Annotated in this window: 55 protein-coding genes and 1 pseudogene (1 of these 56 running past the window's edge); 35 read left to right on the top strand and 21 right to left on the bottom strand. The window is 37.4% G+C overall.

What is annotated here, in order from left to right:
- Window positions 1-394: the end of an aspartate aminotransferase family protein gene (locus FJR04_RS14560; RefSeq protein ID WP_174763844.1), read on the top strand. The gene continues 845 nt to the left of window position 1, outside the view; the window shows 394 of its 1239 coding nt (coding positions 846-1239); its start codon lies off the left edge, out of view; it ends in the stop codon at window positions 392-394.
- Window positions 395-600: 206 nt separating this feature from the next.
- Here FJR04_RS14560 and FJR04_RS14555 read toward each other — a convergent pair whose 3' ends face one another.
- From FJR04_RS14555 to FJR04_RS14540, 4 genes are all read right to left on the bottom strand, one after another.
- Complete coding sequence (locus FJR04_RS14555; protein ID WP_168495948.1) at window positions 601-1179, bottom strand: hypothetical protein; 579 nt, start codon at window positions 1177-1179, stop codon at window positions 601-603.
- Between the two features lie 219 nt (window positions 1180-1398).
- On the bottom strand, window positions 1399-2280 hold the full coding sequence (locus FJR04_RS14550) for a 4-hydroxybenzoate solanesyltransferase (RefSeq protein WP_168495946.1): 882 nt from the start codon (window positions 2278-2280) through the stop codon (window positions 1399-1401).
- A 223-nt stretch (window positions 2281-2503) separates the two neighbouring features.
- Window positions 2504-3607: an aromatic ring-hydroxylating dioxygenase subunit alpha gene (locus FJR04_RS14545; protein WP_168495944.1), complete on the bottom strand. Its 1104-nt coding sequence runs from the start codon at window positions 3605-3607 to the stop codon at window positions 2504-2506.
- Between the two features lie 222 nt (window positions 3608-3829).
- Window positions 3830-6091 carry a heavy metal translocating P-type ATPase gene (locus FJR04_RS14540; RefSeq protein WP_168495942.1) on the bottom strand — a complete coding sequence of 754 codons (2262 nt, stop codon included), beginning with the start codon at window positions 6089-6091 and terminating at the stop codon, window positions 3830-3832.
- Between the two features lie 149 nt (window positions 6092-6240).
- Between FJR04_RS14540 and FJR04_RS14535 the strand changes: the two genes are divergently transcribed.
- The gene (locus tag FJR04_RS14535) at window positions 6241-7161 is read left to right on the top strand and encodes a histone deacetylase (protein WP_168495940.1); all 921 of its coding nucleotides are present in this window, start codon (window positions 6241-6243) and stop codon (window positions 7159-7161) included.
- A 22-nt stretch (window positions 7162-7183) separates the two neighbouring features.
- Here the strand turns inward: FJR04_RS14535 and FJR04_RS14530 are convergent, their stop codons facing one another.
- Window positions 7184-7723, bottom strand: a complete 540-nt coding sequence (locus tag FJR04_RS14530) for a GNAT family N-acetyltransferase (RefSeq protein ID WP_168495938.1) — start codon at window positions 7721-7723, stop codon at window positions 7184-7186.
- Between the two features lie 270 nt (window positions 7724-7993).
- On the opposite strand from FJR04_RS14530, the gene FJR04_RS14525 reads away from it, so the two are divergent.
- The 3 genes from FJR04_RS14525 to FJR04_RS14515 all read left to right on the top strand — a co-directional run bounded on the left by FJR04_RS14525 (window position 7994) and on the right by FJR04_RS14515 (window position 10376).
- The gene (locus FJR04_RS14525; protein ID WP_168495936.1) at window positions 7994-8131 is read left to right on the top strand and encodes a hypothetical protein; all 138 of its coding nucleotides are present in this window, start codon (window positions 7994-7996) and stop codon (window positions 8129-8131) included.
- Between the two features lie 287 nt (window positions 8132-8418).
- Window positions 8419-9774: a UDP-N-acetylmuramoyl-tripeptide--D-alanyl-D-alanine ligase gene (gene murF / locus FJR04_RS14520; protein ID WP_168495934.1), complete on the top strand. Its 1356-nt coding sequence runs from the start codon at window positions 8419-8421 to the stop codon at window positions 9772-9774.
- Window positions 9775-10142: 368 nt separating this feature from the next.
- Window positions 10143-10376, top strand: coding sequence for a hypothetical protein (locus tag FJR04_RS14515; protein ID WP_168495932.1), 234 nt, complete (start codon window positions 10143-10145; stop codon window positions 10374-10376).
- A 112-nt stretch (window positions 10377-10488) separates the two neighbouring features.
- Here FJR04_RS14515 and FJR04_RS14510 read toward each other — a convergent pair whose 3' ends face one another.
- Both FJR04_RS14510 and FJR04_RS14505 read right to left on the bottom strand, forming a co-directional pair.
- Window positions 10489-10818 (bottom strand): hypothetical protein, encoded by a 330-nt coding sequence (locus FJR04_RS14510; RefSeq protein WP_168495930.1) that lies wholly within the window; start codon window positions 10816-10818, stop codon window positions 10489-10491.
- Between the two features lie 219 nt (window positions 10819-11037).
- Complete coding sequence (locus FJR04_RS14505) at window positions 11038-11439, bottom strand: fasciclin domain-containing protein (protein ID WP_168495928.1); 402 nt, start codon at window positions 11437-11439, stop codon at window positions 11038-11040.
- Window positions 11440-11558: 119 nt separating this feature from the next.
- Here FJR04_RS14505 and FJR04_RS14500 point away from each other — a divergent pair, with 119 nt between their 5' ends.
- Window positions 11559-12497, top strand: coding sequence for a putative 2-dehydropantoate 2-reductase (locus tag FJR04_RS14500; protein WP_168495926.1), 939 nt, complete (start codon window positions 11559-11561; stop codon window positions 12495-12497).
- Between the two features lie 75 nt (window positions 12498-12572).
- On the opposite strand, the gene FJR04_RS14495 is transcribed toward FJR04_RS14500, so the two are convergent.
- Window positions 12573-13277, bottom strand: a complete 705-nt coding sequence (locus FJR04_RS14495) for an actin-binding WH2 domain-containing protein (protein ID WP_168495924.1) — start codon at window positions 13275-13277, stop codon at window positions 12573-12575.
- A 65-nt stretch (window positions 13278-13342) separates the two neighbouring features.
- Here FJR04_RS14495 and FJR04_RS26490 point away from each other — a divergent pair, with 65 nt between their 5' ends.
- A complete protein-coding gene (locus FJR04_RS26490) occupies window positions 13343-13465 on the top strand; it encodes a hypothetical protein (RefSeq protein ID WP_256366797.1) in 123 nt (40 codons plus the stop codon).
- 50 nt (window positions 13466-13515) lie between these two features.
- Here the strand turns inward: FJR04_RS26490 and FJR04_RS14485 are convergent, their stop codons facing one another.
- From FJR04_RS14485 to FJR04_RS14475, 3 genes are read right to left on the bottom strand one after another with little or no spacing between them, the layout of a single operon-like run.
- Entirely contained in the window at window positions 13516-14454 is a 939-nt protein-coding gene (locus FJR04_RS14485) for an SPFH domain-containing protein (RefSeq protein WP_168495922.1), read from the bottom strand.
- 46 nt (window positions 14455-14500) lie between these two features.
- Window positions 14501-15040 carry an NfeD family protein gene (locus FJR04_RS26655; RefSeq protein WP_371418119.1) on the bottom strand — a complete coding sequence of 180 codons (540 nt, stop codon included), beginning with the start codon at window positions 15038-15040 and terminating at the stop codon, window positions 14501-14503.
- Between the two features lie 31 nt (window positions 15041-15071).
- The gene (locus FJR04_RS14475) at window positions 15072-16613 is read right to left on the bottom strand and encodes an FAD-dependent oxidoreductase (RefSeq protein ID WP_168495920.1); all 1542 of its coding nucleotides are present in this window, start codon (window positions 16611-16613) and stop codon (window positions 15072-15074) included.
- Window positions 16614-16882: 269 nt separating this feature from the next.
- Between FJR04_RS14475 and FJR04_RS14470 the strand changes: the two genes are divergently transcribed.
- Window positions 16883-18250, top strand: coding sequence for a DNA cytosine methyltransferase (locus FJR04_RS14470; RefSeq protein WP_168495918.1), 1368 nt, complete (start codon window positions 16883-16885; stop codon window positions 18248-18250).
- A gap of 1 nt (window position 18251) precedes the next feature.
- On the opposite strand, the gene FJR04_RS14465 is transcribed toward FJR04_RS14470, so the two are convergent.
- Window positions 18252-19052, bottom strand: coding sequence for a TdeIII family type II restriction endonuclease (locus FJR04_RS14465; protein ID WP_168495916.1), 801 nt, complete (start codon window positions 19050-19052; stop codon window positions 18252-18254).
- Window positions 19053-19364: 312 nt separating this feature from the next.
- On the opposite strand from FJR04_RS14465, the gene FJR04_RS14460 reads away from it, so the two are divergent.
- The 14 genes from FJR04_RS14460 to arsS all read left to right on the top strand — a co-directional run bounded on the left by FJR04_RS14460 (window position 19365) and on the right by arsS (window position 33463).
- Window positions 19365-19559 (top strand): hypothetical protein, encoded by a 195-nt coding sequence (locus tag FJR04_RS14460; protein WP_168495914.1) that lies wholly within the window; start codon window positions 19365-19367, stop codon window positions 19557-19559.
- Window positions 19560-19861: 302 nt separating this feature from the next.
- Complete coding sequence (locus tag FJR04_RS14455) at window positions 19862-21721, top strand: NAD(P)H-quinone oxidoreductase subunit F (RefSeq protein WP_168495912.1); 1860 nt, start codon at window positions 19862-19864, stop codon at window positions 21719-21721.
- Between the two features lie 76 nt (window positions 21722-21797).
- On the top strand, window positions 21798-22493 hold the full coding sequence (locus FJR04_RS14450) for a carbonic anhydrase (RefSeq protein ID WP_168496042.1): 696 nt from the start codon (window positions 21798-21800) through the stop codon (window positions 22491-22493).
- Window positions 22494-22570: 77 nt separating this feature from the next.
- Window positions 22571-24073, top strand: coding sequence for an NADH-quinone oxidoreductase subunit M (locus tag FJR04_RS14445; RefSeq protein ID WP_168495910.1), 1503 nt, complete (start codon window positions 22571-22573; stop codon window positions 24071-24073).
- A 22-nt stretch (window positions 24074-24095) separates the two neighbouring features.
- Entirely contained in the window at window positions 24096-25418 is a 1323-nt protein-coding gene (locus tag FJR04_RS14440; protein WP_168495908.1) for a CO2 hydration protein, read from the top strand.
- Window positions 25419-25678: 260 nt separating this feature from the next.
- Complete coding sequence (locus FJR04_RS14435; RefSeq protein ID WP_168495906.1) at window positions 25679-26626, top strand: NAD-dependent epimerase/dehydratase family protein; 948 nt, start codon at window positions 25679-25681, stop codon at window positions 26624-26626.
- A 470-nt stretch (window positions 26627-27096) separates the two neighbouring features.
- Window positions 27097-27432, top strand: a complete 336-nt coding sequence (locus FJR04_RS14430; RefSeq protein ID WP_217359376.1) for a hypothetical protein — start codon at window positions 27097-27099, stop codon at window positions 27430-27432.
- Between the two features lie 112 nt (window positions 27433-27544).
- The gene (locus tag FJR04_RS14425; RefSeq protein WP_168495904.1) at window positions 27545-27850 is read left to right on the top strand and encodes a helix-turn-helix transcriptional regulator; all 306 of its coding nucleotides are present in this window, start codon (window positions 27545-27547) and stop codon (window positions 27848-27850) included.
- A gap of 21 nt (window positions 27851-27871) precedes the next feature.
- Window positions 27872-28723 carry a phosphate ABC transporter substrate-binding protein gene (locus tag FJR04_RS14420; RefSeq protein ID WP_168495902.1) on the top strand — a complete coding sequence of 284 codons (852 nt, stop codon included), beginning with the start codon at window positions 27872-27874 and terminating at the stop codon, window positions 28721-28723.
- Complete coding sequence (gene pstC / locus FJR04_RS14415) at window positions 28680-29558, top strand: phosphate ABC transporter permease subunit PstC (RefSeq protein WP_168495900.1); 879 nt, start codon at window positions 28680-28682, stop codon at window positions 29556-29558. Before FJR04_RS14420 ends, pstC begins: the two co-directional genes overlap by 44 nt.
- Complete coding sequence (pstA, locus tag FJR04_RS14410) at window positions 29551-30381, top strand: phosphate ABC transporter permease PstA (RefSeq protein WP_168495898.1); 831 nt, start codon at window positions 29551-29553, stop codon at window positions 30379-30381. Before pstC ends, pstA begins: the two co-directional genes overlap by 8 nt.
- A complete protein-coding gene (locus FJR04_RS14405) occupies window positions 30378-31184 on the top strand; it encodes a phosphate ABC transporter ATP-binding protein (protein WP_254445290.1) in 807 nt (268 codons plus the stop codon). Before pstA ends, FJR04_RS14405 begins: the two co-directional genes overlap by 4 nt.
- Before the next feature lie 98 nt (window positions 31185-31282).
- The gene (gene arsM, locus FJR04_RS14400) at window positions 31283-32251 is read left to right on the top strand and encodes an arsenosugar biosynthesis arsenite methyltransferase ArsM (RefSeq protein WP_168495894.1); all 969 of its coding nucleotides are present in this window, start codon (window positions 31283-31285) and stop codon (window positions 32249-32251) included.
- Window positions 32252-32449: 198 nt separating this feature from the next.
- A complete protein-coding gene (gene arsS, locus FJR04_RS14395; RefSeq protein WP_168495892.1) occupies window positions 32450-33463 on the top strand; it encodes an arsenosugar biosynthesis radical SAM (seleno)protein ArsS in 1014 nt (337 codons plus the stop codon).
- 65 nt (window positions 33464-33528) lie between these two features.
- Here arsS and FJR04_RS14390 read toward each other — a convergent pair whose 3' ends face one another.
- Window positions 33529-34347 (bottom strand): anti-sigma factor, encoded by an 819-nt coding sequence (locus FJR04_RS14390; protein WP_168495890.1) that lies wholly within the window; start codon window positions 34345-34347, stop codon window positions 33529-33531.
- Window positions 34340-34945, bottom strand: coding sequence for a sigma-70 family RNA polymerase sigma factor (locus FJR04_RS14385; protein ID WP_168495888.1), 606 nt, complete (start codon window positions 34943-34945; stop codon window positions 34340-34342). Before FJR04_RS14385 ends, FJR04_RS14390 begins: the two co-directional genes overlap by 8 nt.
- 403 nt (window positions 34946-35348) lie before the next feature.
- Between FJR04_RS14385 and FJR04_RS14380 the strand changes: the two genes are divergently transcribed.
- From FJR04_RS14380 to FJR04_RS14345, 8 genes are all read left to right on the top strand, one after another.
- A complete protein-coding gene (locus FJR04_RS14380) occupies window positions 35349-35792 on the top strand; it encodes a TlpA family protein disulfide reductase (RefSeq protein ID WP_371718008.1) in 444 nt (147 codons plus the stop codon).
- A gap of 28 nt (window positions 35793-35820) precedes the next feature.
- A complete protein-coding gene (locus tag FJR04_RS14375) occupies window positions 35821-36333 on the top strand; it encodes a thioredoxin domain-containing protein (protein WP_168495884.1) in 513 nt (170 codons plus the stop codon).
- Window positions 36334-36475: 142 nt separating this feature from the next.
- Complete coding sequence (locus FJR04_RS14370) at window positions 36476-37327, top strand: cytochrome c biogenesis CcdA family protein (RefSeq protein ID WP_168495882.1); 852 nt, start codon at window positions 36476-36478, stop codon at window positions 37325-37327.
- A 264-nt stretch (window positions 37328-37591) separates the two neighbouring features.
- A complete protein-coding gene (locus FJR04_RS14365; protein WP_168496038.1) occupies window positions 37592-38308 on the top strand; it encodes a TVP38/TMEM64 family protein in 717 nt (238 codons plus the stop codon).
- Window positions 38301-39131 (top strand): TVP38/TMEM64 family protein, encoded by an 831-nt coding sequence (locus tag FJR04_RS14360; protein ID WP_371718005.1) that lies wholly within the window; start codon window positions 38301-38303, stop codon window positions 39129-39131. Before FJR04_RS14365 ends, FJR04_RS14360 begins: the two co-directional genes overlap by 8 nt.
- Before the next feature lie 43 nt (window positions 39132-39174).
- The gene (locus tag FJR04_RS14355) at window positions 39175-39711 is read left to right on the top strand and encodes a redoxin domain-containing protein (protein ID WP_168495880.1); all 537 of its coding nucleotides are present in this window, start codon (window positions 39175-39177) and stop codon (window positions 39709-39711) included.
- A 295-nt stretch (window positions 39712-40006) separates the two neighbouring features.
- On the top strand, window positions 40007-41554 hold the full coding sequence (locus FJR04_RS14350; protein WP_168495878.1) for a mercuric reductase: 1548 nt from the start codon (window positions 40007-40009) through the stop codon (window positions 41552-41554).
- A gap of 259 nt (window positions 41555-41813) precedes the next feature.
- Complete coding sequence (locus FJR04_RS14345; RefSeq protein ID WP_168495876.1) at window positions 41814-43460, top strand: ABC transporter ATP-binding protein; 1647 nt, start codon at window positions 41814-41816, stop codon at window positions 43458-43460.
- Window positions 43461-43479: 19 nt separating this feature from the next.
- Here FJR04_RS14345 and FJR04_RS14340 read toward each other — a convergent pair whose 3' ends face one another.
- The 3 genes and pseudogenes from FJR04_RS14340 to FJR04_RS14330 all read right to left on the bottom strand — a co-directional run bounded on the left by FJR04_RS14340 (window position 43480) and on the right by FJR04_RS14330 (window position 46771).
- The gene (locus FJR04_RS14340; protein ID WP_168495874.1) at window positions 43480-44712 is read right to left on the bottom strand and encodes a murein transglycosylase A; all 1233 of its coding nucleotides are present in this window, start codon (window positions 44710-44712) and stop codon (window positions 43480-43482) included.
- Window positions 44705-44854 (bottom strand): annotated as a pseudogene (locus FJR04_RS14335) (proton extrusion protein PcxA); the annotation flags it as partial. The pseudogene FJR04_RS14335 and the gene FJR04_RS14340, both read right to left, overlap by 8 nt.
- 24 nt (window positions 44855-44878) lie before the next feature.
- Complete coding sequence (locus FJR04_RS14330) at window positions 44879-46771, bottom strand: GTPase family protein (protein WP_168495872.1); 1893 nt, start codon at window positions 46769-46771, stop codon at window positions 44879-44881.
- Window positions 46772-47133: 362 nt separating this feature from the next.
- Here FJR04_RS14330 and FJR04_RS14325 point away from each other — a divergent pair, with 362 nt between their 5' ends.
- Together FJR04_RS14325 and FJR04_RS14320 are read left to right on the top strand one after the other, a co-directional pair.
- Entirely contained in the window at window positions 47134-48453 is a 1320-nt protein-coding gene (locus FJR04_RS14325; RefSeq protein WP_168495870.1) for an ATP/GTP-binding protein, read from the top strand.
- Window positions 48438-49064, top strand: coding sequence for an RloB family protein (locus FJR04_RS14320; RefSeq protein WP_168495868.1), 627 nt, complete (start codon window positions 48438-48440; stop codon window positions 49062-49064). Before FJR04_RS14325 ends, FJR04_RS14320 begins: the two co-directional genes overlap by 16 nt.
- Window positions 49065-49171: 107 nt before the next feature.
- Here the strand turns inward: FJR04_RS14320 and FJR04_RS14315 are convergent, their stop codons facing one another.
- Window positions 49172-49837: a LuxR C-terminal-related transcriptional regulator gene (locus FJR04_RS14315; protein ID WP_168495866.1), complete on the bottom strand. Its 666-nt coding sequence runs from the start codon at window positions 49835-49837 to the stop codon at window positions 49172-49174.
- 103 nt (window positions 49838-49940) lie between these two features.
- Here FJR04_RS14315 and FJR04_RS14310 point away from each other — a divergent pair, with 103 nt between their 5' ends.
- Entirely contained in the window at window positions 49941-50585 is a 645-nt protein-coding gene (locus tag FJR04_RS14310; protein WP_168495864.1) for a DUF3386 domain-containing protein, read from the top strand.
- Window positions 50586-51007: 422 nt separating this feature from the next.
- Here the strand turns inward: FJR04_RS14310 and FJR04_RS14305 are convergent, their stop codons facing one another.
- Entirely contained in the window at window positions 51008-52321 is a 1314-nt protein-coding gene (locus FJR04_RS14305) for a proton extrusion protein PcxA (protein WP_168495862.1), read from the bottom strand.
- Between the two features lie 58 nt (window positions 52322-52379).
- Between FJR04_RS14305 and FJR04_RS14300 the strand changes: the two genes are divergently transcribed.
- The gene (locus FJR04_RS14300; RefSeq protein WP_168495860.1) at window positions 52380-54548 is read left to right on the top strand and encodes a recombinase family protein; all 2169 of its coding nucleotides are present in this window, start codon (window positions 52380-52382) and stop codon (window positions 54546-54548) included.
- Window positions 54549-54757: 209 nt separating this feature from the next.
- Here FJR04_RS14300 and FJR04_RS14295 read toward each other — a convergent pair whose 3' ends face one another.
- The gene (locus FJR04_RS14295) at window positions 54758-54898 is read right to left on the bottom strand and encodes a hypothetical protein (RefSeq protein WP_168495858.1); all 141 of its coding nucleotides are present in this window, start codon (window positions 54896-54898) and stop codon (window positions 54758-54760) included.
- Between the two features lie 152 nt (window positions 54899-55050).
- On the opposite strand from FJR04_RS14295, the gene FJR04_RS14290 reads away from it, so the two are divergent.
- Window positions 55051-57369 (top strand): NACHT domain-containing NTPase, encoded by a 2319-nt coding sequence (locus FJR04_RS14290; protein WP_168495856.1) that lies wholly within the window; start codon window positions 55051-55053, stop codon window positions 57367-57369.
- A gap of 68 nt (window positions 57370-57437) precedes the next feature.
- On the opposite strand, the gene FJR04_RS14285 is transcribed toward FJR04_RS14290, so the two are convergent.
- A complete protein-coding gene (locus tag FJR04_RS14285) occupies window positions 57438-57665 on the bottom strand; it encodes a putative toxin-antitoxin system toxin component, PIN family (protein ID WP_168495854.1) in 228 nt (75 codons plus the stop codon).
- Window positions 57666-57671 lie beyond the last annotated feature (6 nt).

Here is a 57671-nt window from a genome sequence, read left to right as displayed (position 1 = left end):
AGAACACGCAAGCACATTTGGCGGTAATCCCTTTGTCTGCGGTGTGGCGCTAAGTGTTTGTGAGACTTTGGAAAAAGAGAATATTTTGCAGAATGTGGAAGAACAAGGCGCACATTTGCGAGAAGGATTAAGAGCGATCGCTCTTAAATATCCCCAGCATATCTTGGAAGTCCGCGGTTGGGGTTTAATCAACGGCATGGAACTCAAAGCCGATATTCCTTTAACTGCGGCTGAAGTTGTGAAAGCCGCCATGGAAGAGGGTTTATTACTCGTCCCCGCAGGTCCAAAAGTCGTCCGTTTTGTACCACCTTTGATTGTTTCCGAAATAGAAATAAATCAAGCCTTGCAAGCTATAGAAAAGGTATTAGCCAAACTCACAGTCAGCCCTAATTGACAATTAAATCGCATAATTCCCCGCCCCTCTAAGAGGATGTTTTAAAAGTTTATGGCGATTAGAAAGATGCCTCCGGCACGCTCCGCGAACGCTACTATACAAACATTCGCGTAGCGTACCCATAGCTTGCGTAGCGACGCATGGAGTAGGCGTTACCGAAACAGAATTAGCAGGAGATAAGAATAGTCTTAAATCTGGAAATACTGTTACCATTTTTCAGCCCAATAGATAATTTCTGAAGATGTAACATCAATGGCTACTCCAGAGCTTTTACCATGATTCCATTTACTGCCAGGTTGACTTTTATCTTCTGCTTTTAATACCAATATTTGATAGGTACTGGGAAAGGTTTCCATCTGAGAATCGCTAGTATAAAAAAAGGTTGTTGGTACACCGTTTGGTTGATTAATATGATTATTTGTATTACCGCCCCAGTATTGATGCTGAGAGATTTTTTGGTATTGTGTAAGTAATTTTTTAATATTTGTTTGTGATTGTTTCAGCCGAATTTGCCAAGAACTACTTCCTGGAGTTAATCCAGGGGAATAAGCCATTTGTAAAACTTGGGAATCAGCCGGAATTTCTGAGGGAAAATGTTGAATTTGCTGAATATCTGACCATTTTTGATGACGAATTTCTTGATAGCGCGATGTATCAGTAATTATTTGTAATTTTTTAGTATTACTATTGGCTTTAGTAATCAAAAAACTGCCCATAACTAGACTCAAACTACCAAAGGACAGTAAAATTATTGTAGCGACTTTAACAAAAATAGATTGTTTCATTGGATTGGTTGGATCTAGCTTGTAGATTAATATCCCAACCACTAAAACAATTGTCCTGATAATTTTGAATCTATTCTTAAGTAGGTGAACGTGAGATCACCAAAATGTGTGAGGAAAAGTAAAATTTCCCAAAACTCTCTTCCTGTTCCCTTGCCCCAACGACAATTTTTAACACCAACCTATTTATTAGTCCTATAAATAGTTAAATTAACTACAAAATTAAAAAGAACCAACAATCATTCCTAGCAAGATTAAAAAACCAATCCAGACATTTTGACGAAACATTTCTGCATACGCAGGGTTAGGTATTTCTGGCTGTTGTAAGCGAATAATTTGCCAGATCCAGGCGATGGTAGCCATAATTAAAGTGATCCAAAAAGCCGTATGTAAGTTAATTAAGAAACCTAATCCAGCTAAGAGGAGAATAGTGCCAATCAAGAAAATACCAATGGCTGTAGGGGCATATTTACCAAAAAATAAGGCGCTAGAATTAATACCAATTCGTTGATCATCTTGGCGATCGCTCATGGCATAAATAGTATCAAATCCTAATGTCCAGAGGATCGTGCTTCCCCAAAGTAACCAAGTTGGTGCTGTAATGTTGGCTGTAACTGCACTCCAACTAATTAAAACCGCGAAACCCCAAGCAATAGAAAGTACCAATTGGGGAATTGGAAATACTCGTTTTGCACCGGGATAAAGGACAATGACGGGGACTGCGGCCACGGATAACCAGAAGCTTAAAGGGTTAAGATAAAAGGCGATAACGGCGGCACAGGCTAGGGAAATTAAACCGACAATAATACCAACTTGCACAGAAAGGGCGCGAGAGGCCAGGGGGCGATCGCGGGTTCTCTCTACTTGAGGATCAATATCTCGATCCCATAAGTCATTAACTACACACCCAGCCGCACTGGTGGCGATACTACCGAACACAATCACTCCCACGAGGGGTAGTGGTGGTTTCCCCGCAGCCGCTAGGAATACAGCCCATAATGCAGGAATCATGAGAATTAACCTACCTTCAGGTTTATTCCACCGCAATAGCCGGATAATTGCCAGCCATAATGGTTCTTTATTTGTTTCTTGTGTTTCTAGCATATTTGATGATTTGCAGAAGGAGTCGTAGGGGCGCAGGGCCTGCGCCCAGTCAGTCGTCTGTTAATATATCTTCACATTTTCTAGAATATCGTTTAGTTATCTAAATTGGTATGTATTTATACGATTTTCAAAATTTATAGTGGTTATACTCATTTATAGGTTCTACCTGGGAATTGATGAAGTGGCGAGTCCACTTCATTTTTATTGTCAAAATATAGATTTTTTAGTCATTAACTAACTCATCGCGCCATTTTTCGCGTTTTTCCCGCTCTTCACGTACTTCTTCCTCCCGTTCTCTTGATCTCACTAATAACCAAGTTTCCCACGTTAGGGGTTTTTGTCGTTCTAAATGGTTAATAAATTGCATAATTGACAAATCAGCTTTTATAGGTGTTTTTAAATCGAACTGCATAGTTTGTAAAATTCTATCATTGGTTTTGAGTAGGCGATCGCTAATTTTTTTCCCTACCCTCAGCATTAATTTATTAATCAACTTTCCTAAAATACCTTTACGTTTTTTGGACATTAATAAAGTTTGTCCTTCTGTTTTTCCCCCTGGTAACATCCGAGTTGTAAACATCAAATGTAGATGGGTAGACTCATTACTAAAGGAAACTATACAGGTTGTTCCATACCAATAACAAACACTGTAATTAAGAGAATTATTAAAAAACCAACGGTAGAGATTCAACCAAAATGATTTACCATTAATATTTGTAATACTGCTGAAAATAATCGCATTTTGATTTAGTTCTTGTTTCTCCAATACCATCTTTAATGGTAATTTATGAACTAGATTAATTTGTTGCATATCAACACCATGAAGAAGCAACAGATGGGGATGACAATTAATACTAAATTGAGAACCTAGAGAAACATCAAACTCTTGATTTTCCCAATCTAAAACAAAAGGTAAAGGTTGTTGAGGAGTTTCCCCTGTCCAAATCCAAATCATCCCATATTGTTCTGCTGTTGGCCAAGTTTTTGCTTTCAGGGCTACAGGTTCATCTAAATCAGGAACATCAACACAAATGCCTTCTGCATCAAATTTCCAGCGATGCAAAACACAGCGTAATTCATTACCCTCAACATTACCTTCTGCTAAACTTGTTCCCATGTGAGGACAGTAAGCATCTAAGATAATAGCACGTCTATCTTTACCACGATATACAACTAAATCCTTGCCAAAAATTGTGACAGCTTTAACCTCACCTATTAGCAAAGATTGAGAAGGTAATACCCAATACCAACCTTCAATAAAACTGTCTGACTGATTGAAAATTTTTGGCTTACGAACCGAGTTAAAATTATCTATATTGGTGTTCATTTGTAGATTTCACTTGCAGTGAAGTGGTTAATCTATACCTATCATGAACAACTCAGAAAAACAGTTAACCATTAACAATTGACAATTGACAATTGATAATTGACAATTGATAATTGACAATTAAATTTGTACATTTTATAACGAATCTACGAAAGTAAAAAAATTATCTGCGTTTATCCGTGTTCATCATCTTCAATCTGCGGTTAATTCTTTATTAACATATTATCTAACTCCTGATTTAAAATTACGCAATCTTAAAGCATTAGTAACAACAGAAACAGAAGAAAAAGCCATTGCTGCACCGGCAATAATTGGGTTAAGTAACCAACCAAAGAAAGGATAGAGAATACCCGCAGCGATGGGAATACCGATGATATTGTAAATAAAGGCAAAAAATAGATTTTGGCGGATATTGTTGATGGTAGCGCGACTGAGTTGAATGGCTGTAACAATGGCTTGTAAATCGCCAGAAATTAAAGTAATATCACTAGCAGCGATCGCCACATCTGTTCCTGTACCAATAGCAATTCCCACATCTGCTTGTGCTAATGCTGGTGCATCATTAATTCCATCTCCCACCATAGCGACAATTTGAGATTTTTTCCCTAATTCCCTTTGTTGCAATGATTTAATCATAGCTGCTTTTTGGTCTGGACGAACTTGGGAAAAAACTTGGGTAATTCCAACTTGATCGGCGATCGCTTGTGCTGTTGGTTGATTATCTCCTGTTAACATTACCACTTCTAAACCTAATTTTTGCAGTGCTTTTACTGCTGTTAATGATGAAGGTTTAAGGGCATCTGCAATAGCGAGAATTGCTTCTAAATTACCATTTACTGCTAACCAAATTACTGTTTTTCCCTCACTTTCCCAAGCTGTTTGATTGGGCTGTAAAGCATCTGTATTAATTCCTAATTCTGTAAACCAGCGTTGTGTGCCAATTTGTACTAATTTGTCAGCAACTAATCCTTGAACACCACTCCCAACAATAGCTGCAAAATCATTCACATCTACTAAATTTACAGTTTGATTAATCGTATATTTTACCACTGCTTCCGCTAGAGGATGTTCAGAATTTCTTTCAACACTTGCGGCTAACTGTAATAAATTAAGTTCATTATTATCTGCTGTTCCTTTAACAGTAACAAAGTCTGTAACTGTAGGTTTACCTTGAGTTAAAGTTCCAGTTTTATCGAGAACAATTGTCTGGATTTTGTGCGCTAATTCTAAACTTTCAGCACTTTTAATTAAAATGCCATTTTCTGCACCTTTACCAGTTCCCACCATAATCGAAGTAGGAGTAGCTAAACCTAAAGCACAGGGACAAGCGATAATCAAAACCCCCACCATTGTGATCATTGCCAGGGTAAAATTTCCTGTAATATAAAACCAGATAACAAAAGTAGCGATCGCAATCATAATTACAACCGGCACAAACCATCCAGTTACCTGATCTGCTAATCTTTGAATCGGTGCTTTTGAACCTTGGGCTTCTTGTACTAATTTGACAATTTGGGCTAAAAACGTATCCTTCCCTACCCGCGTTGCTTTAAACTTAAAACTACCAGTTTTATTAATTGTTGCCCCAATTACTTCATCTCCTGGCTGTTTTTTGACGGCGACACTTTCACCTGTAACCATGGCTTCATCTACTGTGGAAGTACCATCAATTACTTCTCCATCTACAGGAATTTTTTCACCAGGACGAACTACAATTACATCATTAACTACAACTTCAATAATGGGAATATCTATTTCTACTTCATCTCTAATTACTCGCGCTGTTTTCGCTTGCATTCCCATCAATTTGTGAATAGCTTCGGAGGTTTGTCCTCTAGCCCGATGTTCCAGAAATCGTCCTAACAAAATTAAAGTTAAAACCATTGCTGAAACTTCATAATAAACATGAGGTTCTATACCTTGGGAAATAAATAAACTAGGAAAAAGTGTAACGAATAAAGAATAGAAGTAAGCTGTTCCTGTCCCCAAAGCAATTAAAGTATCCATCGTTGCTGTGCGGCGTTTTAAGGATTTCCAAGCATTGCGGAAAAAAGACCAACCACACCAAAACTGCACGGGCGTTGTTAATACTAATTGTAACCAAGGATGATGGAAAAATGCGGGAATAAATGGCAAATGTAGCCCTGTCATCATTGGTAAAGAACCGAAAAACAGAAAGATGCTAATTACACCCCCTGTTATTAATTTAATTATGAGTTCTCTTTCTTCTGCTAATGTACTCGCTGTTTCTGCTGCATTTTCACCTGCTGCTTCTAATGAAAAAGATGAATAACCAGCATTAGCGATCGCTGCTTGAATTTCTGCTATATTTGTCTGTTTGGGTTCATAATTAATAGTTACCTGTTCTGCACCGAAATTAACATGACATTCAATAACTCCAGAAACAGCTAAAATCGCTTGTTCAATATTATTAGCACAAGCCGCGCAACTCATCCCTTTAAGTTTAAGATTAAGATTATTCATGTTACTTATTGTAATTAAATCATTACCCAAATTTCTGATTTTTCAAGGAAGTAAGAGATTTATATGCCACCCATTAGTGTAATATATCAGCTAAATAGGTTTCTTGACTTTTCCCTAGCTTACATTTCAGATTTTGGATGTGGAAATATATGTTACAGGTTATTTATTCTGAAGAATTTTTAGATCATCAAACAGGAAGCTATCATCCAGAAAACCCAGCCCGGTTAACAGCGATAGTCAACGCTTTAAAAGCGGCGAGTTTTGCAGACAAAATTACTTGGAAAATACCTACACCCATTACATCAAAACCGTTTTTAATGTCTTGCGTAGAAAGTGTTCATACTAAAACTTATATTAACAAAGTCAAGGCGATCGCCTCCTCTGGTGGTGGTTATTTAGATGGAGATACTCCCATTTCCCCCCGTAGTTATGATGTGGCTTTGTTGGCGGTTAGTGCTTGGTTAGATGGAGTTGATACAGTTTTAAATACAGATGATTCTGCTTTTGTCTTAGCGCGTCCGCCTGGACATCATGCGGTAAGTAGTACAGGTATGGGATTTTGTTTATTTTCTAATGCGGCAATTGCAGCTTTCTATGCTTTGCAACAACCTGGAATTAAGCGTGTTGCTATTCTAGATTGGGATGTACATCACGGTAATGGTACGGAAGCAATAGTAGAAACTCACTCAGAAATTGCATATTGTTCTCTTCATCAATACCCAGCTTATCCTGGTACAGGGAAAAGTTCTCAACAAGGTTCACATCATAATGTATTAAATTTACCTATTCCTCCTGGTAGTGATATTACTGTTTATCAACCGTTATGGGAAAGAAATATATTACCATTTCTCACAAATTTTCAGCCAGATTTACTGATTGTTAGTGCTGGTTATGATGGTAATGCTAATGATCCTTTAGCAAGTATGAATTTACAACCAGCAGATTTTGGTTTATTTACAGAATACTGTTTAGGTATAACCAGAAAAATTGTGTTTGGGTTAGAAGGCGGTTATGATTTACCAAGTCTGGCTGAATCAGTAATTGCCACTATTCAACCTTGTATAAGGTAGTTGATTTTGCTATAGCTATTTCCTAAAAGTCTGAATTTTGGTGTTTGATAATTCTATATTCCACTATATTTAAGACTTTAGCACTCAAGGTAATATGGTCATATTTTCTAGCTATTTTACCTCCCAGTTTTTCTGCAACCCTACGGCTGGGAGTGTTTGCTTCATCTACAGAATATTGAATATATTCATAATTCAAGTTTTGATCAGCCCATGATTTCAAGGCTGTAATTGTTTCTGTGGCGTAACCAGATTTATGTGCTGATTTTTTTAGCCAAATGCCAAATTGTGGGTATTTACTATGAATTTGATGTATCCCAGTACAGCCTAAAAATTCTTGAGAATCTTTCTTTAAAATCACAATTATTAATTCTTCTCCTTTTTCTATTTTTAGTAAAGATTGATTAATGAATTTTTCAGTATACTGAATTTTTTCTGCTGGTTCTGAATATAAATAAGTCGAAACTTCCCTGGTAAATTCTCTAAAAATTTCTGTCTTATATGCCATAGAAATAGGCTTTAATAGTAAGCGTTGTGTAGATACCTCGAAAAGCATGAGTTCCATGGTTAGCAATAAAATCTAGGTAGCGATTACAACCATTAAGATGGCGACATTACTGTACTGATAGTGAATACAATTTCTACTTTCAGCCTTTTTCAGTATTGTACCTAACCAAATAAAGTTAAAATTCATCAAATCTTTAGTAATAAAACTTTATAATCTTGTTATGAAAGAGCTAAAGTTTTGTTAAGATACGATCACAAGGAATTCAGCCACCGGGCTGTGAAGAAACAAATAGTACCAGTAGCTGTATAAGGTTCAGAAGGTGAACAAATGACCACCTATATATTTTTTGACCAAGCCCTCCAGATGCTTACCAGTGCTTTTTTCGCATCAGCAATCATTTTAATCGCAGCTTCTAGTATAGGTTTAGCAGTAATTGAGACTATTGAAAAAGCGGGTGACAGCTAAAATCATGGCTAACAGTTAGCCGTGGGGAAGTAGCTGTTACGCTGCTAAAAAGCACATAAAGGGCGGGCAATTAGGGGTTGTCCGTCCTTTATCATCAGGATTTACGCAACTGGCACATTGGTAGGGTGCGTCAGATATCAACAATCTGTGTATTTGCAGGATTTATGCAGTCTGACGCACCCTACTACAACAGTAAGCTATAGAGTAGGAAGAAATTGAATTCTGCTATATGTGATCCAAAAAGGTGTTAATGTTAATGTTCTTAAAACACCCTATTGTTTATCAGTATGCCAGTTTTCACTACTATCTCTCAACTGGTTGAAGTTCTTGTCGCTAAACCTGCCAATGTATCTGTATCTACATTGACTCAGCTAGGTAGTGGTATACAAACAGATACCCGAATTTTGCAACCTGGTGAGGTTTTTTTGGCTTTGCGAGGGGAGAAATTTGACGGACATGATTTTGTGCCGATGGCGATCGCTAAAGGGGCTATAGTGGCCATAGTTGATTATGCTTATGAAAATCCCGGTTTTCCGGTTTTGCGGGTTAAAGATACTTTAAAGGCATATCAACAAGTTGCTAAGTGGTGGCGCGAAAGCTTTTCTATTCCTGTAATTGGGATTACGGGTTCGGTAGGTAAAACGACAACGAAAGAAATAATTTCGGCGGTTTTAGCTACCAAGGGACGAGTTCACAAAACATACAGTAATTTTAATAATGAAATTGGTGTTCCCAAAACTCTTTTAGAATTGGATCGAAAAGATGACTTTGCTGTGATCGAAATGGCGATGCGGGGGAAGGGACAAATTGCCGAACTTACGGAAATTGCTAAACCAACCATCGGTGTAATTACTAATGTGGGAACAGCACATATTGAGTTATTGGGTTCAGAAGAAGCGATCGCTGAAGCTAAGTGTGAATTATTAGCGACAATGCCAGAGGATAGTATCGCCATTCTCAATCATGATTATCCCCTATTAATGGCAACAGCAGCGAAATTTTGGCAGGGAAAAGTAATTACCTATGGTTTATCTGGCGGCGATATTCAAGGCACATTAATTGATAATGAAACTGTAGAGGTAGGGGGAATGCGCCTATCTTTACCTTTACCTGGTCGTCATAATGCTACTAATTTTTTAGCAGCTTTAGCAGTAGCTAAGGTATTAGAAATTGATTGGCAATTATTACAATCTGGTGTCATGGTGAATATGCCCACAGGTAGAAGTCAACGCTTCACTTTACCTAATGATATTCTGATTTTGGATGAAACCTATAATGCTGCCCCAGAAGCCATGTTAGCCGCTTTACAGTTGTTAGCGGATACACCTGGAAAACGGAAAATTGCAGTTTTAGGGGCAATGAAGGAATTAGGAGAAAGATCCGCCGAACTACACCAAAAAGTCGGGGAAATGGTTAAAAATTTGCATCTGGATGGGTTGCTGGTATTAGTTGATGGCCAAGATGCCGAAATTATTGCTAATAGTGCTGATAATATATCCTGCGAGTGTTTCACTACTCATGCTGATTTGGTAGAGAGATTAAAAACATTTACGCAAACAGGCGATCGCTTATTATTCAAAGCTGCCCATTCCGTTGGTTTAGATCGAGTTGTCAATCAATTGCGGGCAGAATTTACCAATTAAAGAGATGGGAAGATAAGGGTTAGAGGTGTTGACTATTTACTGGTATTTTAGACAAAACAAACTTAATTAAGTCTGCCTTTTGAGGGAAATCCAATACACAAGAAAAATAACTTTTTTTGTAGGGATGTTGCATGAAACATCTCTACTATAGCTTCAAATCAGTGCAAAAAACCGTTAATTAACAGACATCATTTAACTGCTAATTACCATCAATATCTAGACAAAAATAATTGCATTAAGTCTGATCTCTGGTGATCAAAGCCTTGAATTTATCAATTATTTTTGGAAGAATCAAAACTAAGGTTAGTAAATAACAAGTCTAATCTGATTTGTCTTTGATCAATACAATACATACAGGAGAAATTATCATGGCTAATATCCAAATCTCTGCACTACCTCCAGTAGGTTATGATTTATTTAATGATGCTGCTAGTTTTCTCAATGAACTAGCTAACGAGGAAGTACAAGATGTTCTCGGTGGTGGTCATCATAGTTGTCATTCTCATTACAACCATCACCATAAACATAAATCTCACAATTACTCTCACGACGTTTCCAAAAGCGGTTATGGCTATGGACCTGGCTATGGCTGGGGTTATTAAAACTAAAAAAAAGCTGTAACCTAACAGCTATTAACGATAGTCAGAATAGTAAATAAAAATTACTATTCTGACTGTTTATTTGACATTGTTGAAATTATCATTTCTGTGGTAATTATTTACCAAAAGAAAACAATTGTAGAGGACTTTTTTTCCAGATAATTACCAAAAAATTAGTCAATAAACAGGTCACAGCTAAGGATAACAAGATATAAGTTGGTGGCATAACTACACCAATCATAAACCAAGTATAAACGTGCAACATCATGACACTAGCAAATGTAAAGGCTAATCCTATAGATATCCATACTTGACTCATGGGACGATTTAGGAATGTCAGGATCAGAGTTAATAATGTTGTCAGGATATTGGCTGGAACAAGAAAGGCGCAAATGCCTATACAGTTGTTGCGGGAAAATTCAGTTAAGGTGTTGAAATCTAACATTAATTTTTGGGGATAATTGTAGGTTATTATTATTAGGTTTTTATTATAAAGTAGAGGGCTTTTAGACAACTATATTTATCTTAGCCTAAAAGTGAGTAATCGCACCATTTATGTTACATTTTTTTAATAATTAGCCCTGAGAACTAAATTTATTCATTATAGAGACGTTTTATTAGCGTCTCTATTAGGTTATCAAAATCAAAAAATCAGCTTGTGGGATTAACCCATCAAAATCACAGTATCAATAACGTGAATTACCCCATTATCAGCATCAATATCTGCTGCTAAAACCGTGGCATTTTTCACCTCAAAACCATGATCACAATTAATTTTAATAGGAGAACCTTCCACAGAAGTCACTGTACCCAGTTTTGCCAACTCAGCCTTTGTTAACTTCCCAGGCACAACGTGATAGGTTAAAATTCTTGCTAACTGGGGAATATTTTGTAATAGAGTTGTAATTGTGCCAGGGGGTAACTTAGCAAAAGCTTCATCCGTTGGTGCAAACACAGTGAAGGGACCAGGACTTTTTAATGTTTCTACTAAGCCAGCAGCTTGTACCGCTGCCACCAAAGTTTTAAACGCATCATTACTAACTGCAATATCAACAATATCAGCCATTGACTTTACCTCGTATCTACCAAAGGTTATAAAAATAGTAAATCATGTTTAAGTTTAATCACTTAAAATTCTGGTAAAATATACTCTGATGATTTTCCTAAAATTTTTCTATATATAAAATGAGCGATCGCACTTATGCAATATTGGGAACTGGTGCATTAGGCGGATTTTATGGCGCAAAACTGCAAAAGTCCGGTTTAGAAGTTCACTATTTACTCAAAAGTGATTATCAACAGGTAAGCGAACAAGGTTTAATTATTGAGTCAAAAGATGGTGACTTTACCCTCCCGCAAGTTAATGCCTATAATGATGTTGACAAAATGCCACGGTGTGATGTAGTTATAGTATCATTAAAAACTACTCAAAATCAACTTTTACCAAATTTATTACCACCCATAGTTAAAGATAACGGAATTGTATTGGTATTGCAAAATGGCATGGATATAGAAGCAGAAATTGCCGAAATTGTGAGTAATGTCAGCATTATTGGCGGGTTATGTTTTCTCTGTTCTAATAAAGTTGCACCAGGACATATTCATCATTTAGATTATGGACAAATTACATTAGGTGAATATACGTCTAATTATCAATCAACTGGTATTACAAAAAAAATGCAGGAACTTGCATCTGATTTTGAAAATGCAGGTATATCCATAGAACTATTAGCAGATTTACTATTAGGACGTTGGAAAAAATTAGTTTGGAATATTCCCTATAATGGCTTATCTGTGGTTCTGAATGCCAGAACAGATGAATTAATGGCAGATATGCACACTCGGAAATTAGTAGAAAGTTTGATGTGGGAAGTAGCCGCAGGGGCAAAAAGTACAGGCAGAATTATTCCCGAAAGCTTCATTCAAACAATGTTAGATTACACCATAAAAATGAAGCCATACCGCACCAGCATGAAAATTGATTTTGATGAAAAGCGTCCTTTAGAAGTAGAAGCAATTTTTGGTAACTCATTACGAAAAGCCGAAACAGCAGGTGTGAATTTACAGCAAATTCGTTGTTTATATCAACAATTGAAATTTTTGGATATGAGAAATAGAAATTGATTAAAAATCAGATTCTCAACTTCTGTGATAAGTCGCGGATATCAAGCTTTACTGCTGCCTTTAATATCCGCCATATCAACGAATTCCTAATAAATAACCCAAAGTTTGCAAAACACTTAAGTAGAAATTGCCTTCTCTTTCTCTAAATAATTGAAAAACAGAGTCTGGTGTCCCGAAAAAAGGTCGCAGAGTCCATCCCAATTGACTACCAACAAAAGCATAAAGAAATAACCACGATTGGATAATTGTCTTACGGGTTTTACTATTTTCATCATCTTGTTCTAAAACTACATTCGTAGCATTATATAAAGAAGAAACACCAATAAATCCAGTTAAAGAAAAGATAATGACATTTAACACAATTAAAAATTGGTAATTATTGGTTGTAATTAAGAAAAACAGAGTAATTGGGGCAAAGCTAAATAAAAGTACGCTGGTGACAGAAATCGCCGTTAGTACCAATGCAAAATGTTGGGCAAAAGTCCGTTTTGAACCAAATATAATATTTGCAAAAAACAATGTTGGTAAACAAATTAGCAATGTAATCAGATAAAGTGCTGGTAATTTCACCGCAGAAGATAAAGCCTGCATCCAACTATGAGATGCACCAATAATTCCGCCGTACATTGCTAAAAATAGGGAACTACAAACCAATAAAGAAATGATTTTAATAGGTAATCTGACACCTTGGCGAACCTCCTCTAAAAATCCTTGTCGTTCTCTTAGAAAACCAATCAATACTACAAAGTATTTTACCCTGAAAGAATTACGTTCAATCATCTTATCCTTAGTTATTATTCATCATAATCACGACCTGATCCAAACTGCCATTTATCTATTAACCGATGCCAAATAATGGCTTATCTGTGGTTCTGAATACCACAACAGATGAATTAATGGCAGATATGCACACTCGTGAATGTTTATATCAACAATTGAAGTTTTTAGATATGAGAAATAGAAGTTAATCAGATCCCCAACTTATTTAAGAAGTCGCGGATCTAAAGCTGCGCTAATTTTAAACTTTCATCTCTTCATTATTAGATACTTCGGAAATAAGCGATCGCATTCCATCCAAAGTTGCGGGAATTGTGCGCGGGTCCATAAACAAAACTTTGCTACTTTCACTACTGCCAATTTCTAATCCCATTTCCAAATAATTTTGCACCAACAAATATTGTAAAGCCTGAGTATTAGTGGTATCTTCCTTGAGTTTTTTCGCAATTATATCCATTGCTTCCGCAGTTCCCGCTGCTTTTAATATCTGCTGTTGTTTTTGTGACTGTGCATCTAAAATTGCTACCTTATGACGAGCTTCTGCGGCGATAATATTGGCTTCTGCTTTACCTCTGGCTGTATTAATTGCTGATTCTCTATCCCCTTCTGAGGTTAAAATAGTCGCCTGTTTCTTCCGTTCTGCGGACATTTGTAATTCCATCGCCCCTTGTACTGTCTTAGAAGGAACTATATCCCGCAGTTCCACCCGTCTCACCTTCACGCCCCAAGGTTCAGTGGAAATATCCAGTTCTCTTAATAACATTTCATTTACTTCTGTTCGCGCTGTAAATGTCTGATTTAACTCCAACTTCCCCAACTCCGCCCGAATTTGAGTTAAAACTAAATTCACCATTGCAGATTGGAGATTTTGCACCCGATAATAGGCTTTTTCAATATCCATTACCTGCCAATAAACCACCGCATCTACTGTAATTGAGACGTTATCACGGGTAATACAATTTTGCGGTGGAATTTCTAAAACTCGTTCCCGTTTTGTTTCTGTACACACCACGTGCGATATAAATGGAGTGACAAAATTCAGCCCTGGTTCTAACTTTTTACCATCATATCGCCCTAAAAATTCTACTAAAGCTTCATCTCCTTGTTTGACAATTTTAATACTACTAGCACCAACACTAGCAGCAATAATCGTACCTGCTAAAAAAAGTAATAGTTGCATAATCAATTACCCCCAAATAACTCAATGAAATATATTTATCAACCAATTAGTTGTTAAAAAATGCCTCTGATGCCACGATTAAAGTATTACCTTCTCTTCGTAAAACATAAACTTTTTGATCAGCCGCGATCGCACCTTCAGCATTAGCACAACTAGCTTGCCAAGAACTACCTTCATACAAGACTCTACCCGGTTTTCCTGGTAAAATCTCTGTCAAAGTTGTGGCTTCTTGGGCAGCTTGAATAGTAAATTTTTTGCGAGGAATTAATACAGGACGTATCCAGATGATCAGAGATAAAGAAACACCCATCCAGTAAAATATTTGGGTTTCAAATTCATCATACATCAGGTGTTCCCATTTGATCCCGAAATAAATACCACTACGCCATAAAACAGTCGCCACAAATATTGCACCCACCCCCATAGATACACCAATAAAGCGAAAATTAGGCGATAGTTTTTTAAAGAATAGTATATCTCCAATGATTAAAACTAAACCACTAATTAACCAAAACCAGGGAGGTGTGAAAAGAAAACCTGATTCTGTTGTCATCATTAACCAGGGAAAATATATATTGTATAACACATCTATCTCCTTATTTTGATGTCCTTAAATATTATTCATCATAATCACGACCTGATCCAAATTTCCATTGATCTATTAACCGATGCCAATAATATTGTTTTTCTGCTGGTAAATTATTAACTAATAGTTCTAACATGGGAGTCAGAGAAAACAACCCAGTATACACACTTAAATTTACATAATGTAACATCCAATCCATTAAACTCAATAAACCAACTTGGGGGATAATTTTGGCAACTAATAAAGGATGAGATAAACCAGTTTTTAACAAAGTTTGGGTTAACGCTGTAAACTGGACAATATCTTGTAAAAAAGGTTTTAAAACAGGTGTACCTAACTGCTGCATTTGGGCAAAGACAGCCGAGAGTAAAGCGTTAATTTGATGGGGATCAATTTTCTGATTTACACCTACACTCATCGCTTTTTGAAATAACCAAGTTACACTTAAACTCGGCTGATAGGGTTGCAATATTGCTAAAGATTGAGCAGATAATTGATCAGTTTTTAATGCTTCTTCAATTCCCAAAGTTAACCTTTGTAAATGACGCACCATCGCCCCAAAACCACCAAAACTTAAAGGTGATTGATTTCCGCTACTATCTCCCACTGGTACAATCCGATTCCAAAGGGTTTGGAGAGGACTTTGACGATAGCTAGGAAAGAAACCAAACAACGCCCTTTGAAAATTTAATTCATTAATTTCCACACCTTGATATTCTGGTAACAGGCGTAAATATTCATCAAATAAAGTTTCTAAACTCAATCGTTGTGGATCTGCATCCATATAGGTAAATAAATATGTAGTTCTTCCATCTTTGGCTGGAAAAGCTTCCCAAAAATATTGACATTGATTTTCCAAAGCCGTGAAAGATAACAACAAATCCCCGGAGTTATTTTCCGGAAATCCTTTCGCACAAGTTCCCACAACTAAACAAAGCGCATCTGGTTTTTTTCCTTGACGTGCTTGTTGGCTAATTGGTGAAAGATTCCCCATTGCATCCAGTAACAATTTTCCGGTAAATTGGTTATTTACTATGACTCCATTTGGGTGAATTACAATATCACTAAATGGTGTATTTTCAAATAACTTTCCGCCAACATTCAGAAAACGGGTTTTTAAAGTTTCCAGTAGATAAATAGGATCTACACCAATATTAAGAACATCTTCTACCCAAACTTCTGTACCTTCTTGAAAACTGACTCGTGCGGGGTTATATTCAGTAACAATAGTTTTTGTTAATTCTGCTGCTGTTAACAAGTCCAATTCCCGAAATACTTCCAATTCTTTGCGAGAAATATTCCATTCCTGTTCTCTTCCGCGCAAAATTCCCCTTTCTAGTAATGCTACCCGTAAACCACGCACGGCTAAAGCGCAACCGATTAAAATTCCCAAAGTTCCCCCGCAGATAATCACGTCAAATTCCACGGAGTCTAAATTTTCTGGACTTTCTTTAACAACGTTGGGTATGGGTGCGTTATTGGCGCGGAGGGATGTTAAAATGCTATCTGTGCGTCGTAAACCGCCTAAAATATCGCCTGGTAGTTGAGAGAGAATTTCTTCAGTTAGTGACATAACGGTTAATTCCAGCAAAGTTCTATATATTGATACTATCTTTGCTGGATACATAAACCAAGGAGTTTCAGCTAGAAAAATTGCAGGTTAGGTAGAAAGAGGGTAAATCTACTATTTATGTGAGTTTGTTGAATTTTGGTTTTTAACCCAACCTTGTATTTTAGAAGTAAAGTGGTTGTCACCGGGTTAAAAACTGGAAACTTTGTATATTTGATGATATACTAAGTTTATAACTATTAATAGTTAGTTGATAAAATTAGCTAACAAATATGAAATCTATATTTTTACCAATAGCAAAACAAATAGAATTGCCTCTACAATTAGTGACTCACCAAAAACAATTTACTTTTATTGATCTTTTTGCTGGTATTGGTGGCTTTAGAATTGCTTTAAATAAATTAGGTGGTCAATGTTTAGGATATTCTGAAATAGACAAACAAGCAATTAATGTTTATCAGCAAAATTTCATTAATTACTTTAATAAACATGAAATTGAGTTAGGAGATATTACCAATATTAGCGATCTTCCACCCAATATTGACATAATTGTTGGTGGTGTTCCTTGTCAACCCTGGTCTGTTGCTGGTTGTTTAAGGGGATTTGAAGATCCTAGAGGAAAATTATGGTTTGATGTCATTCGACTAGTGAATAAAAATCAACCTCAAGGATTTATTTTTGAAAATGTTAGTGGATTAGCAAGTCCTAAAAATCGGGATAATTTGGAACTGATTCTTAATGAATTGGTAAATATAGGATATTGCGTTAAATGGAAAGTTATTAATGCTTACGATTTTGGTTTACCTCAAAATAGAGAGAGAGTTTTTATTGTTGGAATTAGAAAAGATATAGAAGGATGTCAGGAATATAAATTCCCTAAACCTTTGAATATTCACCCAAAAGTTTTAGATATTTTGGATGAATTGAAAAATATTAATTTTGTTGAAAAAGTTAAACTAGATGCAAATACCTTGTTTAAAGGGGTAATTCCACCATCAAGAACCAGATTTCAAAAAGATGATGAGTTAAATGATTTTTTCATTTTTTCTGATTTAAGAAATGGACATACAACAATTCATTCTTGGGATATTATCAATACCAGTGATAGAGAAAAAATGATTTGCTTAACACTTCTCAAATATAGAAGAAGTAAGAAATATGGCAATAAAGATGGTAATCCTTTATCTTTTGATAATTTTCGAGAAATAATAATTGATATAGAGATAAATGAATTAAATATTTTAGTTAAAAAAGGAATATTCCGGTTAACCTCTGATCATAAATATGAATTTGTAAACTCTAAAAATATGACCGGTATTAATAATATTTATAGAATTATTTTACCTACGGCTGATATTTTTCCAACTTTAACTGCTACTGGTGGTAAAGACTATATTGCAACTGTATCTATTCATGCTACTCATCCACAGGAATATAAAAATCTTTTCCTAGAGAAAATTTATCAACCGCAGAAATATATACCTATTACTGCAAAACACGCTTGTAAATTACAAGGATTTCCTGTGAATTTTGAATACCATAAAAAAGATGAAGTTGCTAAAAAACAGTTTGGTAATGCAGTCCCTGTACCTGTAGTTGAGTATGTAGCTAAAGAATTACTGAGAATTCTTGATATCTAAACTAATTTGAATAAAAAATATCATGAAATTCTGCTGCAAAGTTTTCTTGTCCTAATTCAACAAAAAGTGATTGTAACTCCTCAAATGTATTTTCCTTTCCTGAACAAAAATCCCAAAATTCATTTTCAACCCATATATCTTGGGTAATATCTAGAGGAGAACTAGATAACATACTTTTTTGCTTTTCATACCAAGATTTTTTAAAAGGATTAAAAGGAATAGCAATACGCGCTTCTAAGTTAGCATCAGGATTTTTAGCAAATCTGTAAGCATACCATTCTAGAATTTGTTTGTTAAATCCTTTGAAACCACCCTGATTTGGTTGTGTGGTTTTAATATCAAAAATATATTCAATACAATTTTTTGAAAAGTGAATATCTACTCCTGTTCCAGAAGGAGGAGATGTATATTTAATAATTTCTTCAGGATTAATTTTTACAGCAGCTTGTTTAAGGCGGTGTATGCATTCTTGAGTACAAATCATATTTCCATTATGTTTATTTTCACGTTCATAAATTAATTTGTTTAATTCAATATCTAATTCTTTAGGAAATGGTTGAGGACGTAATATTTTTTCGGTAATGATTTCAAATCCATTTAATTCTGCTAAAGTTTTGGCTATAGGTTCCCAACAAGTTGTTCCTAAACTTGTTTCTAGTCCACCAATCAGAGAACGTATGCGTCTTTCTTTGGGGAAAATATCATCTAATACTTGGTAATTTTCTATTTTCTTACCTTTGAAAAAATTCCTAATTGATTTTTTGAGATTTTCTTTAATTATCTGTTTAATATACTCATCCATAATTCAATTATTATGATGTGTTTGTGTATTTGTAAGCGAAAAAACTAGTTTAGACATATAGCTGATTTTGTCGTCAAAGAAAATATGACATTTGTTGGGAAATTTCTGTGGATCGCTGAGTGCCAAAGCACACACTCTGCGAACACTTTAATCGCTTTTAAATTAAACATATTAATTTATTGCTATATGCTGTTATTTTGTTGTCGTTATCTTATCAGCTTCAGATATATTTTGGCAAATGGAACTGATTTCAGAGTTTATGGCAATGTGGATATAGAAAGGTAACAATAACTTAATTTGCAGGAAACACTCATGAACCGTTCTCAAATAGTTGCAATTATTACAGGTGCAATTTCTATACTTTTAGCGATCGCCTACCTCATTGTTGTCCAAATCCTCGATTATCGGGATATGAAACCAGCACCCATTAGCCAAATCAATATACCAGTAATCATTGCAGAAAGTAATTTTCCTAATTTGCAGCTTGACATAATCCCTAAAGTGTGAATAAGACGGGGTGGAAAATGCCGCCCCTTCCGACTACATATACTATTCAAAAATAAATCCATAGATTGATACTTATAGTTACTATTTGATATTTCAATTCCTGGAAAGATAAGAATTATTTAGCGGAAGCATCGCAGATTTGTCTAATTAAATAATTTCTTTTTGACCCAGATAACGGTAAGCTAAATCTAACAATATTAAGCAAAAATAAATTTTCTGATCTATCATCACTAGGTGGATGGGGATCAACGCTAATTAATGTATTTTCTTTAAGTTTGGCTGTAAACTATAGAGGTAATTGAATGGCTCAGTATTTTCTAGACACTGTTTGGCTGATTCCTATTTATGCTTTAATTGGTGGGCTTTTAGCCATACCTTGGTCGCCGGGCATTATTCGGAAAACAGGTCCTAGACCAGCGGGATATGTCAATGTGGTCATGACCTTTTTATCATTTTCTCATGCTGTCCTGGCTTTCCCAGCGACTTGGAATTATCCACCCCAAGAAGTATTTATTCGTTGGTTATCTACAGCAGGTCTAGACCTGACCATTAATTTAGAGATTTCTGCCGTCAGTGTTGGGGCGTTAATTGTTATTACCGGCTTGAATTTCCTGGCGCAGATATTTGCTATTGGTTACATGGAAATGGATTGGGGGTGGGGACGTTTCTTTTCCTTATTAGGATTATTTGAAGCTGGTCTTTGTGCCTTAGCCTTGTGTAACGATTTATTCTTCAGTTATGTAATTCTGGAAATCCTCACCTTGGGAACTTACTTATTAGTAGGTTTGTGGTTTAGTCAGCCCTTAGTAGTAACTGGGGCGCGAGATGCTTTTTTAACCAAACGGGTAGGAGACTTGTTTTTATTAATGGGTGTCTTGGGACTTTGGACACTTTCAGGAACTTGGAATTATGCAGAGTTAGCGGAATGGGCGGCTACGGCGAATGTTGACCCCACAATTATTACCTTAGTATGTTTGGGATTAATTGCCGGACCAATGGGTAAATGCGCTCAGTTTCCCTTGCATTTGTGGTTAGATGAGGCCATGGAGGGACCCGTTCCTAGTACAATTTTGCGGAGTTCGGTGGTAGTTGCCAGTGGTGCTTATGTACTAATCAAATTGCAACCTGTGTTTAGTTTATCCCCCGTAGCATCTTCTACAATAGTTGCTATTGGCGCAGTCACAGCCATTGGTGCTTCATTAATTGCGATCGCTCAAATTGACATTAAACGCTGTTTATCCTACTCTGTTAGTGCTTACATGGGATTGGTATTTATTGCCGTAGGCACACAGCAAGACGAAGCCGCACTATTATTAGTCCTCACCCATGCCCTCGCCTCTGCATTGTTAGTCATGAGTACCGGCGGAATTGTTTGGAACAGTATCACCCAAGATATTACCCAACTTGGTGGATTGTGGTCACGTCGTCCCATCTCCGGTTTAGCATTTATTGTCGGTACATTGGGTTTAATTGGTTTTCCCCCTTTAGGTAGTTTTTGGGCGTTGTTTAAATTAGCTGATGGTTTATGGACAACACAACCAATTTTAGTAGGAATAGTTATTGTTGTAAATGCCTTAACTGCATTCAGTTTAACAAGAGAATTTGGTTTAATCTTTGGAGGTAAACCCAAACAAATGAGTGAACGTTGTCCTGAAGCCTTATGGTTAATGGTTTTACCAATGATGATTTTATCTGGCTTTGTTTTACATCTACCTTTAGTATTGCAAAGTTTATCATTACTTCCCGATTGGGCAACATTAAATAAAGATGTCGCACTACTATTAATTTGGTCAAGTATCTTTGGTTGTAGTCTTAGCAGCGTCATCTATTTAGGCAACATTCCTAAACCAATTCGTTTACCTTGGCAAGGTTTACAAGATTTACTTGCTTACGATTTTTATACACCTAAACTTTACAAAGTTACCATTATTTTCGGTGTTGCCCAACTTTCCAAATTTGCCGATATGTTGGATAGATTTGTAGTTGATGGTATCGTCAACTTTGTAGGTTTATTTTCTCTATTAGGTGGGGAAGGATTGAAATATAGCAACAATGGACAAACTCAATTTTATGCCTTAACAGTTCTCTTAGGAGTCGGATTTTTAGGTGCTTGTGTAACATGGCCTTTTTGGGGAATTCAACTCATAGATTTAATTTTTTAAATATCTATGATTTAGATTACCAATGATAATTTAAAATAATAATTGTCATCCAAATCATCGGAAGGATAATCCATTGATTAACAAACAACTTTCTCGCCGCAATTTACTACAAATAGGTACAGGCATAATTAGTGCCGGAGTCGCCGTTGCAGTTTCTTCCCATCTAATTACACCTGAACCAGCCGTAGCCCAAAATAACATTTCTGCGGATGAAGCCTTACAATTATTAATGGATGGTAATGATAGATTTGCGAACAGAAAACGTCGCTATGGAAATCAAGGTTCTACACGCTTACGAGAAGTTGCCAAAGGACAAAAACCTTTTGCTTCTATTCTTGGTTGTGCAGATTCCAGAGTCCCAGCAGAAATAGTTTTTGATCAAGGTTTAGGAGATTTATTTGTCTGTCGTGTTGCTGGTAATATTGCCACACCAGAAGAAATTGGTAGCCTAGAATTTGGCAGCTTAGTATTAGGTGCGAAAGTGATTATGGTATTAGGCCATGAAAGATGTGGTGCTGTAGATGCCACAATCAAAGGCGCACAAGTACCAGGACAAATTGGTAGTTTATTAGAGGCAATTAAGCCTGGTGTAGAAAAATCTCAAGGGCAACCTGGAGATAGATTAGAAAACGCCTGTAAAGCCAACATTTTAGTACAAATTGATAATTTAAAAGCATCACCAGTGCTATTGGAATTAATCAAATTGAACAAACTTCAAATAGTTGGTGGTTATTACGACTTAGATACCGGCAAAGTCAGTTTAGTTAGCTAATTCATTTAAATCAATTGGTAATTGCTATTATTACCAATTGTCAATTATCAATTTTCAATTGTCAATTAAAAAAAATTATGTTGAGTGTTTTAATTTGGCTACCAATTATAGCCGCTATAATCATCGGCTTTTATCCAGCAAAAGATATTCCTGCGAGTCGGATTCGATTAGCATCTTTAACCGTTACAGGGTTAGTTTTGCTATGGAATATTTTCATCTTGTTGAAATTTGATCTCAGCACTCCTGGAATGCAATTTCAAGAATATATCCCTTGGAATGAAACACTAGGTTTAAATTATCAATTAGGAGTTGACGGGCTATCAATATTAATGTTGGTATTAAATAGCTTATTAACTTGGATAGCTATTTATAGCAGTAGTAAAGATACAGAACGTTCCCGTTTATTCTATTCCCTGATTTTGTTTGTCAGTGGTGGCGTTGCCGGTGCATTTTTATCAGAAAATTTACTCCTGTTTTTCCTGTTTTATGAATTAGAATTAATCCCCTTTTATCTACTAATTTCCATTTGGGGAGGAGAAAAACGAGCCTATGCGGGGATGAAATTCCTGATTTATACAGCCATTTCTGGGGCTTTAATTTTAGCCACATTTTTAGGAATGGTGTGGTTAACTGGTTCTCGGAGTTTTGCTTTTGATGCTGTGGCGACACAAAACATTTCTGCGGGAATGCAATTAGTATTACTAATTGGAATAGTCTTAGGTTTTGGCATCAAAATTCCGTTAATTCCCTTCCATACTTGGCTACCTGATGCTTATGTTGAAGCTTCCGCACCTATCGCTATTTTGTTAGGGGGAATATTAGCAAAACTGGGAACTTATGGATTATTGCGATTTGGTTTAGGAATGTTTCCCCAAACTTGGCAGATTATCGCCCCGACTTTAGCAATTTGGGGGGCAATTAGCGCGATTTATGGGGCAATAGTAGCGATCGCTCAAAAAGACATCAAACGCATGGTAGCATATAGTTCTATCGGACACATGGGCTATATTTTACTAGCAGCCGCAGCCGCCACACCTTTAGCATTAGTTGGTGCAGTTGCCCAAATGTTTAGTCATGGAATTATCCTGGCTATTCTCTTCCATTTAGTCGGAATTATCGAACTCAAAGTTGGCACAAGAGAATTAGACAAACTTAATGGTTTAATGAGTCCAATTCGCGGTTTACCTTTAATTAGTGCCTTACTGGTTTTAAGTGGCATGGCTAGTGCTGGTATTCCCGGTTTAACAGGTTTCATTGCCGAATTTATTTCCTTTCAAGGCAGTTTTTCAACATTCCCAATTCCCACACTTTTATGTGTAGTCGCATCTGGGTTAACCGCAGTTTATTTTGTAATTCTTCTCAACCGTACCTGCTTTGGTAAACTGCAAAATAACTTAGCCTATTATCCTCAAGTATCCTGGGCAGAAAAAGTACCCGCACTCATTTTGGCATCTCTAATTATCTTTTTGGGAGTACAACCAGTTTGGTTAGTGCGTTGGAGTGAAACCACAACTACAGCAATGGTAGCCGCAATTCCCCCTATTGAAAAAACCGTAATTGCTGAAATTGCGTTGAAGTAACTTTAAAAAGGAAATAATCAAAATGGTACAAACTCCAGAAAAACCAACTACCAAAATCCCACCTTCAAGACACGAATTTGCAGAAATTATTCATCGCTTAGAAGCTGGCGGTTCAATGTTGCCAGATACACCCGAAAACCTCATGCAAATTATCGGTATTTATAAAGCTTATGCTGTACCGATGGATTTCTATTGGCGAGACTTACTTTACATTGCTGAAAGAGTATTTTTAGATCCTTTACCCGCTTTTAAATATTTCTTACCCCAAGAGTATTTAGACTTACATAATCACTATGCAGGAGATGATGCTGATTTAAGAATTTGGCGGGGTGAAGCTACTGCACATCCTGAACTTCTGGCATTTATGGAAAAAGGTGAAACCTCCAAAATGCCAAAGATTTTCCATCATTTATTCCATGACAGAATCAATATGGAATTTGCCGAAGCTTGTATGCGAGCCATGTTTTGGCATCGCCAAATGTATACACCAGTTAACCAATTTGATGCTTACTTAGATTCAGAAGAATATAAAGCTAATGCTGATAAAGCCATTAAAGCTTATTTTCGGAAAAATCCCTTAATGTTAGGACTTTATAAACTGTTTCCAGATATGTTCTTGGAACAGTGCCGAATGATGTCTTATTATTCTAACTTAGGACTTTTCTGGGAAGTCATGGCACCAGTATTTTTTGAAATGTCCGATATTTATGATGAAGGTGGTTTCAAAGGTGTACCTGATGCTATGAATTTTCTCATAAATGGCATATTTGCGATCGCCGGTCGTCCTATTTATCATCATGTTTATATTGATGGTGAATGCTATGAAATCATTCCCAAATCAAAAGGTTTTACTTGGCTATATGAAGCCGCATTACCCTATGTAGAAGCTGTTTTTTATCGCACAGCCCCATTTAGAGGTACAAAGTCTTATAATGCCCAAGCAGGACAAGTTCCGGAAGATCAAAAAGACTTCCATTATGGGATTCTTTATGCTGATGTATTTCCTGTTGGTACATCTGGTATTCCTCCCACGTTATTAATGCAAGATATGTTGCATTTTCTGCCTCAATATCTAGTTGATTATTATCAACAATATTGTCGTGGTGAAGAAGATATTCTCATTCAATTGGGGGTTACTTTTCAACGTTCTATGTATAATGTGACATCTGCGGTAATTCAAGCTTTGAGAACTGCCCTTTTATATCCTTTAGATGATGAAAATCCCCAGCATTTACAGGCAAATAGAGAATTCTTTGAAATGCAGTTAGATCGCTTTACTCGCACTGATTATAATATGCGTGATGCAGCGAGATTACGAGATATTCAACGACAGGATTATAGATAGAATTTGTTGAAGACATAGAAATAGATACCCGACTTATTGAATAAATCGGGTATTGTGCGTATTACAATAGTATGTATGGGAAAATATATAGCAATTCCCATTCAAGTGAGATACAACAAGAAAGAATTAACCGCAGATGGAAGAGGATAAACGCAGATGAACGCAGATAAATTTGTACCTCGTTAGACTAAGAAATGCTATATAAATAGTTAGGATTAATTTGTTAAAGAAAATTACACCCCAATTACAAAATCGGAAACATGAATAAAATTATTGTGACTGGAGTTGCTGGCTTTATTGGTTCTCACCTAGCTGAGACATTATTAAAACAGGGAAATGAAGTCATTGGCATTGATGAATTTAATGATTATTATGATCCACTGTTAAAGCGGAAAAATATTGCTAATTTTCAAGATTCACCTAATTTTACTTTAGTGGCAGGGGATATTCAATTTTTAGATTGGCAAAAACTGCTGCTGGATGTAGAATGTATTTATCATCAAGCGGCACAAGCGGGAGTCAGAGCAAGTTGGGGTAAGGGTTTTCGGGCTTATACAGAACGGAATATTAACGCTACACAAGTTTTATTAGAAGCTGCTAAGGATGCTCAAAACTTGAAAAGGTTAGTTTTTGCATCTACATCTAGTATTTATGGTGATGCCGAAACTTTACCGACTAACGAAGAAATTAAACCTTTGCCCGTGTCACCTTATGGTATTACTAAATTAGCGGCTGAACGCTTGGGAATGTTATATCATAAAAACTTTGGTGTGCCGTTTGTGGCTTTAAGATATTTTACAGTTTATGGACCCAGACAACGCCCAGATATGGCATTTCATAAGTTTTTTAAAGCAGTGTTAGCAGATGAGGCAATTCCTGTTTATGGTGATGGACAACAAACCAGGGATTTTACTTTTGTCAGTGATGCGATCGCTGCTAACTTAGCTGCTGCTATTGTACCAGAAGCTGTAGGCGAAATTTTTAACATTGGCGGTGGTAGCAGGGTAGTATTAGCGGAAGTCTTAGATACAATGGCGGAAATAGTCGGTAAACCCATCAAACGCAACCATATTGAAAAAGCCATGGGAGATGCCCGTCACACCGCTGCTGACGTATCCAAAGCCCGGAAAATACTTGGTTATCAACCCCAAGTATCTTTGCGAGATGGCTTAACCCAGGAATGGGAATGGGTGAAGACTTTGTATTAACCCAAATTGCTAGTCATCTAGTTAAGGCTGGTAATTGGTAATTGGTGATTGGTGATTGGTAATTGGTAATAAAATCTTAGTCCTAATCCTGTTCATCCTTAAATCCTGTAAATTATCTCGACTCCGCGGTAGTTGAGCGGAGTCGAAACTCGATAACCACCTAATTCTGACAATTAGCAACTTACGTTATTAACTAAACCCTTGTAGAGATGTTAAATTTGGCGTTGCTGATAGCCTGCGTGGCGATAGCCATATTATGGTGTGAAATTGAAAAATCAATGATTTCAAACTCTTACTTTCTGTGACTGGAGCGCCTCTGCGTGAAACAAAATCATAAGCTTTTTTGAGTATGTCCGTGACCGGATTTCTCAACTTGGGAATATTCCCTCTTTGGCAACTATTATTCGTGAACAATCTGCTCTCAATCACTTGTTACTTTACTCTTACTACGACTGAGCGTATTTGTTGTCATGCTGATGTGGACTTTAGATAAATTTGTAAAGCCTGATCATGCAGCAGCAATCTTTAAGAATTTTTATTTAATTGGTAGACTAAGCAATATCCCAATTTACATCATTGGAACAATTCAGCTTGTAATAATTTTGGGATTTGTCGCAGGTTTCCAAAAGCGGTGGACTTACTTATTGGTGCTATTTTTCCATTCTGTTTCCACCTTCTCATCCTTTCGGAAATATTTTGATCCCTTCGAGAATCTGCTATTTTTCGCTGCCTGGCCTATGTTAGCTGCTTGCTTTACCCTGTACTATCTCAAAGATTTAGATACCCTCTACACTATTGATAAGTAGTATTTTTTGCTGGCTTTACATCCATTTTGGTTTCAGCTTCGTATCACCATTTATGATAGGCTTGAAAAAAAATTCATATCAATAGCTATTCAGATCATATTCATGATGAACGATGAACTCAAAAACCATATCGTCTCCAGATTTTTGCGCCAGTCAACTCAAAGTTTTAGCAGATACAACTCGTCTATCTGTTCTGAAAATTCTCATGGAAGGTCCTAAACACGTTGGAGAAATGAATGCTGTCTTGAAGCTAGAGCAGAGTTTGTTATCCCACCATTTAAAAATCTTGCGGGAAGCAGGTTTTGTAGAAGCGATACGAGATGGTAAGTCCGTACTTTACCATTTTGTACCGACGATTCGACAAGTCAACACTGGTAAAGCAATTGATTTAGGCTGTTGTCTCCTCTCCTTTGAGTAAAAATTTAGACGCAATTTTTCGATGAAACAACTCAAAAATCTAACATTTACTGTTGGGTTGACAATTTGCTTAGGACTACAATCTTGTACGCAACCTTCAAAAATAACCGATCAAGCAACCGATAAATTACAAGGAAAGTTAGTTTTAACAGGCTCTAGTACAGTTGCACCATTAGCAGCAGAAATGGGTAAGCTATTTGAATCTCAACATCCTGATGTGCGAGTGGATGTGCAAACAGGAGGTTCATCTCGCGGTATTGCCGATGCACGTACAGGTGTTGCTAATATTGGGATGGTGTCTCGTAGCCTCAAAGAGGAAGAAAGAGATTTACAAGCTTTTGAGATCGCCCGTGACGGAATTGGCATAATTTTACATAAGGAAAATCCAGTCAAATCCCTGTCAAATCAACAAGTTATTGATATTTACACGGGTAAAATTAACAACTGGCAACAGATTACCGGCAAAAATGCACCGATTACCGTTGTCAATAAAGCTGAGGGACGTTCCACCCTAGAACTGTTTCTGAACTACTTCCAACTCAAGAATAGCGATATCAAAGCATCAGTTGTGATTGGAGACAATCAGCAAGGTATTAAGACAGTAGCAGGTAATCCTCAGTCCATTGGTTACGTATCAATTGGTACGGCTGAATTTAGTATCAATAATGGCGTTCCGATTAAATTATTGCCCTTGAATGGAGTCACAGCTACCACAGAGAATATCCAGAATGGGACGTTTCCCCTTTCCCGTCCTCTAAATTTGGTGACTAAAACCCAGCCCCAAGGCTTAGATCAAGCATTTATCGAGTTTGCACAATCGCCACAAGTCCATGACATTGTTAAAAAACAGGATTTTGTCCCCATCTCAAAGTGATATTGTTTTCCTGTGGATATTACGGTTATTTGCTCTAATTACAGGTATTATTGTTGTCCTAATTACCGGATTTTTATTACTGGAAGCATTGCCGATCCTGCGACATTTAGGATGGTGGCGTTTTGTTAGCGATCGCTCTTGGCATCCAATTCAAGGATTCTATAATTTGCTGCCAATGCTGTGGGGAAGTCTTTTGGTAACAATCGGGGCAGTAATTTTCGCTGCACCTTTAGGCATTAGTTCGGCAATATTTTGTCAGTATTATGCGCCTCCTTTGGTTGGGGGATTATATCGGCAATTAATTAATTTACTGGCAGGAATTCCTTCTGTAGTTTACGGTTTCTGGGGTTTAGTTGTCCTCGTGCCACTGATTGGCAAACTGCAACCACCAGGAACTAGCCTGTTAGCAGGAATCGCTATTTTGACATTAATGATTCTACCCACAATCGCACTCACAGCAGCCGCCAGTTTTGCCCAAGTCCCCCAGGAATATCTACAGGGTGCAGCCGCCTTGGGAATTTCTCAATGGGCAACAATTAGAAGCGTGGTTTTACCTGCGGCTAAATCTGGTTTATTTACTGGTTTGATTTTGGGAACAGGAAGGGCTATTGGGGAAACAATGGCAGTTTTGATGGTTTGCGGCAATGTCGTACAGACTCCCAAAAGCTTATTTGATCCTGTTCGTACCCTCACCGCTAATATCGCTTTAGAAATGGCTTATGCCACAGGTAATCACCGTTCAGCATTGTTTGTGAGTGGCTTATTGCTGATGGTGGCGATCGCCTCTTTAGTCGGCGTTTCCGAGGGGATAAGCAGGAGAAACATCTATGGCTAAAAAATTACCTACCTTGATTTTTTGGGCGATCGCTCTCTTTGTCACCGCCATTTTCTGCTGGATTTTAGGCGATATTATCTGGCATGGTGTCGGGCAGCTATCTTGGAAATTTCTGACAACTGCACCGCGAAATGCTGGACGTGAGGGGGGAATTGCCCCAATTCTGATTTCTACTTGTTTGATATTGGGGGTTTGTATGGCGGTTTCTCTTCCCCTCGGCATTGGTACTGCAGTACTGTTGGCTGAATTTACCACAACAGAAAGTATATTTAGTCTTTTAATCCGCCGTAGTTTGGATGTATTGGCAGGAGTACCATCTATTGTGTTTGGCTTATTTGGTAACGCCTTTTTCTCGATTAAGTTGGGATTAGGCTTTTCGATTTTGTCTGGGGGGTTGACGTTGGCTTGTATGGTGTTACCGATATTGATTCGTTCCGCAGAAGAGGGATTTCGGGCTGTGCCGGTGGAATATCGGTTAGGGGCGGCCGCCTTGGGATTATCACGCACCACCACATTATGGAAACTGCTATTACCAGCAGCGACACCGGGGTTAATTGTGGGTTTGGTATTGGGAATTGGCAGAGCGATCGCTGAGACAGCAGCACTAATTTTTACCAGTGGTTATGTAGATCGAATGCCAGAGTCATTACTAGATTCTGGGCGATCGCTATCGGTTCATATTTTCGATTTATCCATGAATGTGGCCGGGGGAGATGCTAACGCCTACGCATCTGCTTTGGTACTGTTGATTTTATTGTTGCTGGTGAATGGTATAGCAACATGGATAGCCCAATTTTTGTTAGCAGGGAGAATTACATCTTGATCAATAAATCTCAACTTAGACAAAATTCTCACTTATCTCTGCCTTCAATGCACATTCAGGAACTTAGTTTATATTACGATAAAAAAGCTGCTTTTACAGATATTACTATGCCAATTACAGCAGGTAAAATTACCGCATTGGTGGGACCTTCTGGCTGTGGCAAAAGTAGTTTTTTGAGTTGTCTGAATCGCTTAACTGATTTGATACCTCACACCAAAATTACGGGTAGTATTCGCTTAGATGATTCAGAAATACTCAATAACGATGTAGATGTAATTACCCTCCGTCGGCGTGTGGGGACAATCTTCCAAAAGCCTAATCCTTTCCCCTTCTCCATTTGGAAGAATTTGGCATTTCCCCTACAAGAACACGGCATCAAAAACCGCGCAAAACTCGATTGGCTGATTGAAACCACACTGCAAGATGTCGGACTGTGGAACGAAGTTAAAGATAGACTGAATACTCCTGCCTTATCTTTATCTGGCGGACAAAAGCAGCGATTATGTATTGCCCGTGCTTTGGTTTTGCAACCAGAAGTTTTATTATTTGATGAACCCTGTAGCGCCCTTGATCCGATTTCTAGTGGAGTCGTTGAGGATTTAATTGCCAGTCTGCGGGGACGTTACACAGTGGTAATTGTCACCCACAACCTTGCTCAAGCTAGACGCATTGGCGATTACGCTGCCCTATTTTGGGTACAAGCAGAAGTGGGAAGATTAATTGAATATGGAACAGTCGAGCAGATTTTTACCGCCCCGCAGTACACTTTAACATCTGCATATCTGAATGGTATTCGTGGGTAGTCTTCACATCCATTTTGGCTTCAGCTTCGTCTTAATAATAAAGCCCTTTAAAATTACCAAACAGCACACTTTTCCTGTCATATCACCAGAAAATTCTCATGACCTATCTTGAAACAACCGCTAACTTTTATAGTGAAGTCGCCGAAACACCACAAATTGGATTATGTTGTGTCCAAAGCAGTCCTCTACAGCTACCTGGACTAAAAATTCCCATCCAGATGCAGGAAATGAATTATGGTTGCGGTACAACGGTTCATTCCACAGAACTAGCTAACGACCCAACTGTACTGTATGTAGGTGTTGGTGGTGGCTTGGAAGCACTACAATTTGCTTACTTTTCCCGCCGTCCAGGGTCAGTGATTGCAATTGAGCCTGTAGCAGCTATGCGGTTAGCAGCAATTCGTAATTTAGAACTTGCTGCTCAAGAAAATCCTTGGTTTGAGCCGAATTTTGTGGAAATTCGAGAAGGAGATGCTTTTGCTTTACCTGTTCCTGATGCTTCTGTAGATGTAGTAGCACAAAATTGTCTATTTAATATTTTTAAACCAGCAGATTTACACTTAGCTTTAAAAGAAGCTTTTCGGGTTTTAAAGCCCAATGGCCGCTTACTGATGAGCGATCCCATTGCTACTCGTCCTATTCCTGAACATCTGCAAAATGATGAACGACTGCGGGCTATGTGCCTATCGGGAGCAATGACTTACGAGCAGTATATCGAACATCTTGTTAATGCTGGCTTTGGTCAGGTAGAAATTCGAGCGCGTCGTCCTTACCGTATCCTCAATCGCCAAAATTATGGTTTAGAATCACATTTACTATTAGAAAGTCTCGATTCTGTAGCTTTTAATGTGCCAATTCCTGAAGATGGTGCTTGTATTTTTACAGGTAAAACAGCTATTTACACTGGAGTAGAACCATTTTTTGATGACAAAGCTGGACACATTCTCCAAGAAGGAATCCCTGCGGCTGTATGTGATAAAACTGCTGCAAAATTAGCTGCATTACACACAGAAGAAATACTGATTACAGATTCAACTTGGCATTACAATGGTGGCGGTTGTTGTTAGTTATTCTTCCTTAATTAACCCAAGTTGCTAGTCATCTAGTTAAGGCTGATAATGGGTAATTGGTAATGGGTAATTGGTGATAAAATCTCAGTCTTAATCCTGTTCATCCTTAAATCCTGTAAATCATGATTCTGACAATTTCCCTAACTAGCAACTTACGTAATTAGTTTTTTTTTTAGCTTAGAATTAAGATTAAAAATGGTTCAGCAAAAAGTAATTCCTTTAGCTTTAGATTCAGTCATCACACCTTTTAGAAAAAAGCTGAATTTACCTTTAACAAAAAAGCAAATTACTGTTTTACAAATCAATTTGGGAAAACGTTGTAATTTGGCTTGTAGTCATTGTCATGTGGAAGCTAGTCCCAAACGCACTGAAGAACTTTCTCCAGAAGTTTGTCAGCAATTAATTACATTAATTGAGAAATTTCCCCAAATTAAATTTGTAGACTTGACAGGTGGCGCTCCGGAAATGCTCTATGGTTTTAAACCAATTGTAGAGGTGGCACGAGCTAATGGCAAACAGGTAATTGTGCGCTCTAATTTGACTATTTATTTTGAATCAGGGTTTAGTGATATTCCTGATTATTGCGCTCAAAATCAAGTCAGAATTGTGGCTTCTTTACCTTGCTATCTCTCTGACAATGTTGATAAAATGCGGGGAAATGGTGTGTATGATGCCTCAATTCGCGCTCTGCAATGGCTGAATCGTCTTGGTTATGGTCAAGACCCCAATTTAATCCTTGACTTAGTTTATAATCCTCAACTTCCGGCTACAGCCAACTTTTCTCTCACTCCTAATCAAGCTAGTCTGGAACAAGATTACAAGGTGTTCTTACAAGAACATTTTGGGATTTGTTTTAACAACTTATTCGCAATTACAAATCTGCCAATTGGACGAACTAAGTTATATTTAGAACGCAAAGAACTACACAGACCTTATCTGCAATTTCTGGAATCTAATTTTAACTCTACTACTGTTGAGCATTTAATGTGTAGAGATGAACTCTCTATTGACTATCTGGGTAATGTCTATGATTGTGACTTTAATCAGATGGAAAATCTACCATCAAAAACTCATGATGGTGAAATGTTAACTGTTAATAAATTATTGACTGCTGGGACATTAGATTTAATCGAAAATATCAGAACTGCAAATTACTGTTACGGTTGTACTGCTGGTTCTGGTTCTAGTTGTGGCGGTACTTTAATTTGATCTAAACCCAAAATTTATCAGCATTTGTTGGGTTTTGCTGTCGCTTAACCCAACAGGATTGGATGTCAAATTTGTGAACTTTTCATGATGATAGTACCGGTGGGACGAGAGACATTTGGATCTTTTTCTAAGGTGACAATTATCCCAGAAAATTCTGGGTGAGAAAATTCTTTGTACATTTGATTTGTAAATGGTAACTCATAGGCAGCATTTCCCCAAAGATATGGCTTGACTTCACCACAGGGTAACTTCTCACTAGCAACAACTGTCCATAATAAGTAGACATAACCAGGAGGTGGAGCGGGAAGATTTTGAAAAAGCATTACCGCTTTTTGTTGTTCAGGATTGATAACTATACTCCCTGAAGCCACGTCTGTGGAGTTGACTCCTTTAAAAGTAAACAGTCGCGTTTCATTATTTTGGAGCATGGATTTCACAACTTGAGCTTGAGCGAAATCCTGAACTAAACGCTGGTTTTCTGCTGTGATTATACCCAGATTTTGTCGTAGCCGATAGTTATCAAGCCCTAGAACTACTGCACATAGTACAGCAATGCTACCAAAAATTCTTCTCCATGGGAGTGGTTTTTGTGTTGGCGTTGACTTGTTAATTTCCTGAACTTTAATCTCTTGTACAGTAGCTTGATGAGCAGAGTTTTGAGCTTGTTCTAGAATTTTGGGTAGTAGATGGGCTGGTGCTTCTACTTGAGTAAAGCCATCTAATACTTGTCGTAGAACTTCCTGCAAATCATCAACTTCAGTAATCAGTTCTGGATGTTCATCAATTAATAGTCGAAACTCTTCAGCTTCTTCAGGGGTGAGATCATCAACGACAAACCCCGCAGCTAGGTTATTTATATATTCGGAATCAAAAGATTTATTCATATATTGATAAATCAGAATCTAGTAAAATGCGCTTGAGTTTTAGTAATCCTTGACGAGTGCAGGTTTTAACTGTACCCAGAGGAATATCAATTTGTTTAGCAATTTCTGACTGACTTAATCCTTGGTTATAAGCGAGTTCGATGACTTGACGTTGTTTTTCGGGTAGTTGTGCTAAAGCATTGTAAATTCGCTCTGCTCGCTCTGCAAAACTCGCTTGTTCAACGGGTGTAGACTCTGGTGTTGCTTCATTTGTCATTGTTTGTCCCCAGCGTTCCACAAGTTTGAGTTGTCTAGTTCGAGCGCGTAACTTATCTATTGCCCGCGATCGCGTGACCGTTACCAAATAGCGCACAAAAAAGCGACAATCTGGATTACTAGATGCTTTTCGCCACAGTGTGAGAAAAATTTCTTGAGTCAAGTCTTCAGCTTCTTGGGAATCAGCCAAAATTTTCAGAGCTAATCCATAAACTAAGCGACCATGACGATTGAACAAAACGCTTAATGCCGAAGAATCGCCATTTTTGAGCGCCATAAACAAAGCTTCATCTGTAGAAGATGACAAATCTTGAGAATTGGACTGGGGAAGGTTAGACTCCATGCTGTTGCAAAAACAGGTATAAATATATGCCAGAGCAAGTAAGGGATAAGCTTTGTTTCATTACCTTTCTCCAAAAATCAAACAAGCAACTCTTTCCTCTAGAAAATACCATCTATTCTGATGACGACTGATATCAGGTGATCGGATTGGATACTCTCAAAAAAAATTTATCAATAAATGGGATTTAATTAAATCCAGTTTTCATAATCACTCGTCTTATAGATAGATGCCCCACAATTGGCCATTGCAATTACGATTTTGAGGAGAACAAGCACAAAATGCACTCCCAGGCGATTGTGGTAGCGTCTTGCAATTCAATATTGAGAACAGGAAAAATTTAATGTCTAAATATATAGATTCCTTGCTGAAAATTTCTTTGAGCAGCCTAGTTTTTACTGCCTCAATGTTTACAACCTCAGCTACTATTTCTGCAACTGAAACATCAATCACAAAAATTGCTCAGGTAAAACCATCTACTGCTACCACCAATTCTGTAGGCGGACCTCTAGCTAAAGAACTTCAGGGGAAACCAGTCATAGTAGATGTGTTTGCTACTTGGTGTAGTGGCTGCAAAAATATTGCCCCCACTCTGTCGCAATTGAAACAAGAATATTCCGGCAAAGTTAACTTTGTGGTTTTGGATGTAACTGATAAAGCCAAACTAAAACAGACAGAAACAATGGCGAAAAAATTAGGTTTGGGTAAATTCCTAAAAGCTAATAAGAGTAAAACCAGCACTGTAGCTATTATTGATCCGTCCACTGGCAATATTTTAGCAATTTACCAAAACAATGCTAATAAAGCAGACTACACCAAAATACTCAAAACAGCTTTAGCCAAAAAGTAATTGAAATCAAACTTGAGGAGAAAAACTAATGTACAAACATACCAAAATTTTACTAAATTTACTGTGTTTAGGCGGATTGATTTTGACAGTATCATGCAGCCCAAAAACATCAGATAGTATTTCTCAAAATCAAGCTCCATCAACTACAGATGTTGCTCAAAAAGATCCCAATGTAGGTAAAGCCAAATCTCTAGGAACTCCTTTAGCTAAACAACTCCAAGATAAACCAGTATTAGTAGATGTATTTGCTAGTTGGTGTTCTGCCTGTAAAAATATTGCTCCAACATTATCACAATTAGAAAAAGACTATAACGGAAAAGTTCATTTCGTAGTTTTGGATGTTAGCGATAAATCCACCACAGCCCAAGCAGAAGCTAAAGCAAAAGAACTAGGACTTAGTGAATTTTTAGCTGCAAACAAATCTCAAACAGGAATGCTCACAATCATCGATCCTGTAACAGGAAAAGTATTAGCACAACACCGCAATAATCCTAATTTAGAAGATTATAAAACAGTTCTTGATGTCGCTTTAGCTAAATAAACCCATGAAATTAGAAAATTCCCAATCTCAAACTTTGCTCCTTAGCGTCTTTGCGCGAAACATAATTAATTCCGCCATTATCCAACCCCAAAAATAAATTGCGCCTTGCTTTGCTTAGATGAATTGACTTCAGAAGAAATCCATGAAACAAATACCTCAATCGTCAATAGAACAAACCTCTTTCCAGCGTTCTAAAATCTCAAAAAAATGGCTAATTTACGCTGGATTAGGATTATTTACCCTAGTTCTGGTGATCACCCTTGGATCAGTGATTAGTCACCCGATTGAACGAGTCATTTCCATTGTCGAAAACCGTTATCAGCAGTGGTTTGATCAACAGGACACAGGAAATCCTTTGGTGTTGATACCTTTGGCGTTTATTGGTGGGGTACTTGCTAGTGTTTCCCCCTGTATCTTGGCACTTTTGCCGGTCAACCTCAGTTACATCGGCACATTAAATATTAAATCTCGTGGGGATGCTTTTATTAAAGCTGGCTTGTTTGTCCTGGGAGCAGTGACAATTTTAAGTATGTTTGGCTTGGTTTCATCTTTTGCCGGCACTGTAATGGTGGAGTACCGAGGCTATATCAATATTGTTGTGGGATTGATTATGGGTGTAATGGGTTTGTGGTTGATGGGAGTAGTAAATATTCCCCTACCACAGATGAATGTGAATTTGCCCCAAGCTGGTCCTTATGGAGTGGGTTTGACCTTTGCTTTGGTGAGTTCCCCCTGTGCTAGTCCGGTGTTATTTGCGGTACTGGCAGCAGCAGCGGCAACAGGTTCGCAGATATTGGGGACGCTGACGATGGTTAGCTACGCTTTGGGCTACACCCTGTTGATTTTCCTAGCTAGTTTATTTACAGGACTGGCTAAACAAAGTAAGCAGTTGTTACAACATTCTGAGGGAATTATCCGCTTTGGTAGTATGGCGCTGATCCTGACTGGGGCATATTACCTATTTACGGGGACTCAATGGTTTGTTGGCAGTTAGAACAATACAGCATGAGTCAGGAGTCGTAGGGGCGTATTCATGACGGGACTGGAAGCATCAGCATTCGATCTAAGGGCGAAGCATTCGGAAAATAAACTTGGGAAAAAACCGAGAATTTATCGCCCGAATGCTTCGCCCCTACATGGGAAAAAACCGATAAATTATCGTCCGAATGCTTCGCCCCTACATGGAAAAAATCGAGAATTTATCGCCCGAATGCTTCGCCCCTACATGGGAAAAAATGACCAAGAAAAAACCAATGAAATGAACCAACCGAGAAAACGCCGATTCAGTTCCCAAATCAAACTATTGCTGATTAGTAGTTTAGTTGCTATGGCGATCGCTACTATTCAAAAATTTAATGTTCAAGAACTATTACGGACTTCATTAAATTGGGTGGAAAGTCTCGGTTCTTGGGGAGCGATCGCATTTATAGTCATTTACAACATAGCAACGATACTATTCATCCCTGGTGCTTTGTTAACCATGAGTGGAGGTGTATTATTCGGCTTAGTTTGGGGATCAATCTATGTTGTCATTGCGGCAACTTTGGGCGCAACCGGGGCTTTTTTCATTGGCCGTTGTTTGTGTCGAAAAGCAATTTGCAGAATGATTGAGACTCATCCTCAGTTCCAAGCAATTGACAAAGCAGTAGCTCAAGAAGGCTTCAAAATTGTCCTCCTGACTCGCCTTTCCCCCATCTTACCCTTCAACCTGTTAAATTACGCCTTTGGTGTGACTCAGGTTTCTGTGAGAGACTATATCTTGGGTTCTTTTGGTATCATTCCCGGCACTGTAATGTATGTTTATCTTGGTTCTCTGGTTAGCGATTTGGCTATGCTAGGAAAACCGAATCAGTTCAACAGTCCAGAAACCCAAATTATGCAATGGTTAATTCGGGGGGTGGGATTGATAGCTACAGTTGCACTGACTATTTATTTAGCACGCCTAGCCAAAAAAGCTTTAAACACAAATGTTTAATCAGGAGAAATCACCCATGTTACAACCAGGATTGATTAATTTGATAGTTCCTCAAGATCAAAATAGAACTATCGCAGATATCTCAACTAAAAACTGGCAAAAGCTGATTAAATTTGCTGTCCTCATACTATTTGCATTTAGCATTACCTTAGTATTTGCCACAGAACCAGCTTTTGGACAAGAATCGGCTCAAAACACTCCAGGATTTAATCCCCAAGTATGGTTAAAAAATGCTTTGCAATGGATTGATGGTCTTGGTGCTGTAGGAGCATTGGCATTTATCTTACTTTATATCATTGCCACCGTCGCCTTTTTGCCAGGGTCAATTTTGACTCTTGGTGCAGGGGTTGTCTTTGGCGTGGTTATGGGTTCACTTTATGTCTTCATTGGTGCAACTATAGGAGCAGCCGCAGCTTTCTTAGTCGGACGTTATTTGGCTAGGGGTTGGGTGGCTAAGAAAATCGCAGGTAATAGTAAATTTCGGGCGATTGATGAAGCTGTGGGTAGAGAAGGATTGAAAATTGTCCTGTTAACCCGGCTTTCTCCTATCTTCCCTTTCAACCTGTTGAACTATGCCTATGGCGTAACTGGAGTTTCCCTCAAAGACTACGTTCTGGGTTCAATTGGCATGATTCCCGGCACAATTATGTATGTTTATATCGGTTCTTTAGCGGGAAGTATTGCCACCATTGGTACTGAATCTCAACCCGGAAATCCCGGTGTCCAGTGGGCAATTCGGATTATCGGCTTTATTGCTACGGTTGCTGTGACAATTTATGTCACTAAAGTTGCTCGTAAGGCGTTAGAAGATGAAGTTTTATAGTAATTCCTATCCAGATTTACTACTTTTTAGATGAGAGGAAAATATGACTACGACTGAAACAAAAACAATCAAACTACTCACTGGTACTCAAGTTCCTGAATTGGCAGTAAAAACTCTCGATGATAAAGTTTGGAAACTCTCTGAGCAGAAACCCCAAAATTTTACATTAATTATTTTTTATCGCGGTTGGTTCTGCCCAATTTGTCAAAGTTATTTAGCAGAACTGGAAAGACTTCTAGAAGATTTTACTAAACTTGGAGTGGAAGCGATCGCTATTAGTGGCGATAGTCAAGCAGATGCTCAAAAATCAATCTCTGAATGGGGAATTAAAAATCTCACAATTGGCTATGAAGCCAGCATAGATTTATTTCGCAGTTGGGGACTTTATATTTCCCAAGGTGCTTTTGAGAAAGAACCTCTTTTATTTTGTGAACCTGGTTTTTTCTTAGTTAAGCCAGACGGTACACTTTTCTATGCTGCTGTCAATAGCTCACCTTTTGGTCGTCCACCTATATCAGATATGCTCTCTGCTATTGACTTTATTTTACAAAAGAATTATCCTGTGCGGGGAACAGATTAATAATAATTCAAAATCCAAAATATACAACAACAGCATAAAAAAAATATTGTTGTTAAGCCATATTTTTTATTTGGTTATGAGGACTAAAGTCCTCACTACAAACTTTTTTTATTTATGTTTGGTGACTGATTATTTAAGTAGGTGAGCAGAAAAAATTAAAGGTATGTGAAGAAAAGTAAAATCGCCCAAAACTCTCTTCCTGTTCCCTGTTCCCTGTTCCCTGTTCCCTGTTCCCTTGCCCCAACGACAATTTTTAACGCCCACCTACTTATTTAAAGATTAAAGGAGTTAATTTATGTCAAATTCTGAATTTTCCCAAGTGACGATGCCACCAATGGATGAGTATAATCAAAAACTGATTTCTCATGTTCATCCATCTGATTGGGTTAATCCTCAACCTGTTGATTGTTATGATTTAGTTGTGATTGGTGCTGGTACAGCGGGATTAGTTGTGGCCGCAGGTGCAGCAGGTTTAGATGTGGGATTAAAGGTGGCTTTGATTGAAAAACATTTGATGGGTGGTGATTGTTTAAATGTCGGTTGTGTGCCTTCCAAATGTATGATTCGTTCTTCTCGTGTTGTCGGCGAAATCTTGGCAGCTAAGGCTTTAGGAATTAATCCTCCAGAAAAAATAGATGTTGATTTTGCGGCAGTAATGGCAAGAATGCGCCGTTTAAGAGCGGGTATTAGTCATCATGATTCTGCCCATCGTTTTCAAAAGTTGGGAGTTGATGTTTTCTTGGGTGGCGGTCGGTTTGCGAGTGATAATATTATTGAAGTTGGTAATCAAAAACTTCGCTTTAAAAAAGCTGTGATTGCTACAGGTGCTAGAGCCGTAAGACCATCAATTCAAGGAATTGAAGATGCTGGATTTTTGACTAATGAAACTGTATTTTCACTTACTGAACTTCCCCAACGTTTAGCTGTAATTGGTGGTGGACCAATTGGTTGTGAATTGGCTCAGGCTTTTCAACGTTTGGGTTCTCAAGTTGTTTTGTTTCATAAAAGTTCCCACATTTTAAATAAAGAAGATAGAGAAGCGGCAGAAATTGTTCAAAATGTTTTCATCCGCGAAGGTATTCAGTTAGTTTTAAATAGTCAAATACAAAGTGTGAAAAAAACTCCTGAAGGGAAGTTGATTCACTTTCTTAGCAATGGTTCTAAAATGTCAATTGTTGTTGATGATATTTTAGTTGGTGCTGGACGCGCACCAAATGTGGAAGGTTTAAATTTAGAAGGTGTTGGGGTAGAGTATGACCAAAGAAAGGGAGTAAAAGTTAATGATTACCTCCAGACAACGAACCCCAAAATTTATGCTGCGGGTGATATTTGTATGGATTGGAAATTTACTCATGCGGCTGATGCAGCAGCGCGAATTGTGATTAAGAATACTCTGTTTTCTCCCTTTGGCTTCGGAAAATCTCAACTTAGTAGCGTGGTGATGCCTTGGGTAACATTTACAGACCCAGAAATTGCCCATGTGGGAATGTATGAACAGGAAGCTCAAGACAAGGGTATTGATATTAATACGATTAAGATTCCTTTTAGTAGTGTAGATCGAGCGATCGCTGATGGTGAAGAAGATGGGTTTGTGAAAATCATCCACAAAAAAGGCTCAGATCAAATTTTAGGTGCAACTATTGTCTCCCATCATGCTGGGGAAACAATTAGTGAAGTAACTACAGCAATTGTTAATAAGGTTGGTTTAAATGGGTTATCTGGTGTAATTCATCCTTACCCAACTCAAGCAGAAGCTATTAAAAAAGCAGCAGATGCTTATCGTCGTACTCTATTAACACCAACATCTAAACGTTTCTTAGAATTACTAACCAAGTTATCCTAAACTGGCATTAAAAATAGCCTATTTGGATCTTAAATGAAGATAAATGTAGTTTAGGAAAATATTGATGATTATGCCTTATCCAGTAATTAAAAATAAATAACAAGTGAGCGATTTATATTCCCATTACGTACTCAACTAAACTGCAATCAGCATACTTATCGCCATGTAACACCGTTTTTTGTTAACCTGATAGACTATTCTAGATTGATCTAGATTGACGATTTTATAAAAACTGATCGCACTAGGCTGATAATTAACTATGAATGAAGCCTTATTTACTGTTGAAAACCTCCGTGTATCTTATCCCCAAAGAAGTGGGGAAGGTGCAATCTGGGCTGTTGATGATGTATCTTTTACTCTCCAAGTCGGTGAAAGAATGGGTTTAGTGGGAGAGTCTGGTTGTGGTAAATCTACTATTGGTAGGGCAATCATGCGGTTGCTGCCACCTAATAGCCGTGTTGAGGGTAAAGTAATTTTTCGAGGAGATTCTGTATTAGATTTAACTGCGATGCAGATGCAGAAATTTCGAGGAGAAGCGGTTGCTTTGATTTTTCAAGATCCGATGACGCGACTTGATCCATTAATGACTATTGGTAATCATTGCCTGGAAACTTTACAAGCTCATGCACCGGAACTATCCAAACAGCAAGCGAAGAAAAAGGCTTTAGCGACTTTAGAAAAAGTGAAAATTCCTGCTAGTCGTTGGAATCAGTATCCCCATGAGTTTAGCGGGGGAATGCGTCAACGGGTAGCGATCGCTCTGGCTTTACTTCTCAATCCTCAGTTAATTGTCGCTGATGAACCCACAACTAGTCTAGATGTCACAGTTTCGGCTCAAATTCTCCAAGAGTTAACGCGATTGTGCGCGGAAGAAAACATGGGATTGTTATTAATTTCCCATGATTTAGCAATGGTAGCGGAATATTGCGATCGCATTGGTGTCATGTATCAGGGAAAAATGGTAGAAATGGGGCAAACAGAAACTGTTTTTGCTAATCCCCAACATGAATATACTCAATCATTATTAAAAGCAGCTTTACACATTCAAAAAGAAAATGATGATCAATTGGTAACTAATCACAATCAAAGTCATCAATCACCAATTTTAAAAGTTACCGAACTTCAGCAACATTATACCATCGAACCAAATTTTCTTGAACGGTTATTTAAAAGTGCAGTTCAAACAATTAAAGCTGTAGATGGGATTAATTTAGAATTGTATCCTGGGGAAATATTAGGATTAGTTGGAGAGTCTGGTTGTGGTAAAAGTACACTTTCGAGAACTATCTTACAATTAATTCCGCCCACATCAGGACAAGTTGAATTTTTAGGACAAGAATTAACTACTTTGTCGCGGCAAGAAATCCGTTCTTCTCGTAGACAAATGCAAATGATGTTTCAAGATCCCCATGCTTGTTTAAATCCAGCTATGACGGTGGGACAAAGTATTGCTGATCCTTTATTAATTCACAATTTAGCTAATTCTACAAAAGCCAAAGAACAAGTTTTATGGATGTTGGAAAAAGTGGGATTAACACCAGCAGAAATATATTATCAGCGGTATCCTAGCGATTTATCAGGGGGACAACAACAACGGGTAGCGATCGCTCGCGCTTTAATTACTCGTCCTAAATTGGTAATTTGTGATGAACCAGTGAGTATGTTAGATGCTAGTGTGCAGACACAAGTATTAGATTTGATGTTGCAATTAAAATCTGAATTTGATCTCACTTACTTATTCATTACTCATGATTTATGGTTAGCAAGATTTTTGTGCGATCGCATTGCAGTTATGCACGGTGGTAAAATAGTCGAATTAGGACAAACACAACAGATTTTTGCCCATCCCCAACATCCCTATACCCAAACCCTCTTAGCGGCTGCACCTTTATTAGCAAGAGTTTAGTTAGGATAATAGCCAAATTCTACGGTTTGAGTAACAGATAAAATAATTGTCCATTGCTGACTGTTACCCCAGCCCTTTCTCCTGCGGCTTCACCTGTTCCTAAAAAGTAATCTACCCTCCCTGCGCCTTTAATTGCTCCCCCTGTATCTTGATCTAAAACATAACGACTGACAAGCCGATGTTCGATTTTATTACTCTTATTTATATAGGGAAAAGGAGCGCGAATTAATGCTAAAGCCCCTGGAGGCATCAGAGATTTATCTGTAGCAATAGAACGCTCTGGAGTTAGTGGTACACTAATAGAACCTTGGGCTGGTTTTCCGTAGGTTTCCTCAAAAAATACAAAACTGCGATCGCGTGGAATATAAATATCTAAATCCTGGGGATATTTTTGGAAATAATCCAGAATAATGGGCATAGTTAACCCTTCTAAAGGCAATTTACCATCATCTACTAAAGACCTTCCTAAACTTCTATAATTATAGGCTGTATTGCCTGCATAACCTATAGTTGTTTGAGTTCCATCTGTTAAATTGAGTCGTCCTGAACCTTGAATTTGAATCATATAAGGTTCGAGTCTGTCTCGAAACCAAAATAACTCCAATCCCTTTAATTTTCCTTTTCCACCTTGTAAACCATCTGCACCTTCTAATTCTAATCTGTTAGGGTGAGGTTTAGCCCAAGATTTTAAATTAGGAGGATAGCGATAAGCTGGATAACGAAACTCTTTTGTAGGTTGACGACTGGCTAAATATAAAGGTTCATAATAAGCAGTAAATAGAACTGTTCCTTGATTATCTCTACCCACAGATTGATAAAAAACAAACTCTTTTTCTATAGCTGCTTGTAGTGCTTGAGCAGATTTTGTAGAAATCAACAATTGACGAAACCTTTGCAAACTTTGATAAACTCTTTCTCTGGTAATTTCTGATTTTTGATAAGCAGCGATCGCCCTTGGAGTTTGCAAATATTTAAGACTGTAATCTATTGATTGTAATAGAGCTTTTTTATCTTCATAAATCCCCTGATCTAGACAAGAAACATCTTCTTGACAACAAGTAACTGGAACTCTTGAAATCAGTACAGGTAACTTCTTTTTGGTTGGATTAGCTAATGTTGGTAAATTCCATTTTGTTAACCGACATTCTGGAGAACTGAGTTCTTGATTGTGCAGTGGCTGTATCCCGGCGATGAAAACAGCAATTAATACAGGTAAGCTAATAGTAATCCTAGTAAATATTTGACTATTCATTCATGTTATGGTAAGTAGCAACGGCAGAAGGAGAAATCCGATTCAAATAACGGAAAATCCAGTATTTAAATATCGTATCTAAAATTATGGGAAACGTGGCAATAAACAAGAAAATAAAATCACGATTGGCTGGTAATCCCCAATCACAGAAAAAAGCTCTAATTTTTCACGGCTGAAGATAATAATTAAATCTGGTTCGCAGTTGTTCAATAGTTAAATCTTGCGTCCAATATTCTATTAAAGCATGACCAAATGCCCAAGCGTTACGATCTGGTGTAGATGGGTTTTCTAACAACAATGGCCATAGGGATAGTAAATCAAAATTACGAGTTTTGGAATTGTCTGTATTTAACAGCGGAAAAAGTTCATAAGCCATTTGTAATTTCCCAATCACTATCGGTAATTGTTCAATGGGAATTTGTTCTGCTAGTAAATAAGCAAGGGTAGGAGAACCTGTTGATAAAGTGGAAATAAATTGCAAAACAGGACTTTTTAGTAATGCAGCTATTCCTTGGGTCGTTGTCATTTGAAATGTGTAATGATCAATAATTTTAGCTGCTGCACTAGTGCGGGTTTCTAAATTACGTAAAAAGCGCGTTAAACGTAATTGTTTTGCCGGATCTATTGCTGATAACAATCCTAAAGATAAAGCCTCCATATTCCAAGCACTGCGATTATTTTTCGGATCACTTGTGACAATAGGTAAAACTAAATTAGCGAAATTTCCTAATAGTTGTTGACGGTATTTTGTCGCTTCTCGAATAGAAATCTCTTTGGGCTTTTCTCCTTTTTCCCAATCATAAGGAGGTTGCCATTCGCGGATAGGACGCAAACGATCTACTTGAGTGACAATGGTAATAATCGGTAAATCTGCAACTTCCGATTTTACATCTTGAATAAAATCTACATCCATTTGTAGCGCCGGATCAAGGGCAGGAGTAACTAATAAAAGTAAATCAGCATTACTAGCATAATCAATCACTAAATCTCGCAAATCTTCCCGTTTTACCTGTTCATAACCAGGAGTATCCCAAAGGTTGAGAATTTCCCCAGTTTCCGTTTCCCAATGGTAATTTTGAATTTCATCTGTACTGGGTAAAACATCAACCTCAGCCAATTCATCTTGAAAAAGAGTATTAATTAAACTACTTTTTCCTGCACCTGTGCGCCCGATAATGAGGATATTTACGGGTTTTTGGGCAACGATTTCTGGGGGTTCAGCTTGGGTGAGAATGTCCCGCAAGGTTTGGGTTTTGGTCTGGGGTAGGGTGGGAATAGGTAATTCAATTTTAGTGCCGGCATAGAGAGCGATCGCTTGTTTACATAAATTCCGCAAAGCCGCTTCTCGTAATAGTTGACTCAAATTTATTAGTAATTCTTGAGAAGCTCGATTTCCCACACCTTCACTAGCTTTTTTTGCCACCGCAGCCACCGGATTTAATACCCATTGCGCCCAATTCCAAACTTTCCACAATTTACGAGCCGATGGTTCTAATTTACGATAAACTTCATAAGTTTGATAAGCTTGTCCAACTGTAACTTGATTGAGAACAGGAGATAATTTTTGCATCCATTGATCCATATCATCTACTGTTCCTCGAATTAAACCGTAAACTTGAGGAATGTAAATATTTAAAAGTGGATATTTGATTTCAGGATTATAGATATGAGAAATTGCTACTACTAAATCTTGACATCTTCTCCAAAAAGTTTGCCAATCTTCCCAAATAGGTAAATCATTAGCGGCTGCGGTGAGAATATTTTGTAATGCTGTTTCTACGTCTTTAGTCGTATCTGTTCTGCTTACTAAATTATTTTCTGTAGCAGTTTCTAACTCTTCTCGTACTTCTGCAAATACAGCTTCAATTTGATTTATAGGCGGTTTAGTCCAGCGTACCAGCAACCACCGCCAACCGACAAATACAAATGTAAATAAAGCCCAAATCCAACTTAATCCCCAAGCGTGAATTTGCATTCCTGCGGAAACAAGAAGGAAAGAGACAATTACCGCAATTGGTGAAACTAGAATAATCCATTGCCAGATTTTTAACCGTATCATTGTTTTATACCTATTTCTGTTGTCAGTAAGTAGACGAGAATAAATCAAAGTAGATTAAGTAATGTAAAAATCTTGAGATAATTTGGTAGTAAGGGCTTCAGCCCTTAAATTAGGACTAAAGTCCTGACTACAAACTTTGAATTATTCAGTCTGTTTTACTGAGTTGTGTATATTTATATTCTTAATCTAATACTAATATGATGGGTTGTGGTGTGTAACAGAATGTAATCATCTTTTGGTTATAGTCCGCAGTAGTTGTAAGTTAATATAACGAGTTGTGGTTAAAGTAGCGATTTTATTGGCTTTTACGATAAGATTTATGTGAAGAAATCACAAAAAACTGCTTTGAGTACCTTGAAATTATGCTTGTAGACTTCACTGTTGAAAACTACCGTTCCATTAAAGAACCTGTAACTCTCAGTGCTGTTGCTCAAAAACAAAGCACTCGCAAGACAAGCGCAACCAGCAAACGCAAAGGGATAAAATCAGATCATGAAATTGCACCTGGGTATCATGTTGAAGGTTGGGATATGGAGATTTTACCTGTTTTAGCAATTTTTGGAGCTAATGCGTCAGGTAAAAGCAATGTTCTTCAAGCTTTGGATTATTTATTGTTGATAATGGTTTATGGTATACAAGAAGATGCAAATCTCCAGAGAACTTTTAAATATGCCAAACTAGATCCTTTTAAATTAGATAGTATCTATGCTAAACAACCTACAAAATTTGAATTAAGAACTATATTTGATAATAATATTTATACCTATTCATTAGAAATTAATCAACGTCGTGTCATTTCAGAGAATTTGAATTATTCCTTAAATACAACCAAGCGAACTCGTCGTTTATTTAATCGTAAATGGGATGAAGTTAGCAACCAATTTATCTGGAAAACTGGTGATGATTTTGCTGGTTCTCATAATCAACTACAGCAGAGTATTAGAGAAAATGAGTTATTTATTAATATATTATTTAAACTAGAGGTGAATATAGTTAAATCTCTAATTAGTTCGCTTGAAGATCGCTGGCCAGGAATTCATTTAGGTAGTGAGGAATTTGAAGTTACCTCAATAAAAGCAATGCAATATGTTGATGCTTCTAAATTTCAGAAAAAAATAGCACCACAAGCATTAAAAATTGTACAAGAATTTGATACTGGGCTATCTAGAATTGAGATCAAAAAAAAATCAGATGATCTGCTTGACTACAATATATATGCTATACATAATACTTTGGAAGGTAATGAAATTTCTTGGACTTTAGATGAAGAATCTTTGGGAACGCAACGTCTATTTAGCTTGGCGTTTCGGATAGTAATAACTTTAGGAGCAGGAAGCTTGACAATTGTGGATGAATTAGGCGCAAATATTCATCCAAACATTGTAAAAAGCATTATTAGAATGTTCCAAAATCCCAAAACCAACCCAAAAAATGCTCAACTTATTTTCACAAGCCATGATAATACATTGCAAAGAAATAACTTACTACGACGTGATCAAATATGGTTTACACAAAAACGCCCTGACCATAGTACAGAATTATATCCTTTAACAGATTTCCATGTCCGCAATGATTTAGCGATTGATAAAGCTTATTTAGATGGACGCTTTGGTGCAGTTCCATTCTTACCATCTGATGAAGAAACGATATTACAGGGTGATGAGGAATGTCAAGAAAGTTAGAACGTAATCAACCTAGCAGGAAAATTACTCAAAAAATATTAATTGCTTGTGAAGGAAGTAAAACAGAACCAATTTATTTCAATAGTATTCGCAATGAATTACGTTCACCAACTTTAGAAATTATCGTATTGCGTAATAAAGGGAAAACAGATCCAGGTAACATTATTGAAATACTCATCGAAAAACGACAGCAAATAAAATATGAAAAAGGATGGACTAAAAATGATGCTGCTTGGGCTGTTTTTGATGGAGATGAACATATTAATAAAAGTCTTACGAGTTGGCAAAATGCGATTAATAGAGCTAACAGTCAAAAGATTAATCTAGCAATTACAAATCCCTGTTTTGAACTTTGGTATTTAATTCATTTTCAAGAGCATTTAGCAGAAATTAACTGTGATAAACTAGTTAAATTATTGAATAAGCATATACCTGACTATGATAAATCAATGTGTCTGTATCCCAAACCATTAAAATTAATAACTGAAATAGCTATTCAATCTGCTGAGAAAATTGCAAAACAGATAGAACGTGACGAATTATATGAATATTCTAATCCTTGTTGTAGTGATTTACCGAAACTAATTAGTAGTTTATTAGATTTAAAATAAATTTAGCTAAATCATTTTATAATATTTTTTTCACAAGCACTCGGAAATAATATTTGTGAAATCAAATTGATTGAAATTCACAAATAAAATAGGAGTGCTACAGCTATTTATGAAACTAACCTATCTTGTAATTTTGCCACCATTTCTGCACGAGCAGAAACGCCCAATTTACGAAACATTCTTTTCAAAGCTTGCTTCACAGAATTTTGAGTAATCCATAATTTAACCGCAATTTCCCCATTAGTGAAACCTTGGGCTACCAATTCCGCAATTTCTAATTCCCGCGCTGTCAGGGGACAATTACCAACAGATGAAAAGGTTTTTGGTTTGGCTCGGAGTGTGGCTATTTTCGCCGATAAATGCAGACAAACTGCACTTAAATCAGCTAAATCATTACTATCAAAAGGCTGACTTCCAGGGTCACGCGCAAAGTTTAAAGTCCCCACTAATTGACCATCACAAACTATGGGGCCAGTCATCACGTGTTCGTGACGGGTGCAATAGTTTTTCCAGTCTTCTGGGGAGAAAATTAACTGTTCATGGGTGGGGGCGTGACGTTCCACAACATAGCGCCCGACGGGATTAGCTTCTAAGCAGACAGCAGGAATTTCGGGAATTTCAATTTTAGTATTTAACTGGTCATCTAGGAGATCAATACCCCAATGTTGCACTGCAAAATGGTCGCCAATGGTATCCATGAGAGCTAGTTTTAATTCTTGCTCATTTTGGACATTAGCGATCGCTTGAAAAATGGCGTGGAGAGTTTTAGCCATAAGTGTACCCATTTGGGGTCTATGCGAACCTCGATAATTACCTCTATGCTAATACCAGCAACGATAAAAAGCTATTTTTACTTGTAACCAGAGGACAAGCATTATGACAGTTACTCAAATTTCCGCCCAAGAACTTTTCCAAGCAGCTTATGAAAACCGTTATACATGGGATAGTAATTTTCCTGGTTATACCGCAGATATTACTTATAAGCATGATGACCAAGTGATCACAGGTCAAGTGCGGATTGATGCCAATTTGAAAGCAGAAGTTTTGAACGTAGAAGACGAAGCAGCTAAAAAAGCAATTCACGGACAAGCTTGGGAAATCGCCGTTCACCGTGTTCGTCGGGCTTTTGAACAAACTCACGGCGCAAATACCTTTAGAACTGGAGCATCTGACGCAACCGGCGCGGTAGAAATTTTGATTGGTGGTAAAGCGGAAGGAGATAAATACAAAGTGCGTAACAACGAAGTTTGCCACGTTCACCGTTTAATTCACGGTACTTATGTGACTATTGACACTTTTAGCAGTCACGACACAGGAGAAGGATATCTTTCTCACACATACAATTCTGTATATCATGACCCCGAAACCGGCGCACAAAAGGGCGGTAAAAGCGATTTTACTGATGAGTATGAAAAAGTAGGAAATTATTACATTCTCAACCGTCGAGAAATTCGCACGGAAATAGCCGGAAATATTTCCATTCAAGATTTTATCTTTTCTAACATTGAGTTGTTAGGTTAGATTTTTAAGAAATCAATAAAACCCATATTCATCAGATCCCTGACTTCTTGAAGAAGTCGGGGATCTTGTTATTTATTATTGCTATAGCGATTTACATCTAAGTGAGGTACACGGAAGAAAGAATTAACCGCAGATAAATTTGTATTTTAGTAGATTAGGAAACGCTAAGTAGGTAGGTGGGAAAACTTATACAGCACTTCCCTCTGTTATGAGGTACAGTTTTTTATTGTCAAACCCGTAGGGGCGGGGTTTCCCCGCCTTCCATTGTATTTCATTAGAGCGGGAAGTGCTGTAACTATGTCATTGCGAGTGGAACGGAGTGGAACGCAGCAATCCCAAGAGTTTTGGGTAATTTACAGTTCGTTACATAGTTGGGTGATTAGCATCTACCTACTTATATAATATTTTTATTTTTAGCAAGACTATTCATTCATGTTATGGTATGTAGCAACCGCAGAAGGAGAAATTCGATTCAAATAACGGAAAATCCAGTATTTAAATATCGTATCTAAAATTACGGGAAATGTGGCAATAAACAAGAAAATAAAATCCCGGTTAGCTGGTAATCCCCAATGACGTGAGACACCTTCCAAGAGAACTTCCCAGCCATGAGGAGAGTGAAAACCGACAAAAACATCAGTAAACAAAATAATAATAAATGCTTTGGCGCTATCACTTAAACCATAAATTATATGATCAAAGAAATCTTTTAGCACCGCAATAGAAGGTTTACTAATTAATAACAACAAAATGAAAGTAATTACCGAAAAAATATCCGCAAATACATTTTTAATTGCATTGGCACTTTCACCACGAAATTCCTGAGCTAATTCCTCAGCTTTTTCTTTGACTTTAGTTTCTATTTCTACATCTTTCAGAGGAGGAGCATTACTAATTAATGCTTCAAATTTAATTTTTTCTTCAAACCTTTGTAATTCTAATAATGCTTCTTCTTCCATTTCTTTATTTAAGAAAACTTCCCCTGTTTCCTCATGTCGAAAACGTTCAACTAAAGGACCAACAACTAAAGCCTTTGTGACTTGATGGGTGAGGAGAGGAACAATAATTAGTAGAAGTATAAATCGAATTGATATAATAGTTCTTTGTTGTGTTTGCCGAAAAGTTTTAACTACATCTTGTTCAGAAGCTGGATCTAACTCTACTTGTAAGCGAGTGATAGTGCTTAAAATTGAGCGTGGTAAAAGACTTGTAGAATTAGCTTTTCCTTTCCGGATATTGGGGTTAGCTTGATCTGGTGTTTTGGGGATAAATGATTGAGAATTAACTAAATTTGGGGGAACTTTAACGACTGGAGAAGGGGGATTATTATAAGTTGTATCTATATCATTATTAATGTATTTAGAGGTAACTTGATCAATGAATTCTAGTTTCTCTAAAATTGATGCTGGGCTAGAATAGGTAATACCCGCTTTTATGGCAGCTTTTTGTTTAGATTCATTAGAAAACCAGCGACTAGCTTTAAATTCGGTAAGCCGCATTTGTACAGTTTTTAATAATTTTTGCAAATCTGCTTGAAAATAATCCATGACACTGGTGCTGTACATGGTAAATTCGGAGTCTATTTTGTTACCATTGAAGTGTTTATCTTCAATTTCCTTAATTTTGATAGCTGCTTGATAAGCTGTATCTAAAGAACGCTCTGGTGTCAGTAGATACCATTTGTAAGCAGCCAACAAAAAAGGGTATATTTTTTGGCTAAACACGGTGTTTTTCATCCTTGACGATTATCTGGCATGATCCACTAATTCTTAAACTTAGGTTAACGCAAGAGGTATGGTTTCTGATTCTCTCTGGATTTTTGGTACTAGCCGCAGTGGTAAAACTACTCGCTTGGTAAACCAGTTTAATGATTGGTTAAAAATTGGTAATCAAGTATTTGCTTCATTTTATACTAAAAATATTAATAATCAAAAAAATCAACCTATAGTTAAAACCTCAAATTTACGCCAAAGAGAAGCAGGTATTTTACTATTGGCCGCTAATGATGATAAACGCAGAGAATTAGCTGATCTGATTGCTAGTTTAACATTAGGAAAATATCCGATTCGCGTCAAAACAGCTTTGGGTTTTTTCCAAGATGAGGTAACTTTATTTTGGCCATTATTAATTGATTCGTTGTCACTCAAAGCACAGTTTCCCGTCAGATTACGTCCAGAAATGGAACAAGAATTGGCGACAAAACTCTGGAGTTCTCACTTAGATGTAGAAATTTTGCGGCGTGTGGGAATCAATGAGTCTCGTTTGGTAAGGCGGATTTTGGATTTATGGCAATTAGCCGCTTATAGTGGTGTGCGGTGTGAAGAAATTCCCCAAATTTTGCAAAGTGGGTTAGAAAATGATTCTATCAATTTAGAACCGGAGTTTTTAGGTTTTTTGTTGCTAAATTGGCGGAATTGGTGTTTAGAAAGAGGGTTATTAACTTATGGGTTAATTACCGAACTTTATCACCAACAATTATTAACTCATGATAGCTATCAGCAGCATTTGAAGCAACGCTATCAGGGCATAATAGCAGACGATGTGGATGATTATCCGGCGATCGCTGCTAACTTATTTGAGTTTTTGTTAGATTCTGGCGCTGTAGGGGCATTTAGCTATAATCCTCAAGGGGCAATCCGCTGGGGTTTAGGTGCAGATCCTCAGTATTTATCCAGATTAGCTGGGCGTTGTCAAGTAGAAAATTTAACTGAACCACCGCTAGATAGTTTGGCCTCTTCCCTAACTAATCAAATGGTAGAATTGGTAACACAGCCAATGATCATGTTGCGTTTACCTACTTCTGTCCAAGCCATCCAAACAACCTCTCGCGCCCAGCTATTACGCCAAACAGCCGAGACAATTATTGAGGGGATAAAATCCGGGAAAGTAGCGGCAGAAGAAGTAGCGATTATTGCACCAGGTTTAGATGCGATCGCTCGTTATACCCTAGTAGAAATACTAACTAAACAAAATATCGAAGTTACATCTCTCAACGAACAACGCCCTTTAATCAGTTCATCGGTAGTCAGAGCATTACTCACCTTAATGGCTCTAGTCTATCCCGGATTGGGACGCTTAGTAGATAGGGATGCAGTGGCGGAAATGTTGGTTGTGTTGAGTCAACAGAGAACGCAAGATGGGGAGGAAAAAGAATTTCATCATTCTAGAATAGATCCAGTCCGGGCTGGGTTAATAGCCGATTATTGCTTCGTTCCCCACCCCGACACACCCGATTTATTACCAGTCAAAACCTTTGAACGCTGGGATAGAATTGGCTATATTGCGACTCAGGCTTATGAAGAAATATTACACTGGCTGGAAGAACAGCGATCGCAATATCAACAGCGTCTTCTCCTCACCCCCATTTTTCTCCTCTACAAAGCCATTCAAGACTTTGTGTCTAACGAGAAAAACCCTTCATATCAAGAATTAGCAGCATTAAGAGAATTACTAGAAACCGCTCAACATTATTGGGAAATAGACACTCGCTTAAAACAAACCGATCCTCTATTACTTTCACTGCATACACCTGAAACTCTCAATATCACTATTGCTGAGTTTATTCAACTGCTGCGACGGGGGACAATTACCGCAAATCCCTATCCAGTGCGTCCCATTGGTAACAGTAGAAAAGCTGTAACTTTAGCAACTATCTTCCAATACCGTGCGAGTCGTAAAAATCACCGTTGGCATTTTTGGTTAGATATTGGTTCACCGCTATGGGCAAAAGGTGGTGCAGCTACTTTATTTGGTGCTACTTTATTTTTACGAGATAGATTAGGACAACCTTGGACAGCAGAAGATGAACAATTAGCCGAAGAACAAAGACTAGAAAAAATTGTCGCCGATTTACTAGCGCGTGTGTCTGATAAATTGTATTTGTGTCATAGTGATTTGGCTGTAAATGGACAGGAACAAATAGGACCGTTGTTACCTTTAGTTCATTCTTGTGAAGTGGTTTAAATAGCCATTGCTGAGATTAAGAGTATGATTTTACCTCACACAGAGGCGCAGAGTCTCAGAGAGTAAGAATTTGAAATTATTGATTTATCAATTTCATATTTTGACAAGCTGAGTAACTTACTTCAATTCAGCAATGCCTTAATTTAGATTTGTGCATTCATCCTCTAAAGAAAGTCCCTAGAGGTTTATTTCACCTGGAAATAATGCGTTTATGTATTGCTATTGTCATTATCTTTATTATTAGAGTAGTTGTCTTTTAGCTTTTTCATCACCCAAGATAGAACCGCATCAGAAGATTTTTCAATTACCCAAGTGATTAAAGCTGTTAAAAGAAGAGTAGAGATATCCATAAAACCTCGTAAAATTTATTTCTTTCTATAGCTTTACAGGTGGGTGATTGCGGTAAGCTTAAGTACAGGCTTGCGCTATGAGTGATTTGTGTATGAGATGAGATTAATTATCAAATTGGCGGTTAAAATCAATAAAAGTGCTGTGTTATATAATGATGGGTCGTTCACTCTCCTCTTCTCCAGAAGGTATCCAAAAAGCAGAAAAGGCTTTAATCCGCTTTTCTTTAACTCAGAAGGCATTAGCTAAAGAGTTAAATGTTACTCGTCAACCAATTAGTAAATTCTTGACAGGTAAACCAGTTGACCGTAATCTCTTTGTCCGAATTTGCGAATTTTTAGAACTAGACTGGGAAGAGGTAATTACTCAAGTCAATGAACCAGAGACAGAAGCGAATCCAGACACCAGTATTGAGATAGATACCCTTGTCAAAAAAGTACGGGAAAAAATAAAACCCCTCATTCAAGAACGCTGTGGCACAATGCGGGTGCTAGATATGACACAGCCTATCGGATTGAATGACATCTACACTAGCGTCAACATCCTAGAAACAATCACTGGAAAACAACGACGAGGAATTGAAGAACTACTACAGCAATGTAATCAAGAAGATTTTGACCGTTTTGGAATGGGAAAAATTAGTATCAAGAGAGTACCTGGGCTAGATGCTGTACAGAAATATCCCAAATTGATGATTTTGGGAAAGCCAGGTGCGGGTAAAACTACCTTTTTGAAATATTTAGCAATTCAATGTATTGAGGGCGTATTTCATTCTCATATTGTGCCGATTTTTGTTACTCTCAAAAACTTTGCAGAAGCTGATAATAAACCAAGCTTATTAAAATTTATCATTGCAGAAAGTTCAAGTATAAATTTCAATTGTCAGGATGTAGAAAAGTTATTAAATCAAGGGAGAATGTTTATTCTACTCGATGGTTTAGATGAAGTTAGAGAAGAAGATAGTAACCGCATCTTAAAAGAAATAACTAATTTGTCCAGAAATTTTCAGCAAAATCAATTTGTGATAACTTGCCGCATTGCCGCAAAAGAATATACATTTGAAAAATTTACCGAGGTAGAAGTTGCTGATTTTGACCAAGAACAAATTGCCACCTTTGCAACTAACTGGTTTAAAAATAAGCCCATCAAACCAGAAAATTTTATTAAACATATTGAATATAATGAACCTATTCAAGAACTTGCCACAAATCCCTTGCTACTCACCTTACTCTGTTTGGCATTTGAAGAATCAGGAGATTTTCCGGCAAATCGTTCTGAGTTATACAAAGAAGGACTAGATGCACTTCTAAAAAAATGGGATGCCAAGCGGGGTATTCAACGTGACCAGATTTACGGAAGACTATCACCTCAGCGCAAGGAAGATTTACTCAGTAAAATTGCTTTTACTACCTTTGAACGGAGTGATTATTTCTTCAAACAGAAAGTGGCAGAACAATACATCACAGAATATATTATAAATTTACCGGATGCCAATAATGACCCAGAAGCATTGCAACTGGATAGTGAAAAAATTCTCAAATCAATTGAAGCTCAACATGGATTATTAGTAGAAAGAGCGAAGGGTATTTACTCTTTTTCTCATTTAACTTTTCATGAGTATTTCACAGCTAGAGAATTCATCTTAGTCCAACAATCATCAGATGATGCTTTGCAAAGTCTGGTTAGTCATTTTACTGAAAAACGCTGGCGGGAAGTTTGTTTATTAGCGGTCGAGATGTCACCTCATGCAGAGCGTTTATTGCTGTTTATCAAGAAAAACATTGATATGTTAGTAAATAAATATGAGAAGTTCCAGCAGTTTCTGATATGGGTAAAAAATAAGTCTCTTTCTGTTCAGGGTTCTTACAAACCAGCAGCAGTTAGAGCTTTATATTTTGTCCTCTACCTCGACCCCCATCTCGACAACGACTCTCTCGACCTGTATCTTCACCTCGACCTCGACATTACCATCGATCCATTTTTCGACTTCGACTTCGACATCGCCCTCTACCAATCCCTCGACTTCCACCTTTACCTCAAGCAAAACAACTCTTTTGACCACGACCACTCCTTCTCCCGAACCCTCGACCTGTGCCTCGACTACGACCTCTCTCGAACCCTTGACCCAAAACTCAATCATTCTCTACAACAACTCCAAGAGCAAATACCAGACAGAGACGAAGATATAAAAGGTTATATGAATTGGTGGAAAACTAATAGTCAAGCATGGAATGAAGAATTAAGAAATATCATGATTAAATATCGCAATATTGGTCATGATTGGCAGTTCAGCGAAGAACAAAAAGAACTACTGCAAAAATATCATGATGCCAATAACTTTCTACTAGAATGCTTAAATAGTGATTGTTATGTCAGCCATAATGTGCGCCAATATATAGAGGATACTTTGCTTTTACCTATGGCAGATATAGAAACAATAAAATTAAGCGGTAGTTACTCGTTGAAAAATTAGTGAGGGTTATACCGTTTCAGTGATTTAATCCTTACTATCACGCCATAATAATTAAGATATAATGGTTTTTAATGATCACTCATATAAAAAATTGATCGTCGTTCTATGGTCGTAACATATTTATCAAATTTAGGTCGAAATAAAACTTCTTCTATTTCCGATAAAACAGAAGATGACATTAAAATCTTTCCTATATCTTGTGCTTGATCTAAAGCTTGACGCGCTTTGCTTGTTTTGGCAAGAACAGCACTGACGAGAATATTTGTATCTAAAACTAAATATTGTTTACGGTTCATTAATTA

This window comes from Anabaena sp. UHCC 0204 (genome assembly GCF_009711975.1).
Classification (GTDB): domain Bacteria; phylum Cyanobacteriota; class Cyanobacteriia; order Cyanobacteriales; family Nostocaceae; genus Dolichospermum.
Note: the sequence above shows the minus strand (reverse complement) of the source record. Positions and strands in the feature narration are given on the sequence as shown.

Coding starts and splice junctions, on each gene's coding strand:
- FJR04_RS14555 (WP_168495948.1), bottom strand. CDS start 1,179: ATGAAACAATCTATTTTTGTTAAAGTCGCTACAATAATTTTACTGTCC.
- FJR04_RS14550 (WP_168495946.1), bottom strand. CDS start 2,280: ATGCTAGAAACACAAGAAACAAATAAAGAACCATTATGGCTGGCAATT.
- FJR04_RS14545 (WP_168495944.1), bottom strand. CDS start 3,607: ATGAACACCAATATAGATAATTTTAACTCGGTTCGTAAGCCAAAAATT.
- FJR04_RS14540 (WP_168495942.1), bottom strand. CDS start 6,091: ATGAATAATCTTAATCTTAAACTTAAAGGGATGAGTTGCGCGGCTTGT.
- FJR04_RS14535 (WP_168495940.1), top strand. CDS start 6,241: ATGTTACAGGTTATTTATTCTGAAGAATTTTTAGATCATCAAACAGGA.
- FJR04_RS14530 (WP_168495938.1), bottom strand. CDS start 7,723: ATGGAACTCATGCTTTTCGAGGTATCTACACAACGCTTACTATTAAAG.
- FJR04_RS14525 (WP_168495936.1), top strand. CDS start 7,994: ATGACCACCTATATATTTTTTGACCAAGCCCTCCAGATGCTTACCAGT.
- murF (WP_168495934.1), top strand. CDS start 8,419: ATGCCAGTTTTCACTACTATCTCTCAACTGGTTGAAGTTCTTGTCGCT.
- FJR04_RS14515 (WP_168495932.1), top strand. CDS start 10,143: ATGGCTAATATCCAAATCTCTGCACTACCTCCAGTAGGTTATGATTTA.
- FJR04_RS14510 (WP_168495930.1), bottom strand. CDS start 10,818: ATGTTAGATTTCAACACCTTAACTGAATTTTCCCGCAACAACTGTATA.
- FJR04_RS14505 (WP_168495928.1), bottom strand. CDS start 11,439: ATGGCTGATATTGTTGATATTGCAGTTAGTAATGATGCGTTTAAAACT.
- FJR04_RS14500 (WP_168495926.1), top strand. CDS start 11,559: ATGAGCGATCGCACTTATGCAATATTGGGAACTGGTGCATTAGGCGGA.
- FJR04_RS14495 (WP_168495924.1), bottom strand. CDS start 13,277: ATGATTGAACGTAATTCTTTCAGGGTAAAATACTTTGTAGTATTGATT.
- FJR04_RS26490 (WP_256366797.1), top strand. CDS start 13,343: ATGCCAAATAATGGCTTATCTGTGGTTCTGAATACCACAACAGATGAA.
- FJR04_RS14485 (WP_168495922.1), bottom strand. CDS start 14,454: ATGCAACTATTACTTTTTTTAGCAGGTACGATTATTGCTGCTAGTGTT.
- FJR04_RS14475 (WP_168495920.1), bottom strand. CDS start 16,613: ATGTCACTAACTGAAGAAATTCTCTCTCAACTACCAGGCGATATTTTA.
- FJR04_RS14470 (WP_168495918.1), top strand. CDS start 16,883: ATGAAATCTATATTTTTACCAATAGCAAAACAAATAGAATTGCCTCTA.
- FJR04_RS14465 (WP_168495916.1), bottom strand. CDS start 19,052: ATGGATGAGTATATTAAACAGATAATTAAAGAAAATCTCAAAAAATCA.
- FJR04_RS14460 (WP_168495914.1), top strand. CDS start 19,365: ATGAACCGTTCTCAAATAGTTGCAATTATTACAGGTGCAATTTCTATA.
- FJR04_RS14455 (WP_168495912.1), top strand. CDS start 19,862: ATGGCTCAGTATTTTCTAGACACTGTTTGGCTGATTCCTATTTATGCT.
- FJR04_RS14445 (WP_168495910.1), top strand. CDS start 22,571: ATGTTGAGTGTTTTAATTTGGCTACCAATTATAGCCGCTATAATCATC.
- FJR04_RS14440 (WP_168495908.1), top strand. CDS start 24,096: ATGGTACAAACTCCAGAAAAACCAACTACCAAAATCCCACCTTCAAGA.
- FJR04_RS14435 (WP_168495906.1), top strand. CDS start 25,679: ATGAATAAAATTATTGTGACTGGAGTTGCTGGCTTTATTGGTTCTCAC.
- FJR04_RS14430 (WP_217359376.1), top strand. CDS start 27,097: ATGCTGATGTGGACTTTAGATAAATTTGTAAAGCCTGATCATGCAGCA.
- FJR04_RS14425 (WP_168495904.1), top strand. CDS start 27,545: ATGAACTCAAAAACCATATCGTCTCCAGATTTTTGCGCCAGTCAACTC.
- FJR04_RS14420 (WP_168495902.1), top strand. CDS start 27,872: ATGAAACAACTCAAAAATCTAACATTTACTGTTGGGTTGACAATTTGC.
- pstC (WP_168495900.1), top strand. CDS start 28,680: ATGACATTGTTAAAAAACAGGATTTTGTCCCCATCTCAAAGTGATATT.
- pstA (WP_168495898.1), top strand. CDS start 29,551: ATGGCTAAAAAATTACCTACCTTGATTTTTTGGGCGATCGCTCTCTTT.
- arsM (WP_168495894.1), top strand. CDS start 31,283: ATGACCTATCTTGAAACAACCGCTAACTTTTATAGTGAAGTCGCCGAA.
- arsS (WP_168495892.1), top strand. CDS start 32,450: ATGGTTCAGCAAAAAGTAATTCCTTTAGCTTTAGATTCAGTCATCACA.
- FJR04_RS14390 (WP_168495890.1), bottom strand. CDS start 34,347: ATGAATAAATCTTTTGATTCCGAATATATAAATAACCTAGCTGCGGGG.
- FJR04_RS14385 (WP_168495888.1), bottom strand. CDS start 34,945: ATGGAGTCTAACCTTCCCCAGTCCAATTCTCAAGATTTGTCATCTTCT.
- FJR04_RS14380 (WP_371718008.1), top strand. CDS start 35,349: ATGTTTACAACCTCAGCTACTATTTCTGCAACTGAAACATCAATCACA.
- FJR04_RS14375 (WP_168495884.1), top strand. CDS start 35,821: ATGTACAAACATACCAAAATTTTACTAAATTTACTGTGTTTAGGCGGA.
- FJR04_RS14370 (WP_168495882.1), top strand. CDS start 36,476: ATGAAACAAATACCTCAATCGTCAATAGAACAAACCTCTTTCCAGCGT.
- FJR04_RS14365 (WP_168496038.1), top strand. CDS start 37,592: ATGAACCAACCGAGAAAACGCCGATTCAGTTCCCAAATCAAACTATTG.
- FJR04_RS14360 (WP_371718005.1), top strand. CDS start 38,301: ATGTTTAATCAGGAGAAATCACCCATGTTACAACCAGGATTGATTAAT.
- FJR04_RS14355 (WP_168495880.1), top strand. CDS start 39,175: ATGACTACGACTGAAACAAAAACAATCAAACTACTCACTGGTACTCAA.
- FJR04_RS14350 (WP_168495878.1), top strand. CDS start 40,007: ATGTCAAATTCTGAATTTTCCCAAGTGACGATGCCACCAATGGATGAG.
- FJR04_RS14345 (WP_168495876.1), top strand. CDS start 41,814: ATGAATGAAGCCTTATTTACTGTTGAAAACCTCCGTGTATCTTATCCC.
- FJR04_RS14340 (WP_168495874.1), bottom strand. CDS start 44,712: ATGAATAGTCAAATATTTACTAGGATTACTATTAGCTTACCTGTATTA.
- FJR04_RS14330 (WP_168495872.1), bottom strand. CDS start 46,771: ATGATACGGTTAAAAATCTGGCAATGGATTATTCTAGTTTCACCAATT.
- FJR04_RS14325 (WP_168495870.1), top strand. CDS start 47,134: ATGCTTGTAGACTTCACTGTTGAAAACTACCGTTCCATTAAAGAACCT.
- FJR04_RS14320 (WP_168495868.1), top strand. CDS start 48,438: ATGTCAAGAAAGTTAGAACGTAATCAACCTAGCAGGAAAATTACTCAA.
- FJR04_RS14315 (WP_168495866.1), bottom strand. CDS start 49,837: ATGGCTAAAACTCTCCACGCCATTTTTCAAGCGATCGCTAATGTCCAA.
- FJR04_RS14310 (WP_168495864.1), top strand. CDS start 49,941: ATGACAGTTACTCAAATTTCCGCCCAAGAACTTTTCCAAGCAGCTTAT.
- FJR04_RS14305 (WP_168495862.1), bottom strand. CDS start 52,321: ATGAAAAACACCGTGTTTAGCCAAAAAATATACCCTTTTTTGTTGGCT.
- FJR04_RS14300 (WP_168495860.1), top strand. CDS start 52,380: ATGGTTTCTGATTCTCTCTGGATTTTTGGTACTAGCCGCAGTGGTAAA.
- FJR04_RS14295 (WP_168495858.1), bottom strand. CDS start 54,898: ATGGATATCTCTACTCTTCTTTTAACAGCTTTAATCACTTGGGTAATT.
- FJR04_RS14290 (WP_168495856.1), top strand. CDS start 55,051: ATGATGGGTCGTTCACTCTCCTCTTCTCCAGAAGGTATCCAAAAAGCA.
- FJR04_RS14285 (WP_168495854.1), bottom strand. CDS start 57,665: ATGAACCGTAAACAATATTTAGTTTTAGATACAAATATTCTCGTCAGT.